The following is a 57,671-nucleotide window of genomic DNA, read 5'->3' as shown; positions in this document are numbered from 1 at the left end:
TTACGAGTTGGACGATCAATACCGACGTTGATGGTTCATCGCTGTCAAACGCGGGTTCTGTCGCCAACAACATCAATATAGATACGGTGTTTGACCTCGCTGCGAGCAGTTTTGACCCTTCAGGCACCTTCGTTAAGTACACGATTAAGGCGCATGTGTCGGATAAAGCGGTCGGATCCATCCAAAATACTGCTAAGGTTGATGGTAAGCATAATCTCCCGTCAGAGAGGGTAGATATGCTGCCAGCCAATGTTCAAAAACTGCATAAATCCTACACGGATGCTAGTTATGCAACGCAAAAGGGAACCTACAACCATACTGTTGATGGGCAGAAAGTGGTTTACCGTCTGCGTCTTGAAAACAAAGGTAAGGGTACTGAGTACAACGCGAATCTGAGTGAAGAGTTTAGCAAGCTGAAATCAAAGCTCGCTCAAATTGCCGCAGGTCAACCAGACAACCAGCAGGGCGTGGTTTACCAACCAGCTACTTGGCTTGTCTCGGTTGCAAAATCTGATGAAGTGACGACCGATATTGGTTCATTCGTAGGTGGCACCGATGTGGATATTGATATTCCTAAGTTGTCGATTGCCGCCAATGGTTGGATTGATATTAAGATGGAATCCCAGATCCGCGATGATGCAGTGACTGCGGTGACCATTCAGCCTAAATACAATGGTGCTGGGTTTGGTAAGTCGCAAATCAATCCAGAAACATCGAATCTAGATGTCAGCAAAGAGATTGTATCGATTGGTGGTAGACCCTATTCGAACGGCGATACATATAAACCGGGCGAAGAAGTCATTTATCAGTTTACTGTCACCAATACGACGCCAGTGTGGCGTGACAATGCCGTACTGCGTGACCTATTGTCGAACATTACCGTAGAAGTGCTCGGTGGCAATGTTACCCAAGCATTGTTGGACACTGAAATCACGCATACGATTTCTACAGGTTTAGATGGTGACATCGATACCTATCTACCTCCGTACGACAAAACAGGTGATCTCGACATCGTCGCAGATATTGCACCGAAAGAAGAGATTCAGTTCTTGATCAAGGGCACTATCAGACCAGACGCACTGGGTACCATTGACGCGAACCAAGCAACGGGCGGTAATCACCAAATCGCAACACCAGAGATACCTCCAGTGGCTCCTGATCTCGTGTTCGAAAAACTGGTTACCAATACCACTGCGGATGGCAGTAGTTGTAGCTTCCCATCGAACAGTGGCAGCGGTTGTGAATACAACCCAGGTGGTCAGGTGAGTTACACCATTACGGTCGAAAACCGTGGTGAAGGCATTGCCAATGACGTTGCGATTATCGATAAGCTCAATGCCATTAGTACATCGACTGGTGCCAAAGCATTCAGTGGACTTTCGACCACCATCATTGAACAACCTAGTAGCGATCGTTTCTTTATTTCTGGTAACTACTCAGGCAATAAGCCTCTTGATGCCACTTTCGACCTAATGCCAGGCGATAAAGTCGTGTTTGGTCTGATAGGTATTGTCGATGCCGATGCGACCGGTACCATCACTAACATTGCGAAAGTTGACAGTCAGGACTCGAACTCAATAGTACTTGGCCAAGGTGACGCTGATGTTATCGCGGCTAAGTCGACTGATACTCCAAGTTATACGCCAGGTGGTGAAGTGCGTTATACCATGTACGTTGCCAACCGAGCCGATTCGAATGCAGATGTGCGTGTTCAAGATGAGATTTCGAAATTTACGGTACTGACCGCTGATGGTTCAATGCAGACCGCACTTAAATCTTGGACGACTAACGCAACGTTTGTGTCGAATATCAGCGCTGCGCACAACGATGCGAGTACCATTCAGACCAGCGGCGATATTGATGCCGTCGTCAAATTAGGTGCGGCCGGTACCGAGCCGACAGTGCTTAAAATCGAAGTGGTAGGTCAAGTTAGAGACGATGCGATTGGTAAGTTTGGTAACACGCTATACATCGACAGCAAACAGTACGATTTACAGCAGCATTTTATCTATCCTCAGCAAGGTGCTCTGACCGTCACGAAACAAGCTTCACTATCTCCAGCGCTTTATGCGCCTGGTGATTCGATTGGCTTTGATATTGTGATTGAGAATACCGGCGCGGGTTATCTGCAAAATCTTCATGTTGAAGATATCGCGTCAAGTATCCGAGCGGATGTCGTGGACAGTTTATTGCCAGGTCGAGTGTTCAACTCATGGGATAGTGCAACCAGCTCGATCACCATCGTAGATCCTTCGGCAAGCAAAACAATTGTGATTGACCAATCGGCTTTTGATGCACCGGATGGGTTTAGTGGTGATTTCAATCTCGCACCCGGCTCTCAGATTCAGCTTCATCTTGAAGGCACAGTGAATAGCAATGTGATCGGGGCCATTACTAACCAAGTGAATGTCACCGCTGATGACGTCGACGGGGCTAACGATACGGCAACGTATTTGCCGATGGATGCGGAAGTGACCGTGTCGAAAACCGTCGATAAGAGTGTTTATCAGGCGCAAGATACCCTAACTTATACGCTAGTGTTGACCAATACACAGCGAGTATGGGCGACCGATGTGAAGGTTACGGACTTAGTTGATCGTATCAGTGCGGAAACGATTTACGGCAGTACGATATCAGTATTTGACCCAGCAACGATTGATATTAGCGCCGTCTCTTCCAATGGAAACACCAGTTTGCCAGCACTATCGGGTAACTATATCGACAACACCATTGATATTGCGCCGCAAGACATTGTGACGATTACGATCAAAGGGAAACTCAAGCCTGAAATCATAGGCGAAGTGCGAAACGTCGTTCAGCTTGAATACGATGGTAAGACGCTTGAAGATGAAGCGATCAGTACGCCACTGACTCCAACGATTGAAGTCACAAAAGAGCCGCTCGATCCACTTTATACTCCGGGAACGGTTAACGGCTTTGAAATCAAAATCGTCAATAAGGATGCTGCCTTTGCCAATGACATAGTGCTGGAAGATTTGATTTCTGCGGTCATGGTATCGACAGCCGATGGCGTTGACCGACAAGCATTTAGTCGCTGGACAGTCAGTTCCTCCGCTAACGATCCAATGACATCGGTGGATAAACGCAGTTACGCTTGGAACAGCGATATTAACGCGACGATTGACTTAGCGCCGAATGATACGATTACGTTTACGATTCAAGGCGAAGTCGATGCCAAAGCGATAGGTGATATCGTCAACACCGCCAAGGTGGCGTACGATGGCAAAAACTTTGAGCCGAGTGCCACGATTAAGCCTAAGCCAGCAGATATATCGGTGACGAAAATCGCAGACCAAGAATTCTATCAGGCCGGGCAGAGTGCACAGTTTGTCGTAACCATCACCAATGGCGGAGAAGGTTTCGCCAATGATGTGATCATCAAAGACATCATGAACGATGTCTTGGTCACTTTGGTTGATGGTTCGAACGGCACGGCATTTGAATCATGGACAGTGGAGACACAGTTGAGTGATGTCACTTCATCACTGACGTCTGTGCCTAGCGGCAACAATCCTGATATCGATACTATTGCAGACATTGCACCGAATAGCACGGTGACCTTTACGATAAATGGTACGGTCAACCGTTATGCAACGACGGATATTATCAACCAGGTAAGTGTGGAGTTTTCTGGTCAGCCAACGTTAAATGCAGAGGCGATCATCAAGCACCGCCCAGTATCTCTGACATTGGAAAAATACGTTGGTGAAACTGGAACTGAGACAGAAATGGCTTATGAACCGGGTAAAGAGTCTGTTTTCCGTGTCATTGTTGCTAACCAGAACGAGGCCTTTGTGGCTGGCATTCAACTGAAAGATCTCCTTGATTCAATGGTAGTGGATACCGTGAATGGGGCAAAAGAAGCTGCGTTTTCTAGTTGGAACATTGAAGTCAACAAAGGCAACGAGCTGACGACGATTTCCCCAGATCCTAGCGGAGACAACAAACAGGTGGATGCGGTCGTCAATCTCGCGCCAAACGACACTCTTGAGCTGGTGATTAAAGGCACAGTGAATGAGTTTGCTAACGGGCAGATTGATAACAAAGCATCGATGGTAATCAACAACAGTGGTCGCCCACAGCGTTCGACTGCCGTTGCAAGCCTTATCCCTGAACCAGATAACGTCGTGATCAGTGAATCAGCGGACAACCCAATCTATAAGGCAGGTCAAGCTGCGACATTCCGCATCACGCTATTTAACGACAGTAAAGGTTTTGCCAACGATATCGTGTTGAGAAATGCGATTTCTAGGATGAAAGTTCCGACTAAACCGGACTTAACCAGCGGTGATCGTGAAGTTGTTAATGCCTTTACCGATTGGGACATCACTGCGACAAGCACCGACCCTAGAACCAACATTAATGTGGGTACATTGGCTGCCAATGATGACATTAATATCTCGGGTGATATTGCTCCGGGGGACACGGTTGAAATCGCGATCACGGGTACCACAGATGCTCGTGCTATGGGTGAAATTATCAACACAACGCATAAGATCGACGAGTCTCAATCTGCAACGCCGTCAACACGAAATGTGTCGGTTGAAACCGTCAGTGCGATGATCACTCCTCAAGCTGTCAGCTTTGCAATCGACAAAACCACAGATAAAGGTGAGAACGCTGAGTACACCAATGATGATTCAGAGCTGACTTACATTCTTCGTGTGAGCAATGAAGGATCGGCGACCATTTCTGGTGCACAAATGGTGGATGAAATCACTAAGCTGGTGGGGGCGAACGGCAATGCCTTATTTACTACTTGGAAAGGAACGATTGAAGAGTGGCCGAGTGGTCAGAAGAAAGGCGAGTTTACCGATAAAGATCTGATGCTTCCCGATGGAGCGCTTTCACTCGATCTGTTGCCTTACATGGGTAATGGCTATGTGATTAAGATTACCGGTGAATTGAACAAAGGTTTGGATGACAACATCACCAATACCTTTACTGTCACTGACCCTGCGACCGGCATTTCTGCATCGGATGATGTCACTATTCACGTCAAGAAGTTTGCTGACAATGAAGGTGAGTTACTGGTGACCAAAGAAGCGCTGAAAACAGATGCGCAGGTCGGCGACGTTGTTGAGTATGAAGTGACCATCATCAACAACAACGAATCAGAATTTAAGAACGTTAAGCTAGTGGATCGTTACCCATCAGGCTTCGCTTATGTTGCTGGTTCCACAGAGATCACCAATAGCGGTCCTGATGGTCAATTTGATACCAATGATGATGTCATCAACACGGATGATCCAGCTGTCACGAGCACGCTTACCTTTAATGTTGGTGATATGTTGGCCTATGGCGGTGCTGACAAGACCATCACGGAGCAAGTTCGTATTCGTTACCTACTGCGTGTGACTGTTGGCGCAACATTCGGCAAGTACGTCAACTCAGCGGTGGCAATGGCGCCACCTGAAGGTCAGGTGACGGGCGCTTTGGAAGAGAAATCAAACACAGCCACCGCGACGGTTGAAGTCATGCCAGATAAGGTATTCGACACGGCTTCTATCATAGGTAAAGTGTTTGAAGATCATAACAAAGATGGTTTCCAAGCTGATGCAACCGCATTCGAAGTACAGTTGTCTGCGAACGTCAGTGACAAAGATTATATTGCCAACACCACAGTGATGATTCGTGATGGCAAAGAGCATCATCTTAAAGACCGCAGTCATACAAGAGGTGAGCATACGGGTAATGTCTATGGCGTGCAGGCTAATCAGGCTAGCGAATTTAAGTATAACTATGAGCATGCGGTCGAATCGAAAAAACAGTCTACGCAGTTTGATTCGGCATTAGTGGCTGGTTATGAGATAGACGAGCTATATGGGATGTCTAAAAACCGTACCTTACCATCGAGCAACAAGGTGAGTTTCCAGCTTGAGACGAAGACCAAAGAGGGATTCAGCTTTAGCGTCATTACTGAGTCTGGAACGCGCCTAGTGTTTGATCGAGAGGGCAATATTAGTTCGAGCCATGTTGGAGATAAGCAACAGGGGTTATCTGCTGAAAATCTTGATGTAACCAGAAACCTATACAAAGATGGTGATCACTACTTATGGGAAATCGTCATAGAAAACAAAGGGATCTATGAGGATGGCATCCCTGGTGTAAGACTACTCACAGTAGAGGGTATTGTGATAGAGACGGATCAGTACGGTCGCTACCATGTACCAGATCAGTGGGTTCTAGATAAAAAAGGTAAGAACTTCTTGGTGAAGGTTGATACCGATTCATTGCCGACAGGCATGAAAGTCATCAGCGAAAACCCAAGAGTACAACGGATCTCTCCCAACAAACTGACCAAGTTTAACTTCAGTGTCTCGGTAGAGGACAAAGAGTAATCGTGAATAACTATAACGACAAACAGACGCGATTGGCGGAACAATTATGAATAAATTCAAAATGACTCGTTTGGCAGTGAGTATTATGGCAGCCATTCCCATTATGGCAGTGGCAAAAGATACCAGTCAGTTGGAGAAAATCGATACAGATACCACGGGTATTGAGGTCGAAGTTCATCAACAGGAAGACAGCTCACGCATCTACCTCGAAGAGGGCGCTATTTGGGCTAGCCGAGATATTACCCGTTTTGAACCAGTACTCGATGTAAGTGTAAGTGATGAGCTAGAAGTTAAAGAGGGACAGTTATCTGACAAGGTTAACTTTACCGTCAGCTCAAACTACAGCTACTACATGCAACGCTATCAAATAGAGATTTTCCGTGGTCAAGACCGCAGCCTATCTCAGCCGATTAAGGTCATCGAAGGTACTGAGGTTGCGAACGATATTGATATTAGTTGGGATGGCTCGACCGACACTGATTATGCATTCGAAGTCGGCAACCAGCTGCAATTCAGGTTCAAAGCTTGGGATAAAGACGGCAACATGGACATCACGACTATCGGTGTGATTGACCTAGTACGCCCAGATTCCGAAGTGGATATCGATCGTAATCAGAGCGAAGAACAATTGGCGCGAAGTTTTGGTCGTGCGCAGCTAATGCGTCATAACATCCCGACCAATTCGGGGTTGGCTAAGTTTATTGGTACCGGGCTTAAAGGTGTCGATAAAGTGGTGATTGGAGAAGATGAATTCGAAGTTGAAGATGGGGAGCTATATGCCGAGCAGTTCTTGCCTGCTGACGCCTATATTTTTCCAACCAAGGTCATCTTTGACAATGGCGATGAGCGCCGCTATCAGTTGTACGTGCGTATTCCAGATACCTACTACGCACAGGCAGGTTTGGCCGATATGTATATTGGTAAAAACCGCGTAACGGGTGATACCGGAGCACTGGGTGTCAATGACCAATATCAGGATGATGTTTACAACCAAGGACGTATTGCCTACTTCAGTCAGGGTAAGTTCGGCGATAAGTTACGTTTAACCACGCACTTTGATAGTAAAGATGGACAGATCAAAGACATCTTCAAGCATCCATTTGCTGCGGAAGACTCGTCTGTCTTCGACATTCTCGAAGACGATGATGAACTTTACTATGGTGATTACGGCGATGGAGCCAACATCCACAAGGTGGTGAACACTAAAGGTAAAGTCTACTTCGATCTTGAGTACGATAAGTCTCGGGTATTGTGGGGTAACTACAACACTGGACTGACTGGCACCGACAACAATGACTACAACCGTAGCTTGTATGGTTTTAAAGGAGATTATCGTACCCGTTCTACCACTAAGTATGGCGAAGATAGACTCAATATTGTTGGCTTCGCTGCGTCAGCAGACTCCTCTTTTGCTCATGATGAATTCCTCGGTACAGGGGGGTCACTTTACTTCCTACGTCATGGTGAGTTAGTCCCAGGCAGTGACAAAGTCTATGTCAAAGTCGTCAATAAGGACTCGGGTATATCAGAGCGAGAAGTACCACTTCAATCAGGCCGAGACTATGAAATCGACCCATATCAGGGCCGAATCATCTTGATGCGACCTCTGAACAACATCATTTCAGATAGCTTTGGCAGCGTGATTGATGACACACCAACAGACGGTTTTGAAAACTATCTTGCGGTCGATTATGAGTACGTGCCAAGAGGCTCCGACGTTAAGGATTCATTGACTTACGGTGGTCGGGCTAAGGGCTGGGTAAACGACTACATTGGTATTGGAGTCAACTACGCAACTGAAGAGCGAGATGGTCAGAACTATCAGGCTTCGGGAACGGATCTGACGCTACGCGCAACAGAAGGGACATACATCAAAGCGGAATGGGCACACAGCGAGGGCCGTCAGACGGATTCAAACTTTGTCTCTTTTGATGGTGGTTTAACCTTTACCCCAGTGGGTGAAGACTTTGATGAGCGTAAAGGTGACTCGATACAGGTTAAAGGTGTTGCAAGCTTATACGACATTGCTCCGAACATTTTTGGTGCAGTGGGGAACGATGTTAAGGCTTGGTACAAATCGAAAGATGCGGGTTACAGCTATGCCAGCCAAAGTGACGATTTGGAGCAATTGTCATACGGAACCGAGTTGCGTTTACAAGCCTCCGATCGACTGAGCTTTGCGACGCGCTATACCTCGATTGAAGAGACAGAGCTCGATGGTACTAAGCAAACCGATACTCAGCAGGCTGAGCTTGAAGCTCAGTTTAAGCTGACTGATCACGTTAAAGTTTCGGCAGCAGCAAAACAAGTCGACGAGCTGAATCGTGAAAACGTAAAGGGTAAGGGTACCCTAGCGGGCTTAAGAGCTGACTATATCTGGGACAGTGACAACAGCGTATATATTAAAGGCCAGTCTACGGTAGATAAGACGGCTCAGTATGACGATAACGACAGTGTCTCTGTGGGTGCTGAGTTCCGAGTGTTTGATGATCTCTCATTGGGAGCCGAATACACCACAGGTGATCGCGGTGATGCGACAGAGGCAACCGCAAGTTACGACATCACAGAGAACTACACCACCTATGTAACTTATACGGACGATAACTACGAAGGGCAAAATAACGTTGTTGTAGGGCAGCGTGCCGATTTGACATCCAATGTCGATTTCTATCAGGAAAATCAGTTTGTTAATGAGAACAACGGCAAAGGGCAGATTGACTCCTTTGGCTTTGGTTACGATATGAGTGACGACATTGATTTTGGTATCGGTTATCAGCAGGGTGAGATTGAGAAGAAAAACGACGTCGATCCGAGCAAACTAGAAATCACGGAACGTAAAGCGGTGACGTTCACCGCCAATATGGATATTGACGATGTTAACCTCAAGCATAAGATTGAGTATCGTGTTGATAAAGGCAACGAAAATGTCGATGTCAATAAGCGTAGGGTGGATCAGTTTGTTACGACCAACCGATACACTCAGAACTTAACCGAAGAATATACCTTGTTCGGTAAATTCAACTATTCGAAATCGATCAGTAAAGAGACCGATGAAACATTAGAGCGCTTCGTTGAAGCAACAGGTGGCCTAGCGTATCGTCCTATCTATAATGATCGATTAAATCTGCTTAGCCGCTATACCTATATTGCCGACAAAGATAATCTCGATCGGGATGTCGATTACAGCAATGAAGAGTCACATATCATCGAAGTGGAAGGTATCTACTCGGTAAACGCCAAAGTCGATGTCGGTGCTAAATACGCGCACAAAGATAAGAAAGAGGATTTTGAGCGTGCTTCTGGGAGCGTACAAACGGTCGAAAGCAACATCAACCTATATGGTCTAAGCGCGTCCTACCATGTCATTAAAGAGTGGGATGTGACGGGCGAATATCACTGGAAAACCGATACGCTCAATGATGAACTTGAGCATGGTGCACTTGTTTCAGTGAACAAACATCTTTCTGACAACTTTAAAGTTGGTATTGGCTATAACTTCTCTGGCTTTGACAGTAACTTAGCCAACGATGATGACTACAATGCCAAGGGTGTCTTTATCAACCTTGTTGGTAAGTTATAGAGGATTAGCATGACAATGAAACTCAACACGCTCTTTGCTGTAGGTATGGTAATGGGGTTGGCCGCGTGCTCTACCGATACCTATGTAAGTAAAGAAAACATAGACAAGTTTGGTGATCCGCAGGTAGAGAAGTTCTTGATTCGAGAGTGTATTGTGCCAGAGCGAGACATACGAATTGCCATGGCTTCCCATTTTGATTTCGACAAATCAGAGTTGAAACAACAGGATAAAGCATCAATCGACCAACTGATCTCAAGCATTGGTAAACTGCATGGTCAGATTGCGATTGTCGGACATACTGATTATCAAGGCTCGGATGATTACAACGTTAAACTGTCACTGCGTCGGGCTGAAGCGGTAAAAGCTTACATGCAAACTCAATTAGACCCCTCTCGCTACGATTGGGAGGTGAAGTACTACGGCGAGTCTAAGCCACTGGTTGAGGGGACGACAAAGCAGGCGAATGCCGAAAACCGTCGTGCGTATATTGTGTTTGAACAAACACAAACCCAGCAGGAAAATGCGTTTTGTCAGCCTCCACAACCAGAGCGCAAAGTCTTTGTCGCCATGACCTCTCATTTTGACTTTGATAAGGCGCAGCTGAATCCAGCCGATAAAATCTCATTGGATGAGTTTGCGAACAATTTAACTGGCTTAAATGGGCGAGTATTGATTGCCGGGCATACCGACTATCAAGGCTCAATCAGTTACAATGAGCAGCTCGCGCAGCGCAGAGCAGAATCGGTCATGCAATATTTGCAGACTAAGCTAGACCCAAGCCAATTTGTGTGGGAAGTTAAGTCTTTTGGTGAGTTGAACCCAGTCACTCAAGAGCAGAACCTAGATGCCAATGCTCTGAATAGACGTGCGTTTGTCGTATTCAAAGAGGGTGAGTTACCCAAGTAACTCATTCAATAAAACCAACTATTTAAAGGGGCACATTGCCCCTTTTTAACCATTACCAAGCAGGAGCAGAGCGTGGAGAAAGTACAAGCAGTCATCGATTTTCTTCTAACTCACAAATTGATGTTTACCGTGTTGATCATTGTGATGATCTCACTGGGTCGTCGGCTAATATTGTCACGGATACGTGGTGAGGTAGCCTTTGTGACAGAGAAACAGCGTAACTGGATGTCACGTACGAAAAACGGGTCATTCATCGTACTGGTCATGTTGCTGTTTATACTCTGGCAGTCGGAAATCAATGAATTTGCGCTCTCAGTCACCGCAATTGCTGTTGCGATAGTTGTGGCATCTAAAGAGATCATTCTCTGCTTCACTGGGTCAATTCAACGAGCCAGTTCGCGTTCATTTCGTATTGGTGATTGGATAGAAGTGGGTAAGATCTGTGGTGAGGTAATTGAACACAACATGATGGCGACGGTGATTCAAGAGATTGACCTCTATCATGGTCAGTATCACTACACAGGTAAAACGGCGACCTTACCTAACAGTATGTTCTTTACCTATCCGGTGAAAAACCTCAATTTTATGAAGCGCTATGTCTACCATGACTTCTCTATCGTCGTGCCAGATTTTGTGAATCTGTTTCCTCTTGTCCCTGAGATCTTGGCTAAAATTGATGAGCGTATTCACTACTTTAGCGAAGTTGCCAAACGTTATAACTCAATGATCGAAAAGCACGCAGGCGTTGATCTGCCAGGCTCAGAGCCGCATATTCATATCAATAGTGGCAGCACGGGTGAGCAAATCGTCCACTTTATGCTTTTCTGCCCAACGGATAAGGCGACGCATCTGGAACAAGAGATTAGGGCGGATTTTATGGCGCTTTATGAACAACGTTTTCCGTGCAATAAAAACGCACAGCAATCGGACTAAATAGCATCAGCTTTGCTCGTTATGTGATTGGTATAATTGCAATTGGTTGTCGTGTCGATAGACAACCTAGTTCGAGTTTTGTCGGAAAAGGGAGTATGGTGCGCGCAATTGCCTATATGAGCTCGGTAGTCTATTCGGAGCTTTGTGCGCAGCTTACGGATACAAAAAATTTCATTAAGGAAAATGCTGCGTCAGGCAATGGATGCGCACCAAGTGCGTAAATTCTTTAATCTATTGGCTATTAATTTCCTTAATGAAAACCTCTTTTATCTATCGCGTTTTTACCCGATTTTCGGAAAACGCTTATCTGAACGGCTTATGTAATGTCTTTGTGATGTTGCTGCCGGTTTCGCTGCTTTCTGCCTTTGCTATGCTCATTAGTAGTGGTCTGGCGGAGCTTGGTTTTCAATCCCAAGCAAACTATCTGATGTTTATTAGCAAACTTGTGTGGAAGCTCTTTCCAATACTCCTGCTAATTTACTATTCATTTTTTTTAGCGCGTTTACATAACATCTCGCGTACCAATGTTATTACGCCTTCGCTGCTGATCTACGTCATCCTATCTAATGAGTGGGGATTACTTCATACCGGTTCGATTCTACCGGATAACTACCCGCTGGCGATCATTACGCCTCTACTCGTGGCTTTGACGGTAAAGCATTTAACCCGACGAAGAGTCTACATGGAGTCTGACTTACCGAATGTCGTCGATCAGTCGATCAACTTGATATTTGGCACGGTTTTGATTGTGGCCCTCTATGTTTCACTGGGGCATTACCTTGGTGGTGCATTTTATTCAATGTCTTGTGTGAAGGAGCTGGTTCCTACCATTGGTGTTGACTCGTTGCTTGGTGGTCTATGGTATGAGTTAGTACGAAATCTGTTGTGGACAATAGGTATTAACGGCCACATCTTACTCGCGGGTTACAAACAAGAATTGTATCAACTCTCACTAGATAGCTTCACTATGTATCAAATCATGGGAGAGGAACTGCCTATTCTGACCAGCAGTTTCTACGATATCTATGCGGGAATCGGTGGAGCAGGCAATACGCTTAGCTTAGTGTTATGTATGTTGTTGTTCACTAAAAACAAAGGCTATCGCACCTTAGCTGGCGCGACGTTAATTCTGAGTATTTTTAATATCAATGAGCCTGTGTTGTTTGGCTTGCCTGTGATATTTAATCCCGTTCTCATCATTCCATTTTTGATCACACCACTGGTGGCTATTCTAGTTGCTTACACCGCGACATGGATTGGGTTGGTCGCTCCGGTGTCGCAATTTGTTAGCTGGATGACGCCAACCTTGTTTAGTGGCTATCTGGCGACGGATGGCAGCATCAGTGGTGCCATCCTTCAATTTGTCATCATAGTCATCGGCATGATGATTTATCTGCCATTTTTTAAGCAGATGGATCGAGTGTTGGGCAGTCATGCGGTGTTCTCAAAGGGTTCCTCGGATGAGTTTTTCAACTATCAAGAAGTGGGGAATAGCGGTGGTGTGATAGGTTTACTGCCTCATATGAGTGGCAACCTTCTAGCACAAAAGCAGATTAGTGATTTGCAACACGATGGCGAATTTGTTTTGTTCTATCAACCACAGATCGACAATAGCAAACACTGTGTCTCTTCTCTTGAGGTGCTGATTCGACACCGAAGCAAAGATGGTACGATAACGCCACCGACTTTTCTCGCCAATTTCGCTACATTGGGACTGACCTCAGAGTTAGATCTATGGGTTATCCGAAGAGCGTTAAAAGAGGTTGCACCGCTGGCATCCAATAAGACATTCAAGATTTCGATCAACGTCTCTCCAGAAACGTTTCTTGTGCCTAATTTTGCTGAAATAGTGATTGAGCTAATCGAGAATAGCTCCTTGAACTATGAGCAAATTGAACTGGAGATCACTGAGGAACTGCTGATTCAAGATGAGCAGCGAACTTGGAGTGTTTTCACACAGTTGAGAGAGAAAGGCATTAGAATCGCGCTTGATGACTTTGGTTCTGGTTATTCCTCTATTGGTCACTTATGCAAGTATGAATTTGATAAGGTGAAAATTGACCGTTCATTAGTCATCAACTTAAAGCACAAAAACGGTCGAGAGATGTTCCGTTTAACCAGTGAGCTCGTGCGTATTACTGGAGCAGAAATTGTCGTCGAAGGTGTGGAAACACAAGAGGAGTTGGATTTTGTAACTCAACAAGGGATTGCGCTCATTCAGGGTTACTATTTCTACCAGCCAATGCCGTTTGAACAAGTTTGCCAGCAAGTGGTGATCTGCAATCACTGATGTTAGCCTTTACGAAAGGAGCCCTTATGGCTCCTTTGATTTTTTGTGCTATTTCCATCGCAACCGTTAACTAAATACCATACCAAACAGACCAGAGAACTGCGCTAGCTCTGCTTTATTGACGCGATAGCAAACTTTGGGTGGGATAGATTGAGCTGTGATGAAATTTGCCTGCTTCAGGATGCGCAAGTGTTCAGACACGGTTGATTGTGCCAATCCAAGCTCAGACACCAAATCACTATTCAGGCATCCGCCCAGCTTTTCGAGATTAAGTAGAATCTTCACTATTCTTACGCGTGCTGGGTGGGAGAGTGCCTTTGCTTGTGCGGCGAGTTTGAGTTCCTGTGCCAGCTCTTGTTCAGTAGATTTGAAAGCTTGCGCATTGACTTGAGTGCATGAATTAGGCATCTGGACACACTTAAATAGTTAATCGTCGAATTGCGATAAATAATACGCACCTTATCTCAAATCTGCAACTCCATCAGAATATTACATTATTGAGAACGAATTATTTAATATTTCCATTTGCTTAGGATATATTTGGGCTGATTTTAATAATAATGAAGTATGGCTATGAGAATAATATTTTTTGCCCTAGTACTTTTGCTTGTCGGTTGTAGTCAACCTAAAGTTGAGGTTCCAATACAACAAGATCCTCAATGGACAAGCGGACAGCTAGAAAACGGTGTTCGTTTCCACTTATATCCGATGGACGATGAATCTGTGTCGATTCGCATGTTTGTCCATGCGGGTTCAGCTCAAGAGACTGTTCAACAAAAAGGCTACGCGCACTTTTTGGAACACATGGCGTTCAATGGTTCGAAAAACTTCAGCACCAATGACATTGTTAAACTATTCGAAAAGACAGGTTTAACCTTTGGCGCCGATATGAACGCTTATACTTCTTACTATGAGACGGTGTATGAGCTTGACCTACCTGACAATAAAGAGATCGAAACCGCGGTGATGTGGATGCGAGACATCGCGGATGGTTTGTCGCTTTCTCCAAATGAAGTGGAGAAAGAGAAAGGCGTTATTCAAGGTGAGATTCGTCGTTCTAGCCCAGAGCATAAATCGCTGGAAGGTAAGTATTACGATTTTCTAGTCAAGGGAACTCAACTGGATAACATCGACCCAGTTGGAAATCAGCAGTCAGTCGACGGTGCAACACCAGAGTCGATCCGAGCCTTCTACCAGACTTGGTATCAGCCTCAGTCTACAGAAATCATCCTGACAGGTGATATTGAGCTTGAGCAAGCCAAAGCATTGCTGGATAAGTACTTTGGTTCTTGGCAGCAAACGTCAAGCGCTAAACTACAAAGTAAGCAACATACCGAGCTGGTATTACGTGACTTCACCACTGAGGTTGGCGAATTTGATGCTCCAAGCATGAGCCTATTGGTTGAGCGTGGTCCAGCGAGCATCCGTCATCGTGGTCAACTGCATGAACAGTGGCTGGATGAAGTTGCACTACAGCTAGTTTGGAACCGCCTCGATGCTAAGTTCACTGAGCAGGCGGCACCCCTACAAAGTCTCTACTCATCGCCTTATTACCTGAATGAACGACGCTATGCGTTGCTTTCAGTGAGTTTCTCAGCACCGGACAGAGAGCAAGCACAGGCGTTGTTTAGCCAAACTCTCGCATCACTGCGAGACCACGGTGTCAGTGCGCAAGAAATCGAAAGGGTGATGGCTTCGTTTAATCAACTCGCGACTAATGTTGATCATAATTGGCAACAGCAGTCTCCAGTCGACTTCGCTAGTCAAATGGTTAATGTCATTTCACTCGGTGAGTCGACTCAGTCAAAGCAGGACTATAAGCAAAGCTTAGATGAGTTTATCCAGCTAGCTTCGATTGAGCAGATCAATAAGACGCTGAAGGATTTGCTGTCGCAGGACTTTGCTATTGTACTTGGTGCCGATGACACCGCTGCGATTCCTGCACTTGAAAAACAGCTGCCAGAACTGCGTAAGCAAGTTAAACAACCGGGAGTTAAACCCCTTGCTTTAGCGACATCGGTATCACAATTGGCTCAGCCTCAATCAAGCGGTACGATTGCAAATAAACAAATCACAGATACGGGCTTTACCGTTTGGACTCTATCCAATGGGGTTGAGGTGTGGTTTGAACAAGACGCCAATGCCGGTGACAACGTTCAGTTTATTTACGCAAGTGAAGGCGGCACTGCGGCACTCGATCCGAGTTTATACGCAGCGTCAGAGTTAGCAGTGGCTGCGATCTCACGCAGTGGTGTTGGTGAGTTTACTGGCTCCCAGTTTGATGCTTACCTTGGTCGCAACACGATTGAAGTCTATCCATTCATTGGGTTCAGTCATCATGGTATTGAGATAGCCTCACCGAGAGCAAAACTTGCTGATGCGTTTAATGTCATGTTCAACATTGTAACTAACGCTAAAGTAGACAAGCGTCAGGTAGAAACCGTCGCTCGAGAAAGACTAGAGGAACTCAAGTCATACTTAGAGACACCTGTTGGTCAGTGGAATAAATCGATCAACAGTAACGCTTACTTAGCGGATAGTCGCCATCGTATGATCACCGCTCCTCAGCTCGCAATGGTGACAGACGTTGAAGTGCAGAAAGTCTATGAGCAGCTCTATGACTTTAATCGAAATAACAAGCTGGTGGTGATTGGTGATATTCAAGCGGAGGAGCTAGAGCCACTGCTGACTCATTTCATCGGTTCTATTCCTCTTCAGGATGCGCCACAAAGCTCTTATGCCGCTGGCTATCAATTGCAACCAAAGCCGCGTATTGATTTACCGTTAAATAATGAGCAAAACAGTTTCTATCTGTTGCGAGCAACCAACCCAAGTACGGTTGCGAGTAGTGTACGCACGGCATTTATCGATGACATGATCCAACGTCAGTTGTCAAAGCAACTGACCAGCTATGTTAGGGAAGAGCTCAGCCTCGATTATGCGCCAGATGCGTACAGTGTTTCTCAAGACAGGGAACCAAGTACCGATTGGTTTATTGAGGCTCAGGTCGCTCCGAAAGATATCAAAAAGATCGATCAAGCGATAGATAAGGTGATAGATGACATGGTGCAGGGAATCAGTCAGCAAGACTTAGATCTGGTGGCGAAGCAGCTGTCCGTAGCGTTACAACCCCTAGATAATGATCCTGTGCAAAGACTCTGGTTCTATACCCGTTATCTTATCCATGGCTATGGGATAGAGGCATTGACCGATGTTGATGCGATGACGAAGTCTATCACTAAGCCAGAGTTTGAACAGAGGGTTAGCCAGGCCTTCGGTGAAGAGAGTATCAAGACTAAGTACACCCTAACACCGAAACCCTAGCCACAGAAAAGCAGCGAGTCATCGCTGCTTTTTTAATGGATAAACGCATTGTTCGCAATGAAATGATGAATTTGCTGCGGAACCAATGAGGTGTAGATTAGGCTGGTATGACTGCTGCGAATCTCTACATGGTCGGTCATACCTTCTATCTTGGTCTCATCGACGGTGACCGTTCCATCAGACATCATTTTATTATCCATCATCAGTAATGATCGCGCGCCAAGTGGCAGTGTCCCGGCGATGCATCCCAGTTTTTGTGGTTGATTCCACGTTCCTTCGTGTTGCGCCAACCCAAATGATGGTGAGTTTCCGAGGATGGCACTCATCCCCAGTTCTTGAATGCGAGTTACAATGGATGCGCCTTGCATCGGAGAGCCAATGGTGACGACATGTGACACCTGCTGTTGATCAAGTTGGCGAGCTTGTAGGTAGTGCTTAATGATAAGTCCACCTAGACTGTGCCCGACCAGAATATTGGGCATTTGCGTTGAAAGGGCATTATCGATAGCGTTAAAGACTTTATTCTCGTCAATCGCAACAGTGTTGTAAGAGAGAATTTTGGTGCGATAGCCTAAATCACGTAAGCGGTGACTCAAGGGCTGCATGACCATACCATGCATATACAGGCCATGTAAGATTATGATTTTCATAGAACTCCCTGTTACGAGATGTGCTAGATAATCTAACCATTTTCGACCAAGAAAAGCACCTAAAAAATATCAGATTGTGTAAGTATGTGGGGTTGGACGTTGAGATAAATACTGGCAGCTAATTGCGCATTAGCTGCCATAGATCGAAATACTACGAGAAAATCTTTCCGTGAGAGTAAAGGACCGCATAGCCTGACACAATGACCCGATCATCTTCCACATGGCAGTATAAGATCCCCCCTCGTTTAGATGCTTGGTAAGCTTTGAGATTAGGTTTTGCCAATCGTTCAGCCCAAAGTGGTGCCAATCCAGCGTGTATGGAACCCGTAACCGGGTCTTCATCTCCTCCATTGGCAGGCCAGAAATAACGGGAAACAAAATCGTACTCATCTCCGGGAGCGGTTGCGACCACATCGTAGGGAGCCAATTGTGTTAGGTAGTGACTATTGGTTTTGAGATTAATGACGTCTTGTTCATTATCATAGATCGCGAAGTATGCTTGTTGATTTCGTAGGATCTCTGTTGGTGTGATCGAGAGCCCTTCAAGAAGCAGAGAAGGAATCTCTTCTGCGCTAGGCGTGAGTAGAGGAAAAGCCATGCAGATACGACCTGTTAGATCACGATCGACGACGAGCTGGCCGACAGAGGCCGTTTCAAAACGCAGGATTTCACCTGCATTAAAATGATTGAATAACACATAGGCTGTAGCGAGTGTAGCGTGGCCACAAAAATCCACTTCACACAGTGGAGAAAACCAACGAATTTCGTAGTGGTCTTGTGCAATTTGCTTAGTGAAGGCAGTTTCAGAAAGATTATTCTCAGCGGCGATTTTCTGCATTAGCTCTGTATTTGGCCATTCACTAACGGGAACCACAGCAGCAGGATTCCCACTGTATTTTGTTTGCGTGAAAGCATCACATACAAAAATTTCATACTCCATCAACTACTCCTTATTGTCGGCTGATAGGTTCATAATCGAATTTGATTATGAACCTATCGCTGCCTCTAAGTCTGTGTAACAGTGTAGAGTTGAGAGTAAGATCTAAGTGAATGCTACTGAAGTTTCATTCATTATTGTTAAGTTATGTCTAAGCTCTGTTTATTGGGGAGAACTTACCTCATCCACTAAATAGAGTATTGACTGATATGCGATACCACTATGGTGGGACAAACCAATCTCACAGGTTCGACTGTTACTAAATCCACGTTGACACCCCTTTGGAACTTGCGCCTTAAGCGGATGAACCGCCGCTTGATTCAGCTCAGGAGTGGTAAAGCCCTTATCACCAGCCCAACCACAGCAAGATATATGCTCAGGGACGACCACATCGGAAACGCATGTTTTAGCCAGCGTGATCATGTCATTCTCTAACCCCATACGGCGAGAGCTGCACGTGACATGCAACATGACGGTTTCCTGCTTAGGCGTAATGGTGAGGTGGTCCAATAAGTACTTAGTGACGAAGCCCGTTGGCTCTAAGACTTCCAGTGGTTTTGTGAAATGCTCAATACTGCGTTTTGCGCACGGACTGGTATCCATAAGTACTGGGTATTCACCTTCCAAGCTGGCTTTCCAAAGCGCATTCTCAAGTTGCTGCACTTTATTGCGTGCAATGTCGTTCATCCCTTTGCTGTCATAAGGCATACCACAACACTGGTCATTGAGTGATTCTGGGATAATCACTTCAAAACCTGCTTTCTTTATAAGTGACAATGTCACCTCTGTTAATGAACGCTGATCAGCTGCATCACTTTGCTGGCCCATCGTGCGTGATGCGCAGGAGGGTAGGTAGACCACTTTCTTATCCGAACGAACCAGCAGTTCCATCGCTTTATTGATGTTATGTTGATTGGCTTGTGGAGTTTCAGGCAGCCAAACAGGGGTTTTATTGTTGGCTAGCTTACGGACACCGTTGGTTAGGCTTGCCACGCTACTTTCTCCAATCACCTTAACTGCAATTTGATTTGCCTTTAAAGATGCTCGGGTTAGCGCCGTTGTGGTCGCAAAATGATCGGCTGTCCACTTAGCAATAGGGATGAACTTGTTATATTTTGCTGTGCGCAGTTGTTTGACTAAGTCGCCAGTGTTAATCCCTACTGGACAGCGGTCAGCGCATAAACCTGTGGCTGCACATGTATCAATCCCCTGATATTCAAATATCTGTTCCAACTCTGTGGCGGCAGTGTCTTCTCCAACAGCACGTCGTTGCTGCAATTCGCGATAGAGAACAATTCGTTGGCGAGGGGATAGAGTTAGCGTACGTGATGGACAGACGGGTTCACAAAAACCACATTCAATACAGCGATCGACGAGCGGATCAGCGGCAGGCATCGGTTTGAGATTTTCAATGTGTGACTGAGGATTATCATTAATGATGACGCCAGGATTAAGCAATCCTTGAGGATCGAAAAGTGCTTTGATCTTTTGCATCAATTGATAACCAGCCTTGCCCCATTCCAGCTCGACATAGGGAGCCATGTTTCGACCAGTGCCATGTTCCGCTTTGAGAGAACCTTGGTATTTGACAGCGACTAACTCAGCTACATCATCCATGAAATTTCCGTAGCGCGTGATCTCTTGTTGAGAATCAAAGCCTTGGGTAAAGACGAAGTGGAGGTTTCCCTCAAGCGCATGCCCGAATATGATCGCTTCACTGTAGGCATATTTATCAAACAGCGCTTGCAGGTCTCGTACGCCGTTTGCAAGGTTTTCGACTGGGAAAGCAACATCTTCAATAACAACGGTGGTTCCTACCTCTCGCACAGCACCAACTGCTGGGAACATACCTTTACGGATCCCCCATAGCGTAGCAACCGTCTTTGGATCGAGGGTGAATGGTACCGATTCAATGATGTGGTAATCGGATAGAGAATCCATAATTTGTTGGCATTGAGTATCAATGTCCGCTTGGTTACTGGCATGGGTTTCAACCAGTATCGCCGCCGCCTCAAGATCAAGGTGTTGGATAAACTCTGGCATACCAGATTTGTCTGCCACTGAGCGCAATGCTCGACCATCCATCAGTTCAACCGCAGCGACAGGTGTGTGTGATAGCGTCGTGACAGCCTGACAGGCCTCTTCTATATCAGCAAACACCAACAGAGACGACGCTTTAAACTCATGTTCAATGACCGTGTTGTAAGTGATCTCTGCAATAAAGCCCAACGTACCTTCAGAACCGATCATTAAGTGCTCTAGCACCTCAATAGGGTCGTGAAAGTCGACTAAGGCATTCAGAGCATATCCCGTGGTGTTCTTTAAGCGGTATTTGTGCGTGATAAGTTCACGCAACTCTTGGTTGTGATGCGTTTCTTCGACCAGTTGACGCAGACCTTGAATGATATCCGGGCGGGTCGCATGAAACGCACTGATGCTCTCTTTGCACGAGGTATCAAGCAGTGTGCCATCACTAAACACCACTTTAATGGAATCAATGGTACGGTAAGAGTTTTGTGCGGTACCGCAACACATGCCACTCGCATTATTTGCCGCAATACCACCAATTTTGCAGGTATTGATTGACGCAGGATCAGGGCCAATTTTGCGCTTGAAAGGAGCGAGGTATTTGTTTGCATCTGCACCGATAACACCCGGTTGGAGCAAGATTTTATTGCCATTATCAATGATCTTATGCCCACGCCAATCATCCGTTAAGGTGATCAGTACAGAGTCAGAGACGGCTTGACCAGATAAGCTGGTGCCAGCGGCACGAAAGGTAAAATGAATGTTCATTTCACGGCAGCACTGAATGGTATAAATCACTTCATCGAGTGTTTTTAGGCGTAATACGATGCGTGGAACAAGGCGATAAAAACTGGCATCAGTACCGTAAGCGAGACGTTTAGCGTGTTGAGTAATGATGCGTTGTGGATCAATTTCAACCGCTAGCATAGATTCTAACTGTTGATATAGGCCATCGCTATCAGACGGGTGAGTTTGGTTTGACATGTTGGCTTCCTTGTACATGCTGATGTCAATATTGTTGTTTTCTTTTCAGCAGGTTAAAGGTGCCACAGACAAAGGATTTTGGCTATGACACCTATCGTCATTATTTGATGTTGACCAATGAATCGCGACTGAGATCCTGAATGCTTTTGGCTCCAGTCAGAGTCATTGCGACGCGCATCTCTTTCTCGTACAGATCAAGTAGGTTTTCGACACCCGCTTGACCTTGTGCAGCTAGTGCATAGACAAAAGAGCGACCAAGCAATGTACAATCCGCGCCGAGTGCCAACATACGGACGACATCAAGACCTGTTCGTATACCCGAATCCACAAAGATTTTCAGGTCACCTTTAACCGCATCTGCGATGGTCGGCAAGGCTTTCGCGGTAGAGAGAACACCATCTAACTGACGACCACCATGGTTAGAGACAACAATCCCATCGGCACCAAACGTCACCGCATCCTTAGCGTCTTGTTCATCGAGAATCCCTTTAATCACCATCGGACCATCCCAAAAGTCTCGAATCCACTCTAAATCTTTCCAACAGATTGACGGATCGAAGTTGTCACCAAGCCAGCCAATATAATCTTCAAGTTTGGTTGGTTCACCACGGTAGGTAGAGATGTTGCCAAGATCGTGCGGTTTGCCCAATAAGCCGACATCAAATGCCCAGCTAGGGTGGCGCATTGCCTGAAAAACACGACGCGCCGCTGCATTTGGACCACTCATACCCGAGTGCATGTCACGGTAGCGTGCCCCTGGAACTGGCATATCAACCGTAAATACTAACGTCGTTACACCAGCGGCTTTGGCACGCTCTAGTACGTTTTTCATAAAGCCGCGATCTTTTAGTACATACAACTGGAACCACATCGGACGTTGAATTGCTGGGGCAACTTCTTCGATAGGGCACACCGAGACTGTCGACATGGTAAATGGGATACCTTTGTTGGCTGCGGCTTTTGCTGCCTGAACTTCACCGCGACGTGCATACATCCCCGTCAGACCAACAGGAGCAAGGGCAATTGGCAAGGCTAATTTCTCGCCAAAAATTTCGGTATCGAGACTTAGGTCAGACATATTGTTGAGCACACGCTGCTTTAACGCTATATCAGCAAGATCTTCGGTATTCTTGCGTAGGGTGTGTTCGCCATAAGAACCGCCATCAATATAATGGAAAAGAAACGGAGGCAGCTTGGATTTCGCAGCAGCACGATAGTCAGTTGAGGCAGAGATAATCATAAAGTCATTCCTATTAATCTTGTTGCAGCACCCTTTCTCTGAAGGGTTAGTGTGGTCGACATCTAAGTAAGGTGGCGTTAATACTCGTGAATTTGCTAGCGTTTTCACACTGGCAGGGGTCTTGTCAGGGAGAGTTGAGTATTAACGCCTTAGATCAATGAGTTAGTGCATTAGTGCATCAGTGATACGTAGGCCATATATGGCGACAAGACCAATGATGCCTGTGACAACTAAATAATAAATGGTTGGGAGAATCGTCTTACGCAATGTGGCGCCCTCGCGCCCGAGCAAACCCACGGTGGCAGAAGCCGCGACGACGTTGTGAATAGCAATCATGTTACCCGCTGCGGCGCCGACAGCTTGAAGTGCAACGACAACCGCACTAGAGATAGTCAAGGTTTGGGCTACTTCAAACTGAAACTGGCTAAACATCATGTTGGAGACGGTATTTGAGCCTGCGATAAAGGCACCAAGAGCCCCCACAGTCGCACTTAATGCTGGGAAAGCATCACCGACTAGACCCGCCGCAAAATTAGCAGTGGTGACGGGCATACTCGCTAAATCCGCGCCATTGACACCTGAGTTGATGAAGATACGCACCATAGGAATAGTGAATACAAGCACGAAACCCGCACCGATAAGGGTTTTACTTGACTCACCGAAGGCTTTAGCAAGCGGAGCCGCATTGCGTGATTGGAGTAATACTGCAATGAGGGCAACGAATACTAAGATACCGCCGGGTAGGTAAAGTGGCTGAATCGCTGTGCTTACCCCAGTCTCACCAAGAATATTACTAAATGAGAGGTTGACAGAAACGAGCAGTGCTTTGAAGTCTGCGCTAACACGGCTTGCCACTAAAATCACCGCGAGCAGAACATAAGGTAGCCAAGCTAGCGCTATGCTCATTGGTTTTGCTGTGTTCTCTTTTAGATCCATCTTCAGTGAACCTAGCCATTCAGCCGGCCATTTTGCTTCTTCTTCAAAATCCCATGTGGTTTTTGGAACTAAGAAGCCACGCTTTGCTGCGGAAACCACAATGGCAAGGCCCACCAAGCCACCAATAAGGGAAGGGAATTCTGCACCAAGGAAAACTCCTGTTAGCGCGTATGGTACGGTAAACGAGAGACCGGCAAAGATAGCAAACGGCAAGATATCAAGGCCTTCACTCCAACGACGGTTTTTACCAAAGAAGCGCGTTAGCATCACCGCCATCAGAACAGGCATCAAGGTACCCACTCCCGCATGAATTAATGCCACGCTTGAGGTGATTTGTTGTAAATAAGCATCCCAAGTCGAGCCATTTGCTAGCAGCGCTTGGCTAATGTTGTGCGTATCTAGGCCTTTATTCACGCCTACGATAATTGGTGTTCCCACTGCACCAAAAGAGACAGGTGTCGATTGAATCATCATGCCCATTAACACCGCAGCAAGAGCAGGGAAGCCAATTGCGACAAGTAATGGCGCAGCGATGGCGGCTGGAGTACCAAACCCTGAAGCGCCCTCAATAAAAGAACCAAAGCACCAAGCAATGATGATGGCTTGTACACGGCGGTCTGGAGATATATTGGTGAAACCGTTACGAATCGTTGAAATCGCGCCCGTATGTTTCAGCGTGTTTAGCAAGAATATTGCACCAAACACGATCCATAAAACGGAGACGGTGATACCCAGTCCTTGAAGTACAGAGGCGAGTACACGTGTGGTGGTCATGTCCCATGCGAAAAGCGCAATGACGACAGTTAGACCAAATGCCACGGGCATGGCGCGTTTTGCAGGCCAGTTGAGGCCCACCAGTAAAATGGCTGCCACCACAATTGGTGAGAAAGCCACGAGAGCTAGTATTGTTTCACTCATTGGTACGTCCTTTACATTCTCAATAAGGGCCTTCGCAGCCTCTTAGATTTTATATTTGTGATGATTTTGTTAATCGCTGGTGAATTTACCCCTTTATTTTTTGTTTATATAGGGAAATAATGAAAATAATTAATTCCAAAAGTGACATAATCAATGCGTGCAGATGACTTAATCCTGTTTTCTCAGGTCGTAGAATTGGGTAGCTTCAGTAAGGTTGCTGATATAAATAACCTTACAAACTCAGTAGTTAGCAAAAGAATCGCCAGATTAGAGGAAGAACTAGGTGTTCAGCTATTGTACCGAACAACGCGCAAATTAACGCTCACAGAAGCGGGTAAGGCGTTAACCAATGGTGCCAAAAATGTGAAACAGGCCGCGCAAGAGGCTATGGATGCAGTTTCAGGCTTTGGCGAAAATATCAGCGGACATATCAAAATGTCTGTCCCCTCTATCTCTGGCGACCTGATTTTGGCCGACGCGGTCGCAGAGTTTTGCAACTTGCATCCGGGGTTAACGGTAGATATGTCACTTGATAATCGCTTCGTTGATCTTGTTGAAGGGGGGTATGACTTAGTTATTCGAACGGGCTATTTAGAAGATTCGTCATTAATCGCACGCCACATCTTAGATTCACAATGGGTAGTTTGTGCGTCACCGTCTTACATTGCTCGTAATGGCAAGCCTATCAAACCGCAAGATCTCACTCGGCATAATTGTTTTCAATACGCCTATCAAACGACCGGAGCGAGTGAGTGGGAGTTTAAGGCTCAGGATGACAATTATATTGTGAGAGTCAGTGGTAGTTTCTCAACGGATAACGCGACTGCACTTCGAAAAGCAGCGTTAGGTGGGCATGGTATCGCTTACGTACCTAGGTGCTTAGTGTATCACGATATACGTAACGGACAGCTAGTTGATCTGTTCCCCGAACAAGTCGGAAAGAGATTGGGTATTTATGCTGTTTACCCGTTTACCCGACAGCCCCCTAATAAAGTAAAGTTGTTAATAGAACATATTCGAACTCGATATTTGGCTATCTCACACTATTTCTAAATACATGCGCCTGCTTTTGTACGAAAAGTAGGATTTTTTTCTGATAGATTGCATCATTATTCATACACCCATTAATATGGTGGCTACATGATTATTTTCTGGGGGCGTTTATGGATGATGTATTTAAGGCTCAACTGTCAGATAAAACTGATAGCGAAATTAAAAAGTACCGAGGAGAAGTTGTTTCTGAATATATTTCCTCAGAAAGAGTCGACTGGAAAAACAAGAAGTTTGTACTTGAACAGCAGAAAATTATCGATGAAATGCTTAACAGCGCCCCTACTAGTGATTTAGCTTTATCGATGATTTTATCAGAACTTACTACCAAACTCTCACTGTTACACACGTCTCTATCTGAGCTGAAGAAGCTGCAAGAGCAAGCGATTGAGTTGAGGGGGCAAGATGAAGACTGATGATATTGATGACAAAGTGTTATTGCTATATGAAGTTGTCGAACGAGCATTGAAAAATAATATTGAGTCCAAACGGCAGCCCGTCAAACACGAAATTAGACGGAAAATAGAACGCTTTCATGAAGAACTAGCACAGAGAAACGATATTGACTTTAATTGATTGGTGTTCGTTATATTTAGAAGTGTTCATCGAGGTATGAAAAAAATAAGACTCATAAACGTTGGGCTACTCGATTTCTTATACGTCAATAAAAACGCCGCCGCATCCTTGCGTCGGCTTTTCGTCGGCGGCCAAACCGAATTATTTTAGTTTAGGCAGCATGAGTTGAATCTTCCAGTTCAAAAGAGGCGGCAATTAACTTCTTGGTGTATTCGCTTTGAGGGTAATGGAAAATTTCCTCTACACTGCCATGTTCCATCACTGTGCCTTTTTGTATTACCAACACGCGGTCGGCTAACGCTTTTACAACACTCAAGTCATGGCTAATGAAGATAAAGCCTATGTTGTGCTTTTGCTGTAAGTCTTTGAGCAAATCAATCACTGTTAACTGAACGGAACGGTCTAACGCTGATGTTGGCTCATCGAGCAGAATGAATGAAGGCTCAAGAATTAGCGCACGAGCGATGGCGATGCGTTGCCTTTGACCACCGGAAAACTCATGTGGATATCGGTTGATAGAGTGTGGATCGAGGCGAACTTCTTCAAGTGCTTTTCGAGCGCGTGCCATTCGCTGGCGTTTCGTTAATTGTGGCTGATGGACAGTGAGCGCCTCGGTAATAATATCTCCAACTGTCATGCGGGGCGAAAGTGAACCATAAGGATCCTGAAAGACCATTTGAACCTCCTTTTTCAGTTCAAATCGTTCTTGACGTGAAAGCTGATTCACATCTCGACCCTTAAATTCAATATGGCCCGTTGAAGGGAGTAGGCCAATCAATGCTCGACCAAGTGTCGATTTACCAGAGCCGGATTCACCGACGATGCCCAGCGTTTCTCCTTGTTTAAGCTCGAGGGAAACCCCTTTAACGGCTTCAAAATATTCAGCCCGACTAGGAATAAAATGATTTTTGATCAGAAATTTGACTCGGATGTCATCGGCTTTGAGTAGCATTGGTGCATCCTGCTCGATCGGTTCCTTGTGGCCTTTAGGAATGGAATCAATCAGCATTTGAGTGTAGGCGTGCTGAGGATTGGTAAACAACTCGCCACAAACCCCTTGTTCAACCACGTCACCCTTGCACATCACGATCACTCGGTCAGCCAAATGCTTAACAACGCCGAGATCATGGGTAATGAACAAGATAGACATCCCCATTTTTTGCTGAATTTCCTTAATCAAGTTGAGAACTTCAGCTTGAACCGTCACATCGAGCGCAGTTGTTGGTTCGTCGGCGATAAGTATGTCGGGCTCGTTAATCAACGCCATCGCAATCATGATGCGTTGGAGTTGGCCGCCGGAAAACTCATGTGGATACTTTTTATACGCTTGCTGAGGGTTGGGTAAGTGAACTAAATCAAACAGTTCGAGGACTTTTTCTTTAGCCTGAGAGCGACTGACGCTTCGATGACAGAGTATGGCTTCAGCAACTTGAATACCAACACGCATAAATGGGTTAAGTGACGTCATTGGTTCCTGAAAAATCATGCCAATTCGATCTCCCCGAATGTCCTGCATATCTTGCTCAGACTTATCGAGCAACTGCTGATTCTCGAACACAATGCTGGACTGGGAGTGAACTAAAGCATTCTTTGGCAGCAACTGCGTTACAGCGTTGGTTGAAACGGATTTCCCACTACCGGATTCACCCACAATCGCAAGAGTTTCGCCTTGAAATAAGTCAAAGCTGATGTTTTTTACCGCATCAACCATCCCATCGTTGGTGGTGAAGCTAACTGACAGGTTACGAACCTCAAGAATCGGCATCATGGACATTATAATTTCCTTATTAATTAATGCAGTAAGCGCTTTCCATCGCGGTGTTGTGCTGTTTCAGTGTCGAGAAATAGTGGTGTGCTCTTTGTACATGCTCAAACTCCAGCATCCATTGAGCGCTGCGCTGAGCACTGCAAAATGCGCCTATGTGACGCAATAGGTCTTCACACTGAATCTGGATGATGTGTTGAGTGGCGTAAACCAGTTCAAAAGACTCGATAGAGACAAACTGAAGGTGAGCATAAGTCTGGTTGAGGAGATCAAACGCTTGTTGATGCTGCCCCATCTTGTTGAGAATCTCTGACTGCGAGACTGCGGCATCTCTTAATCCAGTGATTAAGCAACTAAACTGACAGGGTTTAGTGTCTTCACTCCCCAACGCGTTTTGCAGGTGTGATGGTAAATGAGTGAGGACGATTTCATAAAGGTAGTGGGCTTCTGGCCAGTGTCCTTGCTCTAGCAATTGTTGTGCTTTTAGATAATGCGTCCAGCATTGCTGCAAATCCATGTCTAAATACTCCGCAGTCAGTAATAAGTTTAGCATTTAAATACAACTCATTAACGAATGCAAATAATTATCATTTAATTGTCTGTTTTGTATCTCGAATGGCGAAAAAATAAGCACTTAGACATGAATTAGTTGTAAGTCACTAAATTATAAATGAATCTAGCCTAAACTAGATTTTATAAAATCATAACAATAAGGATAGAGTGATGACGATTCAAAGACTTGAAGCCAATCAGCTATATCTACACGCTGAGTTAGAAAAATTGCAAAGCAAGTCGACAAAAGAGTTGGCGCCTATCGATGAGATTGTAGGTCAGGAGAGAGCTCAAAAAGCCGTCGAATTCGCGATGTCGATAAAAGAAAAGGGCTATAACATCTATGCTATTGGCCAAAATGGTTTAGGTAAGAGAACGATGATTTTGCGTTATCTTAACCGCCATCAGCATGATGAAAGCGCTTTGTTCGATTGGTGTTATGTCGCCAATTTTGAGGACATTCGTACACCACGTGTCCTTAAACTGCCATGCGGTGTAGGTAGCAAACTCAAGCATGATATCGAAAAACTGATGTCTAAGCTGGTCAATGCTATGCCATTAGCGTTTGACAATGAACTCTATTACAGCCGGGCTGATAAGTTGAAGAATCAGCTTGCAGCAAAGCAGGAAGCAGAACTAGAAGTTATCACCAAAGATGCCAAAGCCAAGGGCATTAGCTTGACCATCACGACTCAGGGTGATTATCAGTTTGTGGCGATGAACGGTGAAGAGCTTCACAACGAAGAGAGTTTTGATGCGCTGAGCAAGAAAGAGCAAGAGTATTTTGGTGAGACCATCGACGAGCTTGAGGTCAAATTAAGAACTATGGCTCGTCAGCTCACTGAATGGGAAGAAGCGTACACGGAAAAGATTAAGAAGCTCAACGATGAAGTGACTCTCGATGTGATTACCCACTTCATCAAACAGTTGAAGAAGGACTATTCTGGTTATCCGGCGATCAAGAGTTACTTAACCGAACTTCAGCAAGATATTGTTGAAAACGCGGATATTTTCCTAGAACAGAGCGCTGAGCAAGGGGAAGTTGCGAGTGCCTCTTTGGATAAGAAATTACCACGTCGATACAAGGTTAATGTTCTAGTAAGCCGCAAGAGTAGCGAATTTCCTATTGTGGTAGAAGAGAACCCTAACTATCACACCCTGTTTGGTTACATTGAAACGGCAACCTTCAAAGGAACGGTTTTCACAGATTTCTCACTTATTCGTCCGGGCAGCCTGCATAAGGCAAACGGTGGTGTGTTGCTAATGGATGCACAAAAAGTGCTAGAGCAACCCTATGTTTGGGATGGATTAAAACGCGCATTGCGGGCTCGTCAGCTAAGTTTTACATCATTAGAGAAAGAGGTGACACTGACAGGTACCGTCTCTTTGGATCCGGAACCAATACCGCTTGATGTTAAAATCATTCTGTTTGGCGACTACCGTACTTATCAGTTGCTACAACATTATGATCCGGAGTTCAGTGAGCTATTTCGTGTAACGGCAGACTTTGAAGATGAGATGAAACGCGATGCGGATTCTGAACTTCAGTATGCACGTTTTATCTCTAGTGTGGTTAATGATAATGGCATGCTTCACTGCGACCGTAAGGCGATTGCTCGCATCATTGAACATAGCTCTAGACTGGCGGGCGATCAGACTAAAATTTCGCTGCATTCGGCCAATATTGCTAATTTGCTGCGTGAATCGAACTATGTCGCGAAACAGGCTAATTCGAACATGATTCGTTCAAGCCACGTCGAAGAGGCACTGGCGAATCAGGAGTTGCGCATTAGTCGTTTGAAAGACAGTGTAATGGAAAGCTTTATCAACGGTACAACCTTGATTCACACTGAAGGTGTGGCAGTGGGGCAGGTGAATGCCTTGTCGGTGCTGAGCACCAGTGAGTATATGTTTGGTGCGCCAAACAGAATCACCGCCACGACCTGCTACGGTGACGGCGAAGTGATAGATATTGAACGCAGCGTTGATCTCGGCGGAAGCATACACTCAAAAGGCGTTATGATCCTGACCGCTTATCTGTCCTCTGTCTTTGGCAAAACGGCGAAAGTACCATTGAGTACCACCATTACTTTTGAGCAATCATATGGTGGCGTTGATGGCGATAGCGCGAGTATGGCGGAGTTTTGTGCGGTGGTATCGGCTTTCTCCAAACAACCTAACCGGCAGGATATCGCCATTACTGGCTCAATGAACCAGTTTGGTGAGTCTCAGCCTATTGGTGGTGTAAACGAAAAGATCGAAGGTTTCTTTGATGTATGTACCATCAAAGGACGTAGCAATCAGCAGGGTGTGATTATCCCTCGCTCTAACATGCATAACTTGATGCTGCGACCTGATATCGTCAAGGCGGTAGAACGAGGTGAATTCCACATCTGGGCGATAGACCATGTCACTGAGGCAATAGAACTGTTTACTGGCAAGCCAGCTGGTGAACCGAGTGATGAGGGCAGTTACCCAATAGATACCATTTTTGGTATCGCACAGGCGAAAATCAATGCATTGCGTAAGTAAATAACGACAAGAAAGAGCCCACAAATGGGCTCTTTCGTTTAGATGGGTTTAAAGTTCAATCACTTCATTACCTGAGGCAACGCCTTTCGCGAATGCGTCAATATTTCCCAGTGTTGTTTCGGCAATATTGCCAAGGGCTTCATGAGTCAAGAATGCCTGGTGACCAGTGAAAAGTACGTTATGGCATGCAGATAAACGGCGGAAGACATCGTCAACAATGACGTCATTCGATTTGTCTTGGAAGAAGAGTTCCTTCTCATGCTCGTAAACGTCGAGACCTAATGCCCCAATTCGTCCACGTTTTAATGCTTCAACCGCTGCCGCTGAATCGAGTAACCCCCCACGGCTGGTGTTGACGATCATCACGCCGTCTTTCATCTGTTCGAATGCCGTTTCATCCAACAGATGGTAGTTGTCTTGCGACATTGGGCAGTGGAGGGTAATCACATCACTGTTTGCAAACAGTTCCTCCTTAGAGCAATAGGTCGCACCGAGTGCCAAAGCAAGTGGGTTTTCATAAGGGTCATGGCAGAGAATCTTCATACCAAGTCCTTTTAAGATCCGCATTGTTGCTATGCCAATTTTACCAGTGCCAATAACCCCCACTGTTTTGCCATAGAAGTTAAAACCCACTAGGCCTTCAAGATTAAAGTTCGCGTCGCGGGTTCGCTGGTAAGCTTTGTGGAAACGACGGTTGAGACTCATCATCAGACCAACGGTGTGTTCGGCTACGGACTCAGGGGAGTAGGCAGGTACACGCACCACTTGGATGCCCAACTCTTTGGCTCGATTCAAGTCGACGCGATCGAAGCCAGCACAGCGCATCGCCACCACTTCGACCCCTTGTTGAGCGAGCACTTCTAATACTTGTGACGATAAGTCGTCATTAACAAAGGCACAGACTACTTGGCTTCCATGAGCCATTTTGGCTGTTTTTACCGTCAGAGGAAACTCATGGAAATGGAGGTTAAATCCATACTCCTCATTAACTTTGGAAAATGAAATTTCATCATAGGACTTAGAACTAAAAACGGCGACATCTATCATTTGGAAAACCTCTCAAAAGAGAAAAGGAGAGTAACAGCGCTTATTGAATACCTAATTCACATGAAAATAAACCACGAATTTTCTAGGGGATTTGTTTGCTTGCTAAATGATTTAAATGGTTGATATATATAGTTTGAATGGATAGATATAGTGGAAGCGAGAGAGTAAATGATCCAACTAGCCCCGATGAAAAGCAGTGATTTGGAACAAGTGATGAACCTGAGGATAGAGAAAGAGCAGCTTCCTTATGTCGGCACTATTGAAGAAATATTACTTAATGCAGATGACAAGGTTCATCCCCATTTAGTTTGGCGACAAGAGAAGGTCGTTGGTATTTTTCTCATTGATACCACTTATGGGCAAAATTACGATTTTTCACCCTCTGATGCCGTTGGATTTCGCGCATTTTTAATCGATAGTGGTTCTCAGGGCAAGGGAATTGGCGGTAAGTCGATGTCGAAGTTGGCTGGATATCTCAGTGAACAATATCCTAATTTTGGCGCTGTTTATCTAACCGTTAACTGCAAAAATACGCTAGCGTACCAGTGCTATGTTAACAATGGTTTCAAGGATAGCCATCAATTATATCTGGGCGGCGCTGCGGGGCCACAGCACATAATGTTCATGCCTCTATAGGGGTTATGTCGGCAGACTACTGGTGTTAGAATCAGGGCAAACTTTCAGTTGTAGTAAATTTATGAGACACCTCAAGACCACGATTCATCCTGACATAGACCATTTGGATGGCAAGATTATCTATAAGCGTAACGCTGCCCGAGCTATCGTGATTGATGGCGAAGACATACTCCTACTATACACCGAGCGTTATCATGACTATACCATCCCTGGAGGTGGTCTTGACGAAGGCGAAGATGTCATTGCTGGTATGGTTCGAGAACTCGAAGAAGAGACTGGCGCACAGAACATTCATGCCATCAAACCGTTCGGCATCTATGAAGAGTTTCGTCCTTGGCATAAAGAGGATGCGGACATCGTTCATATGATTTCACATTGCTACAGTTGCAAAATTGACCGCCAGTTAGGCGAAACCAATTACGAAGATTATGAAATCAATAATGGCATGAAAGCTGTGTGGAAAAATATTCACGACGCTATCGCTCACAACGAGAAGACAATGGCCGAAAGCCCTAAAAAGGGCTTGAGTATTGAACGAGAAACTTTCTTACTTCACTTAATCGTCAAAGAAATGCTTTAGGCTCATCTGCCAAGGCCTGCACATGCAGGCTTTTTTAGGCGCTGAAAAGTTGTCTCTCTTGTTAGCTATTAGTGAGTTAATATGATGCGCATTCAATTTAGCACACAGAATTCTCATATTCTTTCTATACTTATCCAAGTAATTGAATTATTAATACTAATTAATATTATAGTAAACACAGCGATTCGGATAACGACTAAGGGATTAGTATATGAAGATGTTGATGCGCTTCGTACTAGGTGGACTGGTTGCCACAACAGCGAGCTTTGGATCTTATGCCAAAATAATCGAAACCACGACGCTAGTGGGATTTGGAGAAGCGAAATACGCGGAAGACTTTAAGCACTTTGATTATGTTAATCCGGATGCGCCCAAATATGGCAAAGTGACCTATGGTCAAGTCGGAACTTACGATAACTTCAATCGCTTTGCGTCGAGAGGCGTACCCGCAGCCGCCAGTGGCGAGCTGTACGACACTTTAATGTTTTCTCCTAGTGATGAGATTGACTCATACTACCCATTGATCGCACAAAAAGTTCGTTACTCCGATGACTACAGCTGGCTTGAGTTAGATATTAACCCAGCAGCTCGTTTTCATGATGGCAAGCCAATTACCGCTCATGACGTCGCGTTTACGTTCGATAAGTTCATGTCCGAAGGCGTCCCTCAGTACCGTATTTACTACCAAGAGATTAAATCCGTTACGGCAAAAGATGATTTAACAGTCAGGATCGAAATGGCGACGCCAAATCGTGAAAAGATGTTCAGTTTTGCTCAGGGCACTCGTGTATTGCCTAAACACTTCTGGAGTGACAAGAACTTATCAGAGCCGCTATCTACCCCTCCAGTGGGCAGTGCAGCATACAAAATTACCGATTACAAATCAGGCCAGAGTGTCACTTACAGTTTAGTTGATGACTATTGGGCCGCTGATCTTCCCGTCAGCGTTGGGCGCAAAAACTTTAAACAGGTCCAATATGATTACTACCGAGACGACACGGTTATGCTTGAGGCATTTAAAGCGGGGGAGTTTGATTTTCGATTAGAGTCCTCGGCTAAGTTTTGGGCTAACTCCTACACGGGTGTCAACTTTGATAAAGGGTACATTACCAAGCAAGAAATCCTTCATCAAAAACCAGAGAGCACTCAAGCATTTGTATTTAACACTCAACGTGACGTATTTCGTGACCCTAGAGTTCGCGAGGCGCTTAACTACGCGATGGACTTTGAGTGGATGAACAAGAACATGTTCTACAGCCAATACAGTCGCACACGCAGTTATTTCCAAAATACGGATTATGAAGCGAAAGGTGTACCTTCCGAAGCCGAGCAGAAGATACTTGCTCCGTTTAAAGATAAGTTGCCTGAACGTGTCTTCACTGAAGAATATCAGCCACCAGTGACCGATGGTTCTGGTCGTATTAGGACTCAGATGCGGATGGCTTTTACGCTACTCAAAGAAGCGGGATGGGAACTAAAAAACAAGGTTATGACGAACTCAGAAACGGGGCAGCCTATGGCCTTTGAGTTGCTGATCTACAGTCCAACCACGGAACGAATTGCGATACCAGTCCAAAAAAACTTACAGAGTATGGGTATCGATATGAAAATACGTACCGTCGATACCACCCAATACATTAAGCGACTTCGTGACCGTGACTTTGATATGGTGTCCTCATCTTACAGTGCTAACCCATATCCAAGCCCGAATCTGATGATTGTGTGGAACTCGAACTACATCGACTCGACGTATAACACCGCTGGTGTCACCGACCCTGTGGTGGATTTCCTTACAATGGAAATCGCTAAAAATCAGCAGAATTCAGAGGGGTTACTCCCTCTAGGTCGAGCCTTGGATCGTGTGCTGCAATGGAACTTTTACATCATCCCCCAGTGGTATGTGAGCAAGTATCGAGTGGCGATGTGGGACAAGTTTGAACGTCCAGAGATCTTACCTAAGTATGATTTAGGTGTTGATACTTGGTGGGTATCAGAGTCTAAAGCGGCTTTGCTACCTGAAAAACGTCGATAGATGAGGGAATAATGGCAGCGTATATATTCAGACGTTTGTTGCTGGTGATCCCCACGCTTTGGGCGATCATTACTATTAATTTTTTTATCATACAAATTGCTCCCGGCGGTCCTGTCGAACAGGCAATAGCTCAACTAGAAGGGCACTCTTCAGGCATTATGGAACGCTTCTCAGGCGGCGGAAATGAAGTGGAACTCAGTGTCGGCGATGAAGCGGGGGCTACCGGATACAAAGGCTCTAGAGGCTTAGACCCTGAAGTCGTCGAAGCCCTAAAAAAACAGTTCGGCTTTGATAAACCGATCCATGAGCGTTACTTTGATATGCTCAAAAACTACGCTACGTTCAATTTTGGTGAAAGTTTGTTTAAGGGCGGTAATGTCATTGACCTAATTGTCGAAAGGCTACCCGTTTCGATATCGTTAGGCTTATGGAGTACGTTGATTATCTATTTAATCTCCATTCCTCTTGGTGTTCTTAAAGCGATTCATCATGGTAGCCGTTTTGATATTTGGTCGAGTGCTGTTGTTATTATCGGCTATGCGATACCGGGATTTTTGTTTGCGATCATTTTGATTATCCTATTTGCCAGCGGCAATTACTTTAGCTGGTTTCCACTGCGAGGACTGGTATCGAGTAACTTCGATCAACTGACATGGTATCAACAGATTGCTGATTACTTTTGGCATTTGGCCTTACCTATCTTCGCTATGGTGATAGGTGGTTTTGCCACCTTGAGCATGCTAACTAAAAACTCGTTTCTTGATGAAATCAACAAGCAATATGTGGTGACAGCACGTGCAAAGGGTCTCGATGAGCGTGACATCCTTTATAAACATGTCTTTCGCAACGCTATGTTGATCATCATCGCGGGTTTTCCTGCTGCTTTTATCAATATTTTCTTTACTGGGTCGATGCTGATTGAAGTCATGTTTTCGTTGGAAGGGATTGGTTTGCTTGGCTTTGAATCGACCATTCAACGGGACTATCCAGTTGTATTCAGCTCACTGTACATAATGACATTGCTTGGTCTTGTGCTGAGCATCATCTCTGATTTGACCTATACCTGGGTTGACCCACGAATTGATTTTGAGGCACGTTGATGTTTCGTCGTAGTAAGAACCCGCTAAATCAGGCGCGATGGCAAAGATTTAAGGCCAATAAACGTGGCTTCTGGTCGATGTGGATATTCACAGCGCTATTTGTGATCAGCTTATTGGCTGAAGTCATTGCCAATGACAAGCCCTTGCTGGTGGAGTACAACAACCAGTGGTATTTGCCGATCGTCAATCAATATGCTGAAACTGAATTTGGCGGAGAGTTTGAAACCGAAGCCGATTATACCGACCCCTATGTGATCGAATTGATTGAGGATAATGGCTATATTGTCTGGCCGTTGATTCGATTTAGCTACGATACTATCAATTTCAATATTGATGGTAGTGTGCCTTCAGCACCTGATAGCGTTAACTGGCTTGGAACCGATGACAAAGGACGAGATGTCCTTGCGCGTGTGATATATGGCTTTCGCATTTCGGTGTTGTTTGGATTTGTATTAACGATCGTTTCAAGCATCATTGGTGTTGCGGTCGGGGCAACTCAGGGATATTACGGCGGTTGGCTCGACCTATTTGGTCAACGTTTTATCGAAGTTTGGTCAGGCATGCCGACCTTATTTCTACTGATTATTCTCTCAAGCTTTGTTGAACCGAATTTCTGGTGGTTGTTAGGCATCATGGTGGCTTTCAGTTGGATGAGTTTGGTTGGTGTCGTGAGGGCGGAGTTTCTGCGTTGCCGCAATTTTGATTATGTTCGCGCTGCGCAGGCGATGGGTGTCGATGATAAACGTATCATGCTCCGTCATATGTTACCCAATGCTATGGTCGCCTCGCTAACCATGATGCCGTTTATTCTTTCTGGTTCAGTCACGACACTCACCTCGCTCGATTTTTTGGGATTTGGGTTACCGGCAGGCTCTCCTTCGCTGGGGGAGCTGCTTGCACAGGGTAAGGCAAACCTGCAAGCGCCGTGGCTTGGCTTTTCTGCATTCTTTGTATTGTCTGTGATGCTAACCCTGCTTGTTTTCATTGGCGAAGCAGTACGTGATGCCTTTGACCCTCACCATCAAGGAAGGTAACCATGAATCAAACGGTACTCACCATTGAGAATCTGTCGGTGGGCTTTGGGCAAAAAAATAGCATTCAGCAAGTGACTCACGATGTCTCTTTATCTATCCGTAAAGGGGAAACATTGGCGCTGGTGGGTGAGAGTGGTTCCGGCAAGTCGGTGACCGCCAACTCAGTGTTAAAGCTGCTGCCTAAAGGCTCATCTCATTACCTTAATGGCTCAATTGACTTTAATGGTGTCGATATTCTCTCGTGTTCTGAACGTGAACTTAGAGGCATTCGTGGTGGGCGCATTGGCATGATCTTTCAAGAACCAATGGTATCGCTAAATCCGCTGCATAAAATTGGTAAGCAGCTAGTCGAAACCCTCTCAATCCACCGTGGGATGAGAACCCGTCACGCAGAACCGCTGGCGATTGAATGGCTAGAAAAAGTAGGAATACGCCATCCAGAGCAAAAGATTTTGTCCTATCCGCACGAGCTCTCTGGCGGTGAACGTCAGCGAGTGATGATTGCAATGGCGCTAATCAATGAACCTGAACTGCTCATTGCCGACGAGCCAACAACCGCGCTGGATGTTTCCGTCCAAGCTCAGATACTCGATTTGCTGAAAGAGCTCCAGCAAGAGTTAGGGATGGCGATGTTGTTTATCACTCATGACCTCAGCATTGTAAAGCGAATTGCAGACAGAGTGGCTGTGATGCAAGATGGCGCATTGGTTGAGGTCGGGGAGTGCCAACAGGTATTTAGTGCCCCAGAGCACCCATACACTCAGACACTGATTAACTCTGACCCGAGAGGTTTGCCGGTAAACGTTGACGACAACGCAGAGCCTCTATTGAACGTCAAATCGTTGCGGGTTTGGTTTCCACTCACTGGTGGCATTTTTAAACGGGTGGTTTCACATATTAAAGCTGTCACCGATATGAATTTTACCCTTAAAAAGGGCTATTCTATTGGACTTGTTGGGGAGAGCGGCTCGGGTAAATCGACCACAGGAATGGCAATCCTAAAGCTGATAAAATCTGAAGGTTCAATCTCTTATCAAGGGTGCGAATTACAAGGTTTGGATCGTAAAGGTATGCTCCCTTACCGCAGTAAAATGCAAGTGGTTTTCCAAGACCCGTTTTCTGCGCTCAACCCAAGGATGTCGGTTGCTCAAGTTATTGGTGAAGGCTTACGAGTTCATCAGCAATATGACGAATCAGAAATTGATGCCTTGATATGCGAAGTGATGAGAGAGGTGGATCTTGATCCTGAAACTCGTCACCGTTATCCCAATGAATTTTCGGGGGGTCAACGTCAACGTATTGCGATTGCACGCGCGCTGATTTTGAAGCCAGAGTTTATTTTACTTGATGAACCGACCTCTTCACTGGATCGAACGGTACAAGCTCAGGTGCTTGATCTGTTAAAATCTCTGCAAGAAAAATATCATCTGACCTACCTGTTTATTAGCCATGATCTCAATGTCGTGAAATCTTTGTGTCACTACACCATTGTGATGAAGCAAGGACTCGTGGTGGAGCAAGGAGAGACGCAGGCTCTATTTAGTCATCCACAACAGGAATACACCCGCCATCTAGTTGAGTTGTCGAGTTTATGAATTTCCCTAGATAAGCTGGTAGCAAAAAGCCGCCATAATTGGCGGCTTTGTTCATCAATTGGGCAATTGTGATTAAAGAATCACAGCATCATCTTGAGACCAGATTTTTGCCAGCTCTTTACTCACATCCAACTCGTTGAGATGAGCTACATGGAAGTTGAGCAGATCAAGATCGTATGACGGTGCCGTATAGACTGAGCCAGAGTTGACTGCTTCGATCAGACGATCAGCTTGTTGCGCGGTGTAATCTGCATTTTGTCGACGAGTTTTACGCTGTAGCTGTTCACGAACTTGGCTTACCACCATTTCATACTCGGTCTGAGTAAAACCACTGGCAATGGCACGTTTAATTTCTGCTTGTACGATTTGTTGTGCCTTGCTGCGTTCATTAACGTCTAGATCCGTTAATCGAATTTGAGAGAGCAGCTTATGGTTAAATACAAGCTGATTATCAACCACAACTTTGGCTAATGAGTGCTGCTGTTGCAATGCATTCTCAATACGTTGTTCAAGCAACTTATTGGCTAAGGTTGCAATCAGCATATCTTTTCTTAACGCTTTGCTGTCTGTTTGGTTATGAACCGACTTCAAGCTGCTGATTGATACTGAGGAATCATTGGCGACAGACTGAGCCGTGACTGGCGTGGTGGTAAAGGCAGCTAGAGAGTGAGTTGATGCGCTCTTGTTTGCTTTCCAGTCTGCGAAACTTTTGTCAATCAGATTCGCTGCTGAGCGAGGGCTAACCGCACCGGCAATGACCACAGTAATGTTCTGCGGTATATATTGTTGAGCTTGAAAATCATGCACTGAGGAGAGAGGGGTATCGGCCAAAGTTTCCGCATCGAGTGCTGACCAGTGCTGATCAACCGCCAACGGCTGTAACTGTTTTGCTGCGATAATTTGGTCAATATCTGTTAGCGATGATTGACCTTTCACCAGTAATTCTGAAACTTGTGATGTTTGGATCTGTGTTGTTAACCCAGAGCGAATCAGGTCAAGCGCACGACCAATGTCTGCATCGGTGCCATGAGCAAGATCTAGGCTGAATACCGTTTGCTGATAACCAGAGGTTGCAAGCCAGTCTGTACCTGAAATTGAGTTCAGTGCGGTAATTCTTGCTAGTGGGTAGTCGGCCGGCTCTTGTGCAACCCCAGATCCCACTCGTACGCGAATCGACACTTCATCGCTGGTCTTGGTGGTCGGTAGGATGATGTAACGTAGGCCGTTTTCCAGCTGCGCGACTGAAGTGCGAGCTGGTAGTTGAATATCTGTGTGCTCAAACCATAGCGCGCTATTGCTTGCAGCAGAAGCGATTGGCGAAAACATTAAAGATGCAGATAGAGCTGCACTGAACAAAGTACGAATCGAATTAGACACTTATTACTCCAGAAACAATGAATTTGATATCTCTGTGTCCTGAGAGCTCGATGTAAAAACATCGGACTCCGTGTATGTCTATCCATGAACTCGAAGCTGAGCTTCGTAACACGTCGCTGCCAGTAAATCGCGATCCAGCGAGGCAATGGAACATCTCATTATTAAAACGGTGAGATTTTCTACAACTAAAGTTGATTAGTCAAATTGAATTATGATTTGAGTGAATATATCTCATAGCTGAGACGTTCGATTAGACGGTCGTATAGTGGCTAGCGCTGGCGATAGAGAGGGGTTTTGAAAACCAATAGCCTTGTAAATAGGAAGCGCCCATATCGGTGAAGACCTTTTGCATCGCGGCATTTTCAATACCTTCTATCACGATATCGATATTGTAAGTGGTACAGAGCTTAGTGATGAAAGAGAGGTACTCAAAGGTGACGGGGTTTTCCATTGAACGCCATGCAATGGATTTATCGATTTTGATTTGCGACAGAGGCAAATCGAAAAAGCTGTTTAATGAACTATAGCCGGCGCCAAAATCATCAAGCGATAACTGAAAGCCTAAGCCATTGAGGCGATGTAGCTGGGCAATCGCACTTTTATTGTCGTCCAGTATGATGGTTTCTGTTAACTCAAGTACAATGGAGCTTGCGGAAACATTGTGTTTATCGATTAACTGTTTGAGTTCGTCTGGAAATTGCTGGCTAAGTAACTGCAAAACAGAGACATTGACGTTGACTTTAATCGACTCTGTGTGGGTCTGCTGGTATTGGTTGATGAAGCGACACGCCTCGTCAAATACCAAATAGCCCAGCTCACTAATTAAGCCTTTTCGTTCAGCCACACTAATGAACTCGTCAGGATAAATTTCACCGTGCTGGCCGCTTTTCCAGCGTACTAAGCTTTCAAAGCTTGCAACGACATTGTGTTTAGCACAAATGATCGGTTGGAATTTGACGGACAGCTTGCGCTTTTTGATTGCGTTGCCAAGTTCTTGCTCGATATAAAAATGCCGGTCAACCTGATTTTTGGTGTTTCCGGCATAAATACGAATGTAGTTGTCACGCTTAGTCGCTGCGTATTGACTGGTTTTTGCAGCAATTTTGACCAACTCATCGACGGCTAACTTATCACAAATATTGGGGTAGATGCCGATGCTAATGTCGGTCGTGTATAGGAAATCGATGGCTTTCACTGAGTCTTGATAGGCTTGACACATCCGCTGAGCAAGTTCTTTTAGCTCACTGTTGTCGTACTTACCCTGCACCAGAATGGCAAAGTCGTGTGATTGAATCCGGTATATATCGACAAATTGGTCTGGGAACTCACCTAAAATCATCGTTAAGTGAGAAAGTAGATTGCGCATTATCTGCGAACCATAAAGCGTTTGGTCTGATCGAGCATTGCCTGCTTGAATATAAACAAGGTGGTGTGACTGCGTTGTGACTCCCTTGATGTTTTCAAGGTCAAGAGCAAGCTTTTGCTCGTTGGACAGTCCTGTAGGCCCATCACGCAAGGAAGATTGCTGCACATACGTTTCCATGAGTTTTCTGTCGGAAATGTCTTTGTGGCAACCAATCATAAAGCGATGCCCTTTTACCGTTTTGGTGATGGCGGTACCTTCCAGCCATGTGTATTGACCGTTAGTACAGCGCACTCGATATTCGACGGTGACACGAGACTCATCTTCTTGAATATGCTCGTCGACGCGTTCAGACAAGGCGACTTTGTCGAGGGGATGGACAAGATCAAGCCAAGTTTGTAGGCAGGTATGCCCTGACTCAACACCAAATCGGGCGTAAAATGATGGGTTATAGAAGCAGACATGTTCGGTATCAGACATATAGAAAATACCGTCATTCAGAACGTCTACCACATGTTGAAAATGATTATCCATCAATTCATCTAACTCGGCACCACTTAGGATGCTCGGCTGATGTGAATCTGACTCAGCCGTTTCGACACTAATCTCTGAGACAAGTGTGATTCTAGGACGCGGATTGATGCTTTTCATTGATTGTGACATTTGTGGCTTAGTTACCTATAAGACCATTGCTCGGTCAAATCTATATTCTATAAAATTTCTTTCTTACGCATATTTTCAGTAATACATGAAATTAAGATGAATCTCTAGCAGATGGCTCGCAATAATTGTCAATAGATCAAAAACGTTGGCTTGCGTTGGCAACATAACCAAAAAATAGTGACAGTTTGATTGATTGCATGCTAGTGATGACAAAGTGCAGGCTTGTTGGCTGAAAAGACCGCATTTTATTTTACAAATAGGCGCTATGCAGAGGACATAAGTAGCTGTTTTTATGATTTTTCCTCGCTATACTGACGGATAAATACAAGATAGAGACCTAATTGCAGTTTGGTCGAAGAGTCTGCATTGGAGCACTGGATACACTATGAAATCACAGCTTGATCTTAATCTCCTTAAAGTACTTCCGCTGCTTGATAAACACCGTCAATTGAAACCGGTTGCGAAAGAACTGGGGAAAACAGAAAGTGCGGTGAGCAAGTATTTGGCCAAACTCAGAGAGCAACTAGGCGATCCGCTGTTCGTCAGAGGGGCGTTTGCATTCGAGCCGACCGAATATACAACCAATTTGCTGCCTAAGATTACCGCAGGTCTTGATATGATTGATGAGGCGGTACAGCGTGAAGAGTTTAACCCTGCCTTATACGATAAAAGTATTTCGATAGCTTTACCCAGTCTAGGCCAGTCATTAGTGGGAAAAGCCTTGTTGCTGGATCTGATGGAAATTTTTCCCAAGGCCAAGATCAATATCACTACTTGGAATGAAACATCGATCACCGACATTCTTGATGAACGGTTGGATATCGGGGTTCAGTACTTCAACGAAGAGCTAACCAAAACGATTTTTCAGCATCACTTAGGCAAATACAAAGGGGCAATTATATGTGCCAAGCCTTATGCCGACAGGTCATTAGAAGAAAAGCTGCGCATGCCTTATATCATGATGGAGCTGAAAGGTTGGCAAGATACCAAAGCGGTGACAAACATAGCATTGGAAGAGCAGGGAATAGAAATCAACACCTTTGCGACGGTAGATAATATCACCTGTTTATTTGATGTTCTTGAGTGTACTGAGTGCGCAACATTACTCCCTTATACAAACCACACTCAGTTGCATGAAAAATATTGCGTCACTGCGCTCCCTGATCATTTGCAGATGAAGCATCCGCCGTCAGTGGTTGCCAATTACAAATTGGTCAACCATGGTAATCCGCTCCATCAACTCTTAGCGTCTAAGGTCAAGCAGCATCTTTTCTAGCTTCATTAAGGTCGATATGGATGTGTTGTTGAATTCGCATCAACTCTACAATGGAATCGACCTTATATTTATCTAAAATTCTTGCCTTATAAGTACTGATGGTTTTTGAGCTTAGTGACAGCACTTCAGAGATCTTCTTGTTGCTGTAGCCTTTAATCAGATAATTGAATACAACAGTTTCTCGCTTTGACAAAGTGGTATTGCGCTTCTTAAGGTTATCTGTTTTTTTGAATACAGAATGGCCACGTGATACGCTTAGTACTGCCTCTTTGAGCACCAGAGTGTTTTCTAATTTAGAGACGTAACCATTAGCCCCTAACAATTTTGCTGTTTCTGAATACATCGGATGCTTATTACTCGAAACAAATAAAATGCGTCCAGTGTATCCATATGCTCGTGCGCGTCTTACAAATTCGAATCCATCAGAGCCTTCAAGATCGACATCAAGCACCACCATATTAATGTTATGATTTCTGACCAACTGTATTGCAAACGTTGCTGAAGGTGCCTGCAAAACCTGCACATTTGGGATGGTCTCGTAAAGCAGTTGAGATAGCGCTTCGCGCATAATTGGTTGACTATCAATCACTAACGTATGAGTTGAGGACATCATTTTACTTTCTCGCTGTTATTCTAATCAATGATGCTTCCGTGCCTCCAAATCCGATGGTGCTAATGTAAGAGATAACTGACGGAAAAGGGGGAAAGCGACACTTTCCAGTACGGAAAAACTGTCATGGCAGGGTTAGTTAAGTCAATTAATCGTTATAGCTCTAAATATTTTTCGAGGATCTCATCTATGGTTCCATCCTCTTTGAGATAAGTAATTATGGTGTTAAGTTGTTGAATAAATTCATCTTTGTAAGGGTATTTATCTGGCGATTGATTGGTGAATCCAACATAGCCTTGTTCACTACTCACAGAGTTACCTAATTGCATTTTCCAAGAGGAACTAATGATGCCTTCTTCACGTAACAACTTGACTTCCCAAAGAATTGACAGCCGATCGTTTAAGTAACAGTCAATACGATTCTTATACAGATTGAGGACATTGTTGCGATTGCCTTTGGCTTCGATAAGTTTAATGGTTCCTTTTTTAACCTGTTGTCAGAATTCATTTCCACCTAACGCGAAAGAATCGTTTACGCCGACGGTTAAACCAAGGTAATCATCAGGCCAGACATTGAGTTGCCGGTCTTTTACACGATCTGGCTGACAGTAAACCACGACTTCTTCGTCAAGGATTGGGTGTGAGTAAGGAGAGATGTATAAGCGTTGATCTGGGTAGTAGTAAGGGGGAAAAAGCGCAAACCCTTCTCCGGTTTCTAACAACTTCAACCCTCTTTTCCAAGGAACGGGTGAAACTTTGATTCGATATTCCGGCATTCTCTCAAAAGCGGCTAATAGAATATCCACGTAGATTCCTCTAAGCTCACCATCGACCGAATAACTGTATGGTGGGTATGAGTCATCGCCGTAAACAGTTACGGAAGTAGGAGGATAGTATGCCCAACAGGCGTTGCTTAAAAGAGCGATTATTAGCCATCTCAAGACGACATCACCTTAGCGTTGTTCTTTCTATAGTTAACTTTAGTTTATTTATCGCCGCTGAGAGATTAGACTTTCATTTTTATTAGTGAATGACCGCAAGGTATGGTATGAGCCAGGATTACGAGCAGGGCGAAGAAATCGAAATTGAAGCGATAGGTATTGAAGTATCGTCACAGCCAATTGAGCTGTATAAAGTGTTTAAAATCGCTAACCTTGTTGGTGGCGGTGGTGAAGCAAAGCACTTGATAGCGGAAGGTTATGTTGCGGTAAATGGTGAGCTGGAAACTCGCAAACGTCGTAAGATGTATGACGGTGATTTGTTTGAATTCAATCAGGAATACTATGTCGTGATCTGTGATGCGCCTGTAACAGAACCTCAAGAGAAGCCAGCTAAGGTCGAAAAAGTGCCGCAGCCACTTAAGTCTCAGCCAAAGAGCCAGAGTAAAAAAACGCCAAAAAACAAAGATAAAGCGAAAAAGGCCGAGTCTAAACCTGCGAAAAAAAGCGCTAACGGACGTTCCTCAATCGACTTTTTTTAAGGTTTGATTGATGAGTAAAGGGCCCACAGGGCCCTTTAAAAATAGAAATCGTTGAGCAATCAAGTGCGAATATGGGCTATCACTTGATTCAGATCTTCGACGTTTTGCTGCAAGTCGACAACAATCGGTTGTAGCTGGTTGATTGCCTCGCTCATGTCAGACGAAAGGTTTTTGATGTTGGCCAAATTACCAGATATTTCACCACTGACGGCGAGTTGTTCTTCAGTGGCGGCGGCAATGGAGGTATTGAGCTTGTGTATTTCTGCCGCCGAGCCTTGAATAGTACAGAGGGCTTCATTGGCAACGCTCATGTTTGAGCGTGTCGACTGCATCTTGTCAGCACTGCTGTGAATCGTGACGGTCGACTCTTTGGCTTTCTCTTGTAGTGTTGAGATGATGCTTTCGATTTCTCCCGTCGAGTCTTGGGTTCGCTGGGCTAGGGAGCGAACTTCATCGGCAACCACTGCAAAGCCTCGTCCTTGTTCACCGGCGCGCGCCGCTTCGATTGCCGCATTGAGCGCCAGAAGGTTTGTCTGCTCGGCTATCGCCTTGATCACGTCCAGAACATTCCCGACATTATTTGACTCTTCGGCAAGTTGTTGAATGATATGTGAGGTATTAGTGAATTCTCCCTCTAGTTGAGTGAATTCATTGGATGTCTTATCAAACACTTCTTTACTCGTCGATGCTTCTTTTTCCGCGCTCCCTGCATACTGTTCGGCCATATTGGTGCTCTCGGCAACATTGGATAACGCCGCGGTCATCTCTTCCATGGCTGTCGCCGCCATCTCCATTTCTTGGTTCTGTTGGCCTGCCATATCAATGTTGCGTTGAGTGATGGATTGAATCGACTGCGAAATGGTCGAAATAGTGGCGTTAACTTGATTGATTTTGCTGATGGTTTTCGCGTAGCTCTCTAGGACTTTGTTAATCGTGTTCCCAATGATGCCGAGTTCGTTATTGCTCTTATCGTCGACACGAAGGGTGAGATCAGAGTTGGTATCGACTTGTTGCAATAAGGTCGCCATTTGGTCTATCGGTTTTACCACGCGGCGATTGACCAATACATAGCCAATTATTGCGATAACAAATACAGCGATCAATGAAATATTACCTATCAAAACGGTGGTTTGAACCTCTTGAGCTGCCATCTCAAACTGTCGATTGGTTCGCGCTTCGAGTTCTTGAAAAAACGTATCGATAGGTGCCATGATCTTGGCTTTCTCTTGATGATATTCCTTACTATGCAAAAGTGCCGCGGCCATTGCTAAGTCGGGCTCTCCCTTTTGGGTATAGTTGCCTGAGCTATCCGGATACAGCCCTTTAACCGCGTTCATCGCTTTGACTTCCATGTTGACCAGAGCATCTGAGTTTTGCTGTGCTTGTTTTAACAACTTGAATTCAGATTGGGTGAAGCCTAGATTTTCCATCATCTGTTGCAGAGATATTCTCTGGCCGTCAGGTTTTGGTTTCTGTCCATAGCTCAACACTAAGTCCCAATAGATTGTGTGATAATTTTCTGGGCGTGGTTTTTGGCCGTTGCGGATAGCCAGAATGTCCATATACATTTTTTCGTAGGTATCATCAGCAGTTAGGACATAGGTGCGGCCTAAACGAGTTAAGTCATCAGAGCTTTGACGTAATTCATCAGCAGCTTGATAGGACTGGTAACGAACTTGTGCCATATCATCCACTTTCTGCAATAGGCCGTTAAGCTGAAAAACGGTGATGACACTGATGATAATGCCTAAGGCGATGACCCCAAACACCAGCTTCATTGTATTGTTAATGTTCATTGTATTGATCCCTTTTTTACGATGAATCAACTGACGTTGTTTTATAACTTAAGGTTACTGCTCTTTACCTGTCATTATTTGTTATGGTTTAGGGAACTGGTCAAGCAGCTGTTTGGCCAATTCAAATTCAAATCCTTCAATAGCATCAATGAATTGAAGCTTCTGCTCTTCGGTCCAAATCCCGAATTGCTGGGTATCTTGAACTATGCTCAGCGCCTCAACATCATACGCTTCCACTAAGCTGACCAAACGTTGGTAGAGTTCGATTGGATCGGTCTCTGTTTTCACCTCGCTTGGTGTCCGATTTGCATGCCACTGTGCCAATTCAGCGTTTAGCTTTTTAATCAACTCTGCGCACACTTCCAGCTCGCCCAGTGCAGACTTATCTTGTTCTCGGATGCGGCGTTCCATATTAGCCGCAAGTTGAGAGACAAGTTTGACTCCTAAGTTAGCCGAAGATCCTTTTAGCGAGTGGGCCATTCGAGCCGCCATGTCCCAATCTTCTTTGTCAATGACTTCTTTAAAGATAGATAACTCTGTGTTTTGCATCTCTAAGAATCGACCTAAAATGGTAAAATAACTCTCTTTGTCACCGCCAATATCATAAATGGCTTGCTCAACGTTGATGCCCGATAGGCTAGGCAGTTCAGAATCAACGGCGGGAGAGACGTTTTTTTCTTCTTGTAACAATTCATCGTTCGGTTGCTGTGATGACAGATATTGAACCAGAGCTTGATAAAGGTTGTGCACATTGATAGGTTTAGCGAGATGAGAGTTCATGCCTGCATCGATACAGCGTCTAACATCACTCTGCATGGCATTGGCGGTCATGGCGATAATGGGGAGATTTTGCCATTTTGGATTGCGTCTGATCTGTTCAGTGGCAGAGATACCATCTAAGACCGGCATCTGCATGTCCATAAGAACCAAGTCCACCGCTTTTTGTTCAAGAATGTCGATCGCTTGTTGACCATTTTCAGCGGTCACTACACTGAGATTAGTACCGTTGAGTAGACCTAAAGCCACTTCTTGATTTACCTCGTTATCCTCAACTAATAGCACGGTTTGTCCATCAAATACGGGCTTTTCGAGTTGATTAGCATGATGGTTGCGAGTGGCTTGTTCAATGCCAAAACTGTTCATGATTGCATCGAGAAGGTTGGAAGGATTGACGGGTTTTACAATCAGAGAATCAATAAGTTTTGACGTCGTTTGGTCTAACGAAATTTCACGACCGTAAGCGGTGACGAGGAAACGTTTTGAACGTTCGAGTAGCCGTTCTTTTTGCGCAGTTTGTAGAAGTTCAACGCCATTTAAACCAGGCATGTTCCAGTCAACGAATAGTAGGTCAAATTGGCTTTGTCGCATTTCATCAAGCGCTTCAAAACCGTTACTTACCGCTTTGGCTTCGAAGTGCATCGCACTTAGCAAGGTGACTAAAATATTTCGGGCGGAGTCGTTATCATCAACCACTAAGGCTCGCTTACCAGCCAGTCCGGCGATAGGCTTGGATATATCACGCATTTTGGCCTCTTGCAGGCCACATGTGATGGTAAATGCGAACGTTGAACCAACACTTGGAGTACTGCTGACACTCAATTGCCCACCCATCAACTCAACCAGTTGTTTGCTGATACTGAGCCCCAGACCTGTCCCGCCAAACTGCCGAGTGATGCTGCTATCCGCCTGAGAAAACGCATCAAATAGGTGGTTGATTTTATCTTTGTCGATGCCAATGCCAGTATCCTTGACCGCAAAATGAAGAACCACCTCGCGTTCGGTGACTAATTCACGACGTACAGACACCACCACTTCGCCTTGTTCGGTAAATTTAACGGCGTTGCCACACAGGTTTACCAGCACTTGTCCTATTCGGAGTGGGTCGCCAATCAAACCAACGGGAACTTGAGGGTCAATATCGAGTAGAAATTCGATTTTTTTCTCTTGTGCTTTAAACGATATAACATTGATCAGGTTTTCAAATACCTCATCCAAACTAAAGTCGATGGTCTCTATGTTCAATTTACCCACTTCTATTTTCGAGAAATCGAGGATGTCATTAACTATGCCAATCAGGTTTTTCGCAGATTCATTGATGCGAGTTAAATATTTCTGCTGGGCGGGATCGAGTTCAGTATTCAGTGCAAGGTGAACCATACCCAAAATACCGTTCATTGGTGTACGTATCTCGTGGCTCATATTCGCTAAAAACTCACCTTTAGCACGGCTCATCGCATCGGCAGTCTCTTTAGCGTCACGGAGTTCGGTTTCCATCTGCTTACGTTCAGTTAGGTCAAGTAAGATGCCGACAATTCCGGACACCTTGCCTTGGCTATTACTGAACGACGCTTCGCACACGAGCATGTCGCGTTCCTGTTGGTGTTGGTCGAGTAGAGATAACTCGTAGTTTTTACTTCCTTGCTGGAGAAATAATTCCTGATGCGTATCGTTAAAGCACCGCGAGGCATCTTGTTGGCTAAATACTTCTAAGGGGGTTTTGCCAACAATATCTTGCATTGGCAAGCCACATAACTCGCTGAACTTGGCGTTGACGGTCAGGTATTTGCCTTGTGGGGACAGGCAGTACATCGGGTTGGGGGTCGCATTTAAGATCTCTTGGTTGAGCTGAGATTGTTCCAGTACTTTTTGTTCGGCTTTTCTCTGTAGTTCGATGTTTTGGCTCAGTTGGATGCTGACGGCCAAATCATCGAGCATTTGAGTTAGCCACCGATACTGGATTTCATTTAATTCACTGATGGTACCGACTTCGAGTAAGGCGACAGGTTGTTCGTTAACACAAAGAGGGAAGTAGTAGAGTTCATTGAGTTCTAGGCTGCCACCGCTGACTGGCATGGTGTATTTGCCCGCCAGCGCTGTCATGCTGTAGGGCTTACCGGAAAGAAGAACGCTTAACTCCGTAGAACTGGTGTCTGAAATATGGCTCGCTTGTGTTCCATCGTAGCCAGCACCTGCTACTCGAACTAACTGATTATCTCGATACAAGGAGAGACCGATTTGTTGAATTGGAAATTGATGGAGAAGAAACTGGGTCACTTCTTGGCATAGGTCGAGCGTCGATTGACTGGTTCTCAGGACAATATTGAAGTCTTTGAATAGCGTATTTTGATTGAGTTGCTCTGTTATATGATGAAAAACGACGTTCAGACTATCGATGAAATGTTGCAGTTCCGCATAGGCTTTTTGAGTAATAGTAAAGGCATAGTTTTTCTCTTTGACTTGATGAACCACCGTTTTTAATAAACGACTGACAGGACTAATGTAGAGGTGCCACAGCAAAGCGAACGAAAGAGCGATCGACGCCAGCAATATGGTCATTAATGTGAGATACATATTCCGGTATTCGAGTGCTTTTCGGTCGAAGTTATTGATACTGTTTTCAATTCGGTAAACGATCGCTTTGTGAGCAGAACCTACGGCTCGCATGATTTTGGCTTTTTCGGCAAAGTATTTTTTGCTGTACAGCAATGACTGTGCGTATTGAAGATCGGGTACTCCGGTGTCTATTTCTTGCCCTTGTTCGAGTATTTTTATCCCTTTAACCGCTAGAAAGGCTTCACGCTCAAGATTGACTAAGCCATCTGACAGCAAGAGAGCGCTTTTGAGCTCAAGAAATTCAGCCTCAGTGATGCCAGAATCTCTCAATCTGGTGAGCTGTGGAGTACTTTGCCCCCCACTGGTTGAGGGGAACGGCTCGGTTGAATTTGCTACTAAGTCCCAGTATTCATATTCATTGCCTATCGGCATCGCCGCTTCGCCATTGCGTACGGCAAGGACTTGATTAAACATTTCTTCCCAACGCTCATCACCTGTCACTGCGTACGCTCTGGCAAATTTTGTAAGGTGATCTGAGCTTTGTTTGAGTTCTTGTGAAAGTCGGTAGAAGCGATGTAAGTCATTTAGATAGGTGTGACTTTGTAAACGCATTTCTGAAACTTTATCCGTAACCACAGACATGGCCACAGCGCAGGCTCCCATTATTAGGAAGAGCAGCATAAATAGTGTGCGAATTGAACGCATTAATTTCCTTCCCTGAGTAGATAGCAGTGCAAGTAACAACGACTTGTCTATAGTTATTTATAAGCTTACCTATTGTTATTCTAGTTTACAAAATGATTTGGGAAATTTCGTATGGCCACTGAAAACCTGAGTGACTGCACAGTGCTGATCGTTGATGACTGTGCTGACAACCTAGCGTTTATGGCTCAAGGGTTGAAAGGGAGTTACCATGTAAAAGCGGCCAAGAGTGGGGAGATGGCGCTTAATATCGTTGAGAATTTCGCTATCGATCTGATTTTACTCGATATCGTTATGCCAAATATGACTGGATATGACGTTATTCGAGCGATCACCAGTAATCACAGTACACGTCATATTCCAGTGATATTTCTTACAGGAAAAAGCTCTCCTGAAGATGAAAAACTAGGATTTGAACTTGGGGCGGCTGACTACATTCATAAGCCCGTCAGCATACCTTTATTGCGCTCACGGGTGAGAACTCATCTGCAAAATAAGCGCTCAAAAGATATTCTCCTCGGCCAAAATGGGTACCTAGAGAAAGAAGTCCTCAAGCGCTCCTATGAACTTGACAGAATGCAGGATGCGGTCGTTTTTGCCCTCGCAAGCCTCGCTGAAACTCGAGATCCTGAAACAGGCAATCATATTTTGCGTACCCAGCACTACGTAAAGCTCCTAGCTGAAAAACTTGCTGAGAAATCCCAGTACAGTGAATGGCTGACACCTAAGGTGATTGATACCTATTTCAAGGCAGCACCACTTCACGATATTGGAAAGGTAGGAATTGTCGATTCGATTTTACTCAAACCGGGAAAACTGACCGATGAAGAGTTCGAAATCATGAAAGGGCATACGACACTGGGACTGATAGCTTTGGAGAAGGCAGAGCAGTTGTCAGGTGCCCGCAATGATTTGATCACTGTAGCCAAAGAGATCGCCTATGGTCATCACGAAAAGTGGGATGGTTCAGGGTACCCAAATCACTTTAGTGGTGAACAAATTCCACTCAGCGCTCGTTTGATGGCGCTAGCAGATGTCTATGATGCGTTGAGATGTCGGCGTGTATATAAAGAGCCAATGACTCATCAAGACGCCAAAAATATCATCATGCAGGGGGTAGGGAGTCATTTTGATCCCCAGGTAATTGATGCCTTTATAGAGCAAGAAGATCGATTTATAAAAATCGCCCAAGAATTTGGCGATGGTTAACCCGTCCCTGGGTCAACAGGACGAGTTTGATACTTTAGCGTCGAGTTAGTGGGATTCACTGATCAGCCTGACTTTTCTCTCAGCGTGCAAGCTTACAATTCTTTGATAAATGTAAAAAACGTAAATCAGCGGTACATGGTTACAAATATAAATGATAATGCATTGCATTTGTAATTATGGAGTCTAACAATGAAATTGTCTGCCGTTGCGCTGCTAGCCAGCCTAACTGTATTTGGTGCCAGTGCGAAAATGGTCGAGGTACAACACGCTCAAGGTAAACTAAATCAGGATGACGCGTTGACTATCGACAAAGCGATCGAGTATCTCGACTTAAGCGACATTCAGCATAAGTATCTGGATGAACTGAGTGGTGGGCAACGCTAATTGTCATTTATTGCTATGGTCATGGCACAGGATACGGACTATGTTTTCCTGGATGAACCACTCAATAATTTGGACATCAAGCATTCATTGCAAATCATGAAGAACATCAGACGACAGGCTCATGAAATGAACAAGGCGGTAGTTGTTGTGATTCATGACATTAACTTTGCAGCTTGCTACTCAGACATCATCATCGCTCTCAAAAAAGGACGAATTGTCGCTCAGGGGAGTGTGGAGCAAGTGATTCAGGCCGAGATCTTAGAAAGTATTTACGAAACACCGTTTAACATCGTTGAAGTTGGCGGCAAACGTATGTGTACCGTATGTGTACCTACTATTAAGCCCAATCAATGTTGTACGAGGTTTATTCAGCTTTGGTGAGATCTTCGATAATAGGGCAGCTACTGCCTGAGTCGCCTGGACATGCAGACACCCACTTTTTAAGTTGACGTTCGATCTCTTGGAGTTCACGAATCTTGATTTCCACTTCGTGCAGTTTTTCTTTTGCTTTTGCCTTTACTTCGCTGCTTTTGCGGTTGGAGTTGTGCGCTAACTGAACCAATTCCTTACATTCAATCAAAGAAAATCCAGCGTTCTTCGCTCTAGAAATCAGATTGAGCTCCTGAACATGCTGATCTGAATACTCACGATAGCCAGACTCGCTTCTGTGGGGAGCAGTGATGAGCCCTTTATCTTCATAGAGACGAATTGATTTGCTTGATAATCCAGTTAGCTTTGATACAGCACCAATATTCATTGTGTTTCCTTAGTGAGTTAGGCACGGCTAATTCTACTTTGACACTGTTTTACTATGTTTGTTCGCCAAAGGCTAGCCAGCAGCGACAAGTAGCCTTAGATATACATAGCAATCGATACCGTGAAACAGAGCAGGATGACGAATAATTATCCCAAACTGACAAAAAAACACATTAATTTTTGTATTCAAATTAAATAGCCATTTGCGATAGATCAACAAAAGTTTGTTTGTTTTGTTGAATATGTATAAATAAAGTTGAAACATTCAAAAAATATTGAATAATAGGATCCACAAAACTATAGAAGTGTGACGCTTCATCAATCAGTCTGAAACAGGAACATATCCATGTCGAACACATTTGTGCTGGTCATTAACTCAGGTAGCTCTTCATTAAAATTCGCCGTTATCGACTCTCTGTCGGGTGAAGCAATTGTTAGCGGTCTGGGCGAGTGCTTTGGCTTGCCGGAAGCTGTAATCAGCTGGAAGTACAATGGCGAAAAAACCGAAGAAGCCATTGATGCACCGGACAACCACCACCAACACGCGATTAATCGTATCGTTGCTCTAATAGATACATTAGGGTTCAGCAATGACTTAGTGGCCGTTGGCCACCGCATTGTGCACGGCGGCGAAAAATTCACTTCGACAGTACGTATTGATGACGAAGTTCTAGCAGAAATTGAAAGCCTGTCAGACCTAGCTCCGCTCCACAACCCTGCTGGGGCGCTTGGAATCGAAGCATCGATGAAAGCTTTCCCAAGCTTGCCACAGTTTGCTGTGTTTGATACGGCTTTCCACCAAACAATGCCACAGAAAGCGTTCACTGGCGCAATCTCTAACGAGCTATACAAAGAGTACGGTATTCGTCGTTACGGATTCCACGGTACGAGCCATTACTTCGTTAGCCGCGAAGCAGCTAAGATGCTTAACAAACCAGTGGAACAAGCAAGCTTTATCTCCGTTCACTTAGGTAATGGTGCGTCTGTATGTGCGATTGAAAATGGTCAATCAGTGGATACATCAATGGGCTTTACACCGCTAGCAGGCCTAATGATGGGCACACGTTCAGGTGACCTTGACCCAGGTATCATTGAGTTCCTAATGAAGAAGGGCTGGAGCCAAGAGAAAGTATTCGAAACTCTGAACAAAAAATCAGGTTTCCTAGGTGTCTCTGGCCTGACATCCGATGCACGTGGCATTTTAGAAGCAATGGAAAACGGTCACGAAGGTGCCAAGCTTGCGTTTGAAGTATTTACCTACCGCGTAGCAAAATACATTGGTTCATACTTGATCCCGCTTAACCACTTAGATGCAATTATCTTTACTGGTGGCATTGGTGAGAACTCTCTTCCTATTCGCCGTGAGATTCTGAAAAACCTAAACCTACTTGGTTTTATCGAAGACGAGAAGGGTAACGAAGACGCACGCTTTGGTGCAGCAGGCATTATTGCTAAGTCAGAGATACTAAACGCAGTGGCTATGGTCATCCCAACTAACGAAGAATTCGTGATAGCCCAACAATCGGTTGAATTGCTGTAATTTAAACTAAAAACGGATAGTTAAAAGCGAGCTTGATGCTTAATGCCGATCAGTTAAGGCTTAAATGATCGGTTGAACGATCCTTTCAAGGTGTCAAAATCCGAGTGTATTCCAGACACTCGGATTTTTTTATGTTTCTAAGACAAGCACTTAACCAAGTTCATCAATTCTCTGTTGAGCAACTCTCAGGTTTATCTGACCTTCTCTCTCCTGAACTCATTGCTCAATGTATGGAAGACACGGGTATCACAACCATGCGTAGACGCAGATTGCCCATGGAGATGATGGTTTGGAGTGTTGTTGGGATGTCCCTATATCGCCATTTATCTATGGAGAAAGTTGTCTCCAAGCTAGATATTCTTCTTCCTGGCAAAAAACCGTTTGTTGCTCCAAGCGCAGTAATCCAAGCAAGGCAAAGGCTAGGTTCTGATGTCATGAAGTCCGTTTTTACTCAAACGCAGAAATTATGGAATGACAAAACGCCACACCCAGATTGGCATGGTTTAACTCTTCATGCTGTAGATGGTGTGGTCTGGCGAACCCCAGATACTAAAGAGAACGATTATCGTTTAAAAGGTGTGCGATTTAGCTAGCGTCCGCTCGTAAGCTGAATTCAGAGACAAAGCCCTATAGACGAAACAAAGCCACAGGCAGTGCCTGTGGCTTTGGATAACAACGAGGGGATGTATGCCAGAGCGTAAACGCCTAGATATCCGAGGTCATCACGTTAGGCTTGAGTTGCTAAATAGTCTTCAAGCTCTTGTAGGCTGGTCTCAGCCACTAACTCTCCATCGATGAAGTAAGAAACTTTCTCGCCCTCTTTAACCCCAATAAGAGTCGCTCGCTCACCGGTATTGTATGTAATATCCATTTGAATGGTATTCGAATCCAATGGCTGCATATGACCACGTTCTATGGTGCGGAATTGGCTAATTGGAGCGATAGGCGCTTCTTTTAACGAATCATCAAGATTGTCATTAATATCAATCATGGTTTCAGTCTTAGTATCGAAAATGTGCGGCTTGCCATTTAATGGGTTCTTACCAGTCCAAAACTCAAGAGAGTTAAAGATTAAATAGTCCGCTGCTACCGTGATACCGTAAACTGGCGCTAGCAGCATATTGAGTCCGCCCCTAGCATAGCGGTTGTCGACCGCTTCAACGTTGAATTTCATCAATATTCCTGTCACCGCATTACTGCCTACACAACCGGACAAGCTAATTGCTACTGCCGACAACGCCACTACTTTCGCTATTGTTGATTTCATAAATCCCTCTAACTATTTTCGATAAGAATCAATAACAAGTTTAGCGTGAAAATTGAGTTGCATATGTTATGCGCATCAATAATTTAGAAGCAATTTTCAAAACTGCACGAGCAGTCCCAAAATTTAAACATTCAGCTGCAGTGATTTTGTCTCTTAAACGAACCATCAAGAAACTTCATTGCTTAGCAAGTTATCAACAAGTAGGTATCAGCTATGCGGTCGTATTGGCGAGAGGGTGAAAAAAGCGAGCTCAATAGGCTAATGCCAGTCAGTTAAGCTGACTGGCTTTCTTTTTATTGGGGTATTTCTTTGCCTTTGGTTTTATTGC

General features: G+C 44.9%; 37 protein-coding genes and 2 pseudogenes (1 of these 39 running past the window's edge). 21 read left to right on the top strand and 18 right to left on the bottom strand.

Translation table 11 applies throughout. The features are described from left to right. The 5 genes from ACQEXR_RS10850 to ACQEXR_RS10830 form a co-directional block, all read left to right on the top strand. Positions 1-6,362: the 3' portion of a DUF11 domain-containing protein gene (locus ACQEXR_RS10850; protein ID WP_427020334.1), read on the top strand. Its footprint begins 4,648 nt before the window's first position; 6,362 of the gene's 11,010 nt are visible here — the last part of the coding sequence; the start codon falls outside the window, past its left edge; its stop codon occupies positions 6,360-6,362. Positions 6,363-6,408: 46 nt separating this feature from the next. Next, on the top strand, positions 6,409-9,942 hold the full coding sequence (locus ACQEXR_RS10845) for a hypothetical protein (protein ID WP_427020333.1): 3,534 nt from the start codon (positions 6,409-6,411) through the stop codon (positions 9,940-9,942). A gap of 15 nt (positions 9,943-9,957) precedes the next feature. Continuing rightward, entirely contained in the window at positions 9,958-10,848 is an 891-nt protein-coding gene (locus tag ACQEXR_RS10840; protein ID WP_426950296.1) for an OmpA family protein, read from the top strand. A 72-nt stretch (positions 10,849-10,920) separates the two neighbouring features. Beyond that, the gene (locus ACQEXR_RS10835) at positions 10,921-11,781 is read left to right on the top strand and encodes a mechanosensitive ion channel family protein (RefSeq protein ID WP_426950205.1); all 861 of its coding nucleotides are present in this window, start codon (positions 10,921-10,923) and stop codon (positions 11,779-11,781) included. 253 nt (positions 11,782-12,034) lie between these two features. Further along, a complete protein-coding gene (locus ACQEXR_RS10830) occupies positions 12,035-14,071 on the top strand; it encodes an EAL domain-containing protein (RefSeq protein WP_427020332.1) in 2,037 nt (678 codons plus the stop codon). Positions 14,072-14,137: 66 nt separating this feature from the next. Here ACQEXR_RS10830 and ACQEXR_RS10825 read toward each other — a convergent pair whose 3' ends face one another. Continuing rightward, on the bottom strand, positions 14,138-14,479 hold the full coding sequence (locus ACQEXR_RS10825) for an ArsR/SmtB family transcription factor (RefSeq protein ID WP_427020331.1): 342 nt from the start codon (positions 14,477-14,479) through the stop codon (positions 14,138-14,140). A 165-nt stretch (positions 14,480-14,644) separates the two neighbouring features. On the opposite strand from ACQEXR_RS10825, the gene ACQEXR_RS10820 reads away from it, so the two are divergent. Beyond that, entirely contained in the window at positions 14,645-17,395 is a 2,751-nt protein-coding gene (locus ACQEXR_RS10820) for a M16 family metallopeptidase (protein ID WP_427020330.1), read from the top strand. 32 nt (positions 17,396-17,427) lie between these two features. Here the strand turns inward: ACQEXR_RS10820 and ACQEXR_RS10815 are convergent, their stop codons facing one another. The 5 genes from ACQEXR_RS10815 to ACQEXR_RS10795 form a co-directional block, all read right to left on the bottom strand. Further along, a complete protein-coding gene (locus ACQEXR_RS10815; RefSeq protein WP_138972599.1) occupies positions 17,428-18,045 on the bottom strand; it encodes an esterase/lipase family protein in 618 nt (205 codons plus the stop codon). Between the two features lie 151 nt (positions 18,046-18,196). Beyond that, positions 18,197-18,985, bottom strand: coding sequence for a PhzF family phenazine biosynthesis protein (locus tag ACQEXR_RS10810; protein WP_427020329.1), 789 nt, complete (start codon positions 18,983-18,985; stop codon positions 18,197-18,199). Positions 18,986-19,144: 159 nt separating this feature from the next. Then, complete coding sequence (locus ACQEXR_RS10805; RefSeq protein ID WP_427020328.1) at positions 19,145-21,994, bottom strand: FAD-binding and (Fe-S)-binding domain-containing protein; 2,850 nt, start codon at positions 21,992-21,994, stop codon at positions 19,145-19,147. 100 nt (positions 21,995-22,094) lie between these two features. Beyond that, positions 22,095-23,234 carry an FMN-dependent L-lactate dehydrogenase LldD gene (gene lldD / locus ACQEXR_RS10800; RefSeq protein ID WP_331427282.1) on the bottom strand — a complete coding sequence of 380 codons (1,140 nt, stop codon included), beginning with the start codon at positions 23,232-23,234 and terminating at the stop codon, positions 22,095-22,097. A 162-nt stretch (positions 23,235-23,396) separates the two neighbouring features. After that, on the bottom strand, positions 23,397-25,088 hold the full coding sequence (locus ACQEXR_RS10795) for an L-lactate permease (protein WP_426950213.1): 1,692 nt from the start codon (positions 25,086-25,088) through the stop codon (positions 23,397-23,399). A 153-nt stretch (positions 25,089-25,241) separates the two neighbouring features. Here ACQEXR_RS10795 and ACQEXR_RS10790 point away from each other — a divergent pair, with 153 nt between their 5' ends. Beyond that, positions 25,242-26,141 (top strand): LysR family transcriptional regulator, encoded by a 900-nt coding sequence (locus ACQEXR_RS10790; RefSeq protein ID WP_138972596.1) that lies wholly within the window; start codon positions 25,242-25,244, stop codon positions 26,139-26,141. A gap of 110 nt (positions 26,142-26,251) precedes the next feature. Beyond that, complete coding sequence (locus ACQEXR_RS10785; protein WP_138972595.1) at positions 26,252-26,554, top strand: hypothetical protein; 303 nt, start codon at positions 26,252-26,254, stop codon at positions 26,552-26,554. 311 nt (positions 26,555-26,865) lie between these two features. Here ACQEXR_RS10785 and ACQEXR_RS10780 read toward each other — a convergent pair whose 3' ends face one another. Further along, positions 26,866-28,488 carry an ABC transporter ATP-binding protein gene (locus ACQEXR_RS10780; protein WP_427020327.1) on the bottom strand — a complete coding sequence of 541 codons (1,623 nt, stop codon included), beginning with the start codon at positions 28,486-28,488 and terminating at the stop codon, positions 26,866-26,868. Between the two features lie 13 nt (positions 28,489-28,501). Then, a complete protein-coding gene (locus ACQEXR_RS10775) occupies positions 28,502-28,996 on the bottom strand; it encodes a hypothetical protein (protein WP_331428406.1) in 495 nt (164 codons plus the stop codon). Between the two features lie 206 nt (positions 28,997-29,202). Between ACQEXR_RS10775 and ACQEXR_RS10770 the strand changes: the two genes are divergently transcribed. After that, positions 29,203-31,563 (top strand): Lon protease family protein, encoded by a 2,361-nt coding sequence (locus ACQEXR_RS10770; protein WP_427020326.1) that lies wholly within the window; start codon positions 29,203-29,205, stop codon positions 31,561-31,563. A gap of 48 nt (positions 31,564-31,611) precedes the next feature. Here the strand turns inward: ACQEXR_RS10770 and ACQEXR_RS10765 are convergent, their stop codons facing one another. Then, positions 31,612-32,610, bottom strand: a complete 999-nt coding sequence (locus ACQEXR_RS10765; RefSeq protein ID WP_427020325.1) for a 2-hydroxyacid dehydrogenase — start codon at positions 32,608-32,610, stop codon at positions 31,612-31,614. Between the two features lie 168 nt (positions 32,611-32,778). Here ACQEXR_RS10765 and ACQEXR_RS10760 point away from each other — a divergent pair, with 168 nt between their 5' ends. The 6 genes from ACQEXR_RS10760 (at position 32,779) to ACQEXR_RS10735 (ending at position 39,587) form a co-directional block, all read left to right on the top strand. Continuing rightward, entirely contained in the window at positions 32,779-33,246 is a 468-nt protein-coding gene (locus ACQEXR_RS10760; RefSeq protein WP_427020324.1) for a GNAT family N-acetyltransferase, read from the top strand. A 61-nt stretch (positions 33,247-33,307) separates the two neighbouring features. Continuing rightward, on the top strand, positions 33,308-33,826 hold the full coding sequence (locus ACQEXR_RS10755; RefSeq protein ID WP_138972592.1) for an NUDIX hydrolase: 519 nt from the start codon (positions 33,308-33,310) through the stop codon (positions 33,824-33,826). 217 nt (positions 33,827-34,043) lie between these two features. Further along, positions 34,044-35,858 carry an extracellular solute-binding protein gene (locus ACQEXR_RS10750; RefSeq protein ID WP_427020337.1) on the top strand — a complete coding sequence of 605 codons (1,815 nt, stop codon included), beginning with the start codon at positions 34,044-34,046 and terminating at the stop codon, positions 35,856-35,858. Between the two features lie 11 nt (positions 35,859-35,869). Then, positions 35,870-36,958, top strand: a complete 1,089-nt coding sequence (locus tag ACQEXR_RS10745) for a microcin C ABC transporter permease YejB (RefSeq protein ID WP_427020323.1) — start codon at positions 35,870-35,872, stop codon at positions 36,956-36,958. After that, positions 36,958-37,992 (top strand): ABC transporter permease, encoded by a 1,035-nt coding sequence (locus ACQEXR_RS10740; protein WP_427020322.1) that lies wholly within the window; start codon positions 36,958-36,960, stop codon positions 37,990-37,992. Before ACQEXR_RS10745 ends, ACQEXR_RS10740 begins: the two co-directional genes overlap by 1 nt. Before the next feature lie 2 nt (positions 37,993-37,994). Continuing rightward, entirely contained in the window at positions 37,995-39,587 is a 1,593-nt protein-coding gene (locus ACQEXR_RS10735) for an ABC transporter ATP-binding protein (RefSeq protein ID WP_427020321.1), read from the top strand. A 72-nt stretch (positions 39,588-39,659) separates the two neighbouring features. Here ACQEXR_RS10735 and ACQEXR_RS10730 read toward each other — a convergent pair whose 3' ends face one another. Next, positions 39,660-40,964, bottom strand: a complete 1,305-nt coding sequence (locus ACQEXR_RS10730; RefSeq protein ID WP_427020320.1) for an insulinase family protein — start codon at positions 40,962-40,964, stop codon at positions 39,660-39,662. Positions 40,965-41,214: 250 nt separating this feature from the next. Further along, positions 41,215-42,990 carry an EAL domain-containing protein gene (locus ACQEXR_RS10725; protein WP_427020319.1) on the bottom strand — a complete coding sequence of 592 codons (1,776 nt, stop codon included), beginning with the start codon at positions 42,988-42,990 and terminating at the stop codon, positions 41,215-41,217. 385 nt (positions 42,991-43,375) lie between these two features. Between ACQEXR_RS10725 and ACQEXR_RS10720 the strand changes: the two genes are divergently transcribed. After that, positions 43,376-44,266, top strand: coding sequence for a LysR family transcriptional regulator (locus tag ACQEXR_RS10720; protein ID WP_427020318.1), 891 nt, complete (start codon positions 43,376-43,378; stop codon positions 44,264-44,266). On the opposite strand, the gene ACQEXR_RS10715 is transcribed toward ACQEXR_RS10720, so the two are convergent. From ACQEXR_RS10715 to ACQEXR_RS10705, 3 genes are all read right to left on the bottom strand, one after another. Then, positions 44,247-44,879, bottom strand: a complete 633-nt coding sequence (locus tag ACQEXR_RS10715) for a response regulator (protein WP_427020317.1) — start codon at positions 44,877-44,879, stop codon at positions 44,247-44,249. The two genes, ACQEXR_RS10720 and ACQEXR_RS10715, sit on opposite strands and share 20 nt — an antisense overlap. Before the next feature lie 152 nt (positions 44,880-45,031). Continuing rightward, entirely contained in the window at positions 45,032-45,244 is a 213-nt protein-coding gene (locus ACQEXR_RS10710; protein ID WP_427020316.1) for a hypothetical protein, read from the bottom strand. A 129-nt stretch (positions 45,245-45,373) separates the two neighbouring features. Beyond that, positions 45,374-45,817, bottom strand: coding sequence for a substrate-binding periplasmic protein (locus tag ACQEXR_RS10705; RefSeq protein WP_427020315.1), 444 nt, complete (start codon positions 45,815-45,817; stop codon positions 45,374-45,376). A 107-nt stretch (positions 45,818-45,924) separates the two neighbouring features. Between ACQEXR_RS10705 and ACQEXR_RS10700 the strand changes: the two genes are divergently transcribed. Further along, a complete protein-coding gene (locus ACQEXR_RS10700; RefSeq protein WP_427020314.1) occupies positions 45,925-46,356 on the top strand; it encodes an RNA-binding S4 domain-containing protein in 432 nt (143 codons plus the stop codon). 59 nt (positions 46,357-46,415) lie between these two features. Here ACQEXR_RS10700 and ACQEXR_RS10695 read toward each other — a convergent pair whose 3' ends face one another. Next, positions 46,416-48,152, bottom strand: coding sequence for a methyl-accepting chemotaxis protein (locus tag ACQEXR_RS10695; protein WP_427020313.1), 1,737 nt, complete (start codon positions 48,150-48,152; stop codon positions 46,416-46,418). A gap of 81 nt (positions 48,153-48,233) precedes the next feature. Then, complete coding sequence (locus ACQEXR_RS10690) at positions 48,234-52,190, bottom strand: response regulator (RefSeq protein WP_427020312.1); 3,957 nt, start codon at positions 52,188-52,190, stop codon at positions 48,234-48,236. Positions 52,191-52,301: 111 nt separating this feature from the next. Here ACQEXR_RS10690 and ACQEXR_RS10685 point away from each other — a divergent pair, with 111 nt between their 5' ends. Both ACQEXR_RS10685 and ACQEXR_RS10680 read left to right on the top strand, forming a co-directional pair. Beyond that, positions 52,302-53,396, top strand: coding sequence for an HD-GYP domain-containing protein (locus tag ACQEXR_RS10685; RefSeq protein ID WP_427020311.1), 1,095 nt, complete (start codon positions 52,302-52,304; stop codon positions 53,394-53,396). A 297-nt stretch (positions 53,397-53,693) separates the two neighbouring features. Then, a pseudogene (locus tag ACQEXR_RS10680) lies at positions 53,694-54,161 on the top strand (ATP-binding cassette domain-containing protein); the annotation flags it as partial. Here ACQEXR_RS10680 and cueR read toward each other — a convergent pair. Continuing rightward, a complete protein-coding gene (gene cueR, locus ACQEXR_RS10675; RefSeq protein WP_331418457.1) occupies positions 54,145-54,537 on the bottom strand; it encodes a Cu(I)-responsive transcriptional regulator in 393 nt (130 codons plus the stop codon). The pseudogene ACQEXR_RS10680 and the gene cueR sit on opposite strands and share 17 nt — an antisense overlap. Positions 54,538-54,882: 345 nt before the next feature. Here cueR and ACQEXR_RS10670 point away from each other — a divergent pair, with 345 nt between their 5' ends. Then, positions 54,883-56,076: an acetate/propionate family kinase gene (locus ACQEXR_RS10670; protein WP_138972574.1), complete on the top strand. Its 1,194-nt coding sequence runs from the start codon at positions 54,883-54,885 to the stop codon at positions 56,074-56,076. Between the two features lie 131 nt (positions 56,077-56,207). Next, positions 56,208-56,639, top strand: a pseudogene (locus ACQEXR_RS10665) (transposase domain-containing protein); the annotation flags it as partial. 164 nt (positions 56,640-56,803) lie between these two features. Here ACQEXR_RS10665 and ACQEXR_RS10660 read toward each other — a convergent pair. Further along, on the bottom strand, positions 56,804-57,343 hold the full coding sequence (locus tag ACQEXR_RS10660; protein ID WP_331418338.1) for a DUF3332 family protein: 540 nt from the start codon (positions 57,341-57,343) through the stop codon (positions 56,804-56,806). Positions 57,344-57,671 lie beyond the last annotated feature (328 nt).

Origin of the sequence: Vibrio sp. TRT 2004, assembly GCF_050113735.1 — a bacterium.
GTDB lineage: Bacteria > Pseudomonadota > Gammaproteobacteria > Enterobacterales > Vibrionaceae > Vibrio.
This window is presented reverse-complemented; position numbering and strand designations above follow the sequence as displayed.

Bases quoted from the DNA above. Each gene is read 5' to 3' on its own strand.
- ACQEXR_RS10770 (WP_427020326.1), top strand. From the start codon at position 29,203: ATGACGATTCAAAGACTTGAAGCCAATCAGCTATATCTACACGCTGAG.
- ACQEXR_RS10795 (WP_426950213.1), bottom strand. From the start codon at position 25,088: ATGAGTGAAACAATACTAGCTCTCGTGGCTTTCTCACCAATTGTGGTG.
- ACQEXR_RS10780 (WP_427020327.1), bottom strand. From the start codon at position 28,488: ATGTCCATGATGCCGATTCTTGAGGTTCGTAACCTGTCAGTTAGCTTC.
- ACQEXR_RS10840 (WP_426950296.1), top strand. From the start codon at position 9,958: ATGAAACTCAACACGCTCTTTGCTGTAGGTATGGTAATGGGGTTGGCC.
- ACQEXR_RS10735 (WP_427020321.1), top strand. From the start codon at position 37,995: ATGAATCAAACGGTACTCACCATTGAGAATCTGTCGGTGGGCTTTGGG.
- ACQEXR_RS10810 (WP_427020329.1), bottom strand. From the start codon at position 18,985: ATGGAGTATGAAATTTTTGTATGTGATGCTTTCACGCAAACAAAATAC.
- ACQEXR_RS10830 (WP_427020332.1), top strand. From the start codon at position 12,035: ATGAAAACCTCTTTTATCTATCGCGTTTTTACCCGATTTTCGGAAAAC.
- ACQEXR_RS10790 (WP_138972596.1), top strand. From the start codon at position 25,242: ATGCGTGCAGATGACTTAATCCTGTTTTCTCAGGTCGTAGAATTGGGT.
- ACQEXR_RS10690 (WP_427020312.1), bottom strand. From the start codon at position 52,190: ATGCGTTCAATTCGCACACTATTTATGCTGCTCTTCCTAATAATGGGA.
- ACQEXR_RS10825 (WP_427020331.1), bottom strand. From the start codon at position 14,479: ATGCCTAATTCATGCACTCAAGTCAATGCGCAAGCTTTCAAATCTACT.
- ACQEXR_RS10725 (WP_427020319.1), bottom strand. From the start codon at position 42,990: ATGTCACAATCAATGAAAAGCATCAATCCGCGTCCTAGAATCACACTT.
- ACQEXR_RS10740 (WP_427020322.1), top strand. From the start codon at position 36,958: ATGTTTCGTCGTAGTAAGAACCCGCTAAATCAGGCGCGATGGCAAAGA.
- ACQEXR_RS10765 (WP_427020325.1), bottom strand. From the start codon at position 32,610: ATGATAGATGTCGCCGTTTTTAGTTCTAAGTCCTATGATGAAATTTCA.
- ACQEXR_RS10820 (WP_427020330.1), top strand. From the start codon at position 14,645: ATGAGAATAATATTTTTTGCCCTAGTACTTTTGCTTGTCGGTTGTAGT.
- ACQEXR_RS10755 (WP_138972592.1), top strand. From the start codon at position 33,308: ATGAGACACCTCAAGACCACGATTCATCCTGACATAGACCATTTGGAT.
- ACQEXR_RS10715 (WP_427020317.1), bottom strand. From the start codon at position 44,879: ATGATGTCCTCAACTCATACGTTAGTGATTGATAGTCAACCAATTATG.
- lldD (WP_331427282.1), bottom strand. From the start codon at position 23,234: ATGATTATCTCTGCCTCAACTGACTATCGTGCTGCTGCGAAATCCAAG.
- ACQEXR_RS10750 (WP_427020337.1), top strand. From the start codon at position 34,044: ATGTTGATGCGCTTCGTACTAGGTGGACTGGTTGCCACAACAGCGAGC.
- ACQEXR_RS10670 (WP_138972574.1), top strand. From the start codon at position 54,883: ATGTCGAACACATTTGTGCTGGTCATTAACTCAGGTAGCTCTTCATTA.
- ACQEXR_RS10805 (WP_427020328.1), bottom strand. From the start codon at position 21,994: ATGTCAAACCAAACTCACCCGTCTGATAGCGATGGCCTATATCAACAG.
- ACQEXR_RS10720 (WP_427020318.1), top strand. From the start codon at position 43,376: ATGAAATCACAGCTTGATCTTAATCTCCTTAAAGTACTTCCGCTGCTT.
- ACQEXR_RS10660 (WP_331418338.1), bottom strand. From the start codon at position 57,343: ATGAAATCAACAATAGCGAAAGTAGTGGCGTTGTCGGCAGTAGCAATT.
- ACQEXR_RS10845 (WP_427020333.1), top strand. From the start codon at position 6,409: ATGAATAAATTCAAAATGACTCGTTTGGCAGTGAGTATTATGGCAGCC.
- cueR (WP_331418457.1), bottom strand. From the start codon at position 54,537: ATGAATATTGGTGCTGTATCAAAGCTAACTGGATTATCAAGCAAATCA.
- ACQEXR_RS10785 (WP_138972595.1), top strand. From the start codon at position 26,252: ATGGATGATGTATTTAAGGCTCAACTGTCAGATAAAACTGATAGCGAA.
- ACQEXR_RS10815 (WP_138972599.1), bottom strand. From the start codon at position 18,045: ATGAAAATCATAATCTTACATGGCCTGTATATGCATGGTATGGTCATG.
- ACQEXR_RS10760 (WP_427020324.1), top strand. From the start codon at position 32,779: ATGATCCAACTAGCCCCGATGAAAAGCAGTGATTTGGAACAAGTGATG.
- ACQEXR_RS10775 (WP_331428406.1), bottom strand. From the start codon at position 28,996: ATGGATTTGCAGCAATGCTGGACGCATTATCTAAAAGCACAACAATTG.
- ACQEXR_RS10700 (WP_427020314.1), top strand. From the start codon at position 45,925: ATGAGCCAGGATTACGAGCAGGGCGAAGAAATCGAAATTGAAGCGATA.
- ACQEXR_RS10685 (WP_427020311.1), top strand. From the start codon at position 52,302: ATGGCCACTGAAAACCTGAGTGACTGCACAGTGCTGATCGTTGATGAC.
- ACQEXR_RS10695 (WP_427020313.1), bottom strand. From the start codon at position 48,152: ATGAACATTAACAATACAATGAAGCTGGTGTTTGGGGTCATCGCCTTA.
- ACQEXR_RS10745 (WP_427020323.1), top strand. From the start codon at position 35,870: ATGGCAGCGTATATATTCAGACGTTTGTTGCTGGTGATCCCCACGCTT.